This is a genomic window from Mesorhizobium helmanticense (assembly GCF_003034915.1).
Taxonomy (GTDB): Bacteria; Pseudomonadota; Alphaproteobacteria; order Rhizobiales; family Rhizobiaceae; genus Mesorhizobium; species Mesorhizobium helmanticense.
Genome location: NZ_PZJX01000024.1, coordinates 224629 through 281852 on the forward strand (window position 1 = coordinate 224629; position 57224 = coordinate 281852).

53 protein-coding genes and 1 tRNA gene (2 of these 54 only partly in view) are annotated in these 57224 nt (G+C 63.8%); 30 read left to right on the forward strand and 24 right to left on the reverse strand.

Features of this window, described 5'->3' with window-relative positions; translation table 11 throughout:
• The 9 genes from C9427_RS10810 to C9427_RS10850 all read left to right on the forward strand — a co-directional run.
• Positions 1–280, forward strand: partial view of an indolepyruvate ferredoxin oxidoreductase family protein gene (locus C9427_RS10810; protein WP_107649147.1) — the 3' portion only. The gene continues 3200 nt to the left of window position 1, outside the view; 280 of the gene's 3480 nt are visible here — the last part of the coding sequence; its start codon lies off the left edge, out of view; its stop codon occupies positions 278–280.
• 144 nt (positions 281–424) lie between these two features.
• Positions 425–2737, forward strand: a complete 2313-nt coding sequence (locus C9427_RS10815) for a putative bifunctional diguanylate cyclase/phosphodiesterase (RefSeq protein ID WP_107649148.1) — start codon at positions 425–427, stop codon at positions 2735–2737.
• Positions 2738–2881: 144 nt separating this feature from the next.
• A complete protein-coding gene (locus tag C9427_RS10820) occupies positions 2882–3661 on the forward strand; it encodes an N-acyl amino acid synthase FeeM domain-containing protein (protein ID WP_107649149.1) in 780 nt (259 codons plus the stop codon).
• Between the two features lie 128 nt (positions 3662–3789).
• On the forward strand, positions 3790–3939 hold the full coding sequence (locus C9427_RS10825) for a DUF3096 domain-containing protein (protein ID WP_097574483.1): 150 nt from the start codon (positions 3790–3792) through the stop codon (positions 3937–3939).
• Between the two features lie 146 nt (positions 3940–4085).
• Positions 4086–4310: an aa3-type cytochrome c oxidase subunit IV gene (locus C9427_RS10830; protein ID WP_107649150.1), complete on the forward strand. Its 225-nt coding sequence runs from the start codon at positions 4086–4088 to the stop codon at positions 4308–4310.
• Between the two features lie 83 nt (positions 4311–4393).
• A complete protein-coding gene (locus C9427_RS10835) occupies positions 4394–5689 on the forward strand; it encodes a Re/Si-specific NAD(P)(+) transhydrogenase subunit alpha (RefSeq protein ID WP_107649151.1) in 1296 nt (431 codons plus the stop codon).
• Positions 5689–6114: an NAD(P) transhydrogenase subunit alpha part 2 gene (locus C9427_RS10840; protein ID WP_107649152.1), complete on the forward strand. Its 426-nt coding sequence runs from the start codon at positions 5689–5691 to the stop codon at positions 6112–6114. The genes C9427_RS10835 and C9427_RS10840 overlap by 1 nt, the downstream gene beginning before the upstream one ends.
• A 7-nt stretch (positions 6115–6121) precedes the next feature.
• Complete coding sequence (locus C9427_RS10845; protein WP_107649153.1) at positions 6122–7519, forward strand: NAD(P)(+) transhydrogenase (Re/Si-specific) subunit beta; 1398 nt, start codon at positions 6122–6124, stop codon at positions 7517–7519.
• Between the two features lie 132 nt (positions 7520–7651).
• Complete coding sequence (locus C9427_RS10850) at positions 7652–9121, forward strand: hypothetical protein (RefSeq protein ID WP_245437045.1); 1470 nt, start codon at positions 7652–7654, stop codon at positions 9119–9121.
• A 102-nt stretch (positions 9122–9223) separates the two neighbouring features.
• Here the strand turns inward: C9427_RS10850 and C9427_RS10855 are convergent, their stop codons facing one another.
• Both C9427_RS10855 and gyrB read right to left on the reverse strand, forming a co-directional pair.
• Positions 9224–10135 carry a hypothetical protein gene (locus tag C9427_RS10855; protein WP_107649155.1) on the reverse strand — a complete coding sequence of 304 codons (912 nt, stop codon included), beginning with the start codon at positions 10133–10135 and terminating at the stop codon, positions 9224–9226.
• Between the two features lie 232 nt (positions 10136–10367).
• Positions 10368–12839, reverse strand: coding sequence for a DNA topoisomerase (ATP-hydrolyzing) subunit B (gene gyrB / locus C9427_RS10860; protein ID WP_107649156.1), 2472 nt, complete (start codon positions 12837–12839; stop codon positions 10368–10370).
• A gap of 386 nt (positions 12840–13225) precedes the next feature.
• On the opposite strand from gyrB, the gene C9427_RS10865 reads away from it, so the two are divergent.
• On the forward strand, positions 13226–14599 hold the full coding sequence (locus tag C9427_RS10865) for a cytochrome P450 (RefSeq protein ID WP_107649157.1): 1374 nt from the start codon (positions 13226–13228) through the stop codon (positions 14597–14599).
• 20 nt (positions 14600–14619) lie between these two features.
• On the opposite strand, the gene C9427_RS10870 is transcribed toward C9427_RS10865, so the two are convergent.
• The 7 genes from C9427_RS10870 to C9427_RS10900 form a co-directional block, all read right to left on the reverse strand.
• Entirely contained in the window at positions 14620–15594 is a 975-nt protein-coding gene (locus C9427_RS10870) for a complex I NDUFA9 subunit family protein (RefSeq protein ID WP_107649158.1), read from the reverse strand.
• Positions 15595–15706: 112 nt separating this feature from the next.
• Entirely contained in the window at positions 15707–16159 is a 453-nt protein-coding gene (locus C9427_RS10875; RefSeq protein WP_107649159.1) for a DoxX family protein, read from the reverse strand.
• A gap of 371 nt (positions 16160–16530) precedes the next feature.
• The gene (locus C9427_RS10880; protein WP_107649160.1) at positions 16531–17532 is read right to left on the reverse strand and encodes an Ldh family oxidoreductase; all 1002 of its coding nucleotides are present in this window, start codon (positions 17530–17532) and stop codon (positions 16531–16533) included.
• Positions 17533–17624: 92 nt separating this feature from the next.
• Entirely contained in the window at positions 17625–18434 is an 810-nt protein-coding gene (locus C9427_RS10885) for an ABC transporter permease (protein WP_107649161.1), read from the reverse strand.
• Entirely contained in the window at positions 18434–19099 is a 666-nt protein-coding gene (locus C9427_RS10890) for an ABC transporter permease (RefSeq protein WP_167434311.1), read from the reverse strand. Before C9427_RS10890 ends, C9427_RS10885 begins: the two co-directional genes overlap by 1 nt.
• Before the next feature lie 186 nt (positions 19100–19285).
• Positions 19286–20080, reverse strand: a complete 795-nt coding sequence (locus C9427_RS10895; RefSeq protein WP_107649163.1) for a transporter substrate-binding domain-containing protein — start codon at positions 20078–20080, stop codon at positions 19286–19288.
• Between the two features lie 50 nt (positions 20081–20130).
• Positions 20131–20943 carry an ABC transporter ATP-binding protein gene (locus C9427_RS10900; RefSeq protein ID WP_107649164.1) on the reverse strand — a complete coding sequence of 271 codons (813 nt, stop codon included), beginning with the start codon at positions 20941–20943 and terminating at the stop codon, positions 20131–20133.
• A gap of 231 nt (positions 20944–21174) precedes the next feature.
• Between C9427_RS10900 and C9427_RS10905 the strand changes: the two genes are divergently transcribed.
• The 3 genes from C9427_RS10905 to C9427_RS10915 all read left to right on the forward strand — a co-directional run bounded on the left by C9427_RS10905 (position 21175) and on the right by C9427_RS10915 (position 24515).
• A complete protein-coding gene (locus tag C9427_RS10905) occupies positions 21175–22752 on the forward strand; it encodes a 5-guanidino-2-oxopentanoate decarboxylase (RefSeq protein WP_107649165.1) in 1578 nt (525 codons plus the stop codon).
• A 152-nt stretch (positions 22753–22904) separates the two neighbouring features.
• Complete coding sequence (locus C9427_RS10910) at positions 22905–23696, forward strand: capsular polysaccharide synthesis protein (protein WP_167434312.1); 792 nt, start codon at positions 22905–22907, stop codon at positions 23694–23696.
• A 111-nt stretch (positions 23697–23807) separates the two neighbouring features.
• On the forward strand, positions 23808–24515 hold the full coding sequence (locus C9427_RS10915; protein WP_107649167.1) for an SDR family NAD(P)-dependent oxidoreductase: 708 nt from the start codon (positions 23808–23810) through the stop codon (positions 24513–24515).
• Between the two features lie 76 nt (positions 24516–24591).
• Here C9427_RS10915 and rpsA read toward each other — a convergent pair whose 3' ends face one another.
• From rpsA to aroA, 3 genes are all read right to left on the reverse strand, one after another.
• Positions 24592–26289, reverse strand: coding sequence for a 30S ribosomal protein S1 (rpsA, locus tag C9427_RS10920; RefSeq protein ID WP_107649168.1), 1698 nt, complete (start codon positions 26287–26289; stop codon positions 24592–24594).
• Between the two features lie 207 nt (positions 26290–26496).
• Positions 26497–27147 (reverse strand): (d)CMP kinase, encoded by a 651-nt coding sequence (cmk, locus tag C9427_RS10925; protein WP_107649169.1) that lies wholly within the window; start codon positions 27145–27147, stop codon positions 26497–26499.
• A gap of 279 nt (positions 27148–27426) precedes the next feature.
• Positions 27427–28785 (reverse strand): 3-phosphoshikimate 1-carboxyvinyltransferase, encoded by a 1359-nt coding sequence (gene aroA, locus C9427_RS10935; RefSeq protein ID WP_107649170.1) that lies wholly within the window; start codon positions 28783–28785, stop codon positions 27427–27429.
• Positions 28786–28978: 193 nt separating this feature from the next.
• Here aroA and C9427_RS10940 point away from each other — a divergent pair, with 193 nt between their 5' ends.
• Together C9427_RS10940 and C9427_RS10945 are read left to right on the forward strand one after the other, a co-directional pair.
• The gene (locus C9427_RS10940) at positions 28979–29371 is read left to right on the forward strand and encodes a TIGR02300 family protein (RefSeq protein WP_107649171.1); all 393 of its coding nucleotides are present in this window, start codon (positions 28979–28981) and stop codon (positions 29369–29371) included.
• 181 nt (positions 29372–29552) lie between these two features.
• A tRNA-Ala gene (locus tag C9427_RS10945) sits at positions 29553–29628 on the forward strand.
• Between the two features lie 80 nt (positions 29629–29708).
• Here C9427_RS10945 and C9427_RS10950 read toward each other — a convergent pair.
• On the reverse strand, positions 29709–29963 hold the full coding sequence (locus C9427_RS10950) for a hypothetical protein (protein ID WP_107649172.1): 255 nt from the start codon (positions 29961–29963) through the stop codon (positions 29709–29711).
• Between the two features lie 457 nt (positions 29964–30420).
• Between C9427_RS10950 and C9427_RS10955 the strand changes: the two genes are divergently transcribed.
• Positions 30421–31674, forward strand: coding sequence for a hypothetical protein (locus C9427_RS10955; RefSeq protein ID WP_107649259.1), 1254 nt, complete (start codon positions 30421–30423; stop codon positions 31672–31674).
• Here the strand turns inward: C9427_RS10955 and C9427_RS10960 are convergent.
• The 10 genes from C9427_RS10960 to C9427_RS11005 form a co-directional block, all read right to left on the reverse strand.
• On the reverse strand, positions 31649–32209 hold the full coding sequence (locus tag C9427_RS10960) for a hypothetical protein (RefSeq protein WP_146172530.1): 561 nt from the start codon (positions 32207–32209) through the stop codon (positions 31649–31651). The two genes, C9427_RS10955 and C9427_RS10960, sit on opposite strands and share 26 nt — an antisense overlap.
• A complete protein-coding gene (locus C9427_RS10965) occupies positions 32185–32778 on the reverse strand; it encodes a hypothetical protein (protein ID WP_107649174.1) in 594 nt (197 codons plus the stop codon). Before C9427_RS10965 ends, C9427_RS10960 begins: the two co-directional genes overlap by 25 nt.
• On the reverse strand, positions 32775–33308 hold the full coding sequence (locus tag C9427_RS10970; RefSeq protein ID WP_107649175.1) for a hypothetical protein: 534 nt from the start codon (positions 33306–33308) through the stop codon (positions 32775–32777). The genes C9427_RS10965 and C9427_RS10970 overlap by 4 nt, the downstream gene beginning before the upstream one ends.
• A gap of 219 nt (positions 33309–33527) precedes the next feature.
• On the reverse strand, positions 33528–34319 hold the full coding sequence (locus tag C9427_RS10975) for a sugar isomerase domain-containing protein (protein WP_107649176.1): 792 nt from the start codon (positions 34317–34319) through the stop codon (positions 33528–33530).
• Positions 34320–34339: 20 nt separating this feature from the next.
• The gene (locus C9427_RS10980) at positions 34340–35110 is read right to left on the reverse strand and encodes a GntR family transcriptional regulator (RefSeq protein ID WP_107649177.1); all 771 of its coding nucleotides are present in this window, start codon (positions 35108–35110) and stop codon (positions 34340–34342) included.
• On the reverse strand, positions 35107–35982 hold the full coding sequence (locus tag C9427_RS10985; protein WP_107649260.1) for an ROK family protein: 876 nt from the start codon (positions 35980–35982) through the stop codon (positions 35107–35109). Before C9427_RS10985 ends, C9427_RS10980 begins: the two co-directional genes overlap by 4 nt.
• A complete protein-coding gene (locus C9427_RS10990; protein ID WP_107649178.1) occupies positions 35979–36719 on the reverse strand; it encodes a PIG-L deacetylase family protein in 741 nt (246 codons plus the stop codon). The genes C9427_RS10985 and C9427_RS10990 overlap by 4 nt, the downstream gene beginning before the upstream one ends.
• Entirely contained in the window at positions 36716–37537 is an 822-nt protein-coding gene (locus C9427_RS10995) for a carbohydrate ABC transporter permease (RefSeq protein WP_245437046.1), read from the reverse strand. The genes C9427_RS10990 and C9427_RS10995 overlap by 4 nt, the downstream gene beginning before the upstream one ends.
• Before the next feature lie 29 nt (positions 37538–37566).
• Positions 37567–38499, reverse strand: a complete 933-nt coding sequence (locus C9427_RS11000) for a carbohydrate ABC transporter permease (RefSeq protein ID WP_107649180.1) — start codon at positions 38497–38499, stop codon at positions 37567–37569.
• A gap of 50 nt (positions 38500–38549) precedes the next feature.
• On the reverse strand, positions 38550–39821 hold the full coding sequence (locus tag C9427_RS11005) for an extracellular solute-binding protein (protein ID WP_107649181.1): 1272 nt from the start codon (positions 39819–39821) through the stop codon (positions 38550–38552).
• A gap of 315 nt (positions 39822–40136) precedes the next feature.
• Here C9427_RS11005 and C9427_RS11010 point away from each other — a divergent pair, with 315 nt between their 5' ends.
• Genes C9427_RS11010 through C9427_RS11020 form a run of 3 tightly spaced genes read left to right on the forward strand, consistent with a single transcriptional unit; the run spans position 40137 to position 43240 of the window.
• Positions 40137–41429, forward strand: a complete 1293-nt coding sequence (locus tag C9427_RS11010) for an ABC transporter substrate-binding protein (RefSeq protein WP_107649182.1) — start codon at positions 40137–40139, stop codon at positions 41427–41429.
• A gap of 57 nt (positions 41430–41486) precedes the next feature.
• Entirely contained in the window at positions 41487–42377 is an 891-nt protein-coding gene (locus C9427_RS11015; RefSeq protein WP_107649183.1) for a carbohydrate ABC transporter permease, read from the forward strand.
• A complete protein-coding gene (locus C9427_RS11020; RefSeq protein WP_107649184.1) occupies positions 42374–43240 on the forward strand; it encodes a carbohydrate ABC transporter permease in 867 nt (288 codons plus the stop codon). Before C9427_RS11015 ends, C9427_RS11020 begins: the two co-directional genes overlap by 4 nt.
• Positions 43241–43266: 26 nt before the next feature.
• Here C9427_RS11020 and C9427_RS11025 read toward each other — a convergent pair whose 3' ends face one another.
• Positions 43267–43791, reverse strand: a complete 525-nt coding sequence (locus C9427_RS11025) for an MgtC/SapB family protein (protein ID WP_107649185.1) — start codon at positions 43789–43791, stop codon at positions 43267–43269.
• A gap of 210 nt (positions 43792–44001) precedes the next feature.
• Between C9427_RS11025 and C9427_RS11030 the strand changes: the two genes are divergently transcribed.
• The 11 genes from C9427_RS11030 to C9427_RS11085 form a co-directional block, all read left to right on the forward strand.
• Positions 44002–45435 (forward strand): aldehyde dehydrogenase family protein, encoded by a 1434-nt coding sequence (locus C9427_RS11030; RefSeq protein WP_107649186.1) that lies wholly within the window; start codon positions 44002–44004, stop codon positions 45433–45435.
• Positions 45436–45533: 98 nt separating this feature from the next.
• Complete coding sequence (locus C9427_RS11035) at positions 45534–45842, forward strand: type II toxin-antitoxin system TacA family antitoxin (protein WP_097576642.1); 309 nt, start codon at positions 45534–45536, stop codon at positions 45840–45842.
• Positions 45839–46393, forward strand: coding sequence for a GNAT family N-acetyltransferase (locus C9427_RS11040; protein WP_107649187.1), 555 nt, complete (start codon positions 45839–45841; stop codon positions 46391–46393). The genes C9427_RS11035 and C9427_RS11040 overlap by 4 nt, the downstream gene beginning before the upstream one ends.
• 130 nt (positions 46394–46523) lie before the next feature.
• Positions 46524–47126 (forward strand): ANTAR domain-containing response regulator, encoded by a 603-nt coding sequence (locus C9427_RS11045; RefSeq protein ID WP_107649188.1) that lies wholly within the window; start codon positions 46524–46526, stop codon positions 47124–47126.
• Between the two features lie 2 nt (positions 47127–47128).
• Positions 47129–48367 (forward strand): CmpA/NrtA family ABC transporter substrate-binding protein, encoded by a 1239-nt coding sequence (locus C9427_RS11050; protein ID WP_167434317.1) that lies wholly within the window; start codon positions 47129–47131, stop codon positions 48365–48367.
• 356 nt (positions 48368–48723) lie between these two features.
• Positions 48724–50040: a CmpA/NrtA family ABC transporter substrate-binding protein gene (locus C9427_RS11055; RefSeq protein WP_107649190.1), complete on the forward strand. Its 1317-nt coding sequence runs from the start codon at positions 48724–48726 to the stop codon at positions 50038–50040.
• A gap of 60 nt (positions 50041–50100) precedes the next feature.
• Positions 50101–50997 carry a nitrate ABC transporter permease gene (gene ntrB / locus C9427_RS11060; RefSeq protein ID WP_107649191.1) on the forward strand — a complete coding sequence of 299 codons (897 nt, stop codon included), beginning with the start codon at positions 50101–50103 and terminating at the stop codon, positions 50995–50997.
• 10 nt (positions 50998–51007) lie between these two features.
• Positions 51008–51805, forward strand: coding sequence for an ABC transporter ATP-binding protein (locus C9427_RS11065; RefSeq protein WP_107649192.1), 798 nt, complete (start codon positions 51008–51010; stop codon positions 51803–51805).
• A 4-nt stretch (positions 51806–51809) separates the two neighbouring features.
• On the forward strand, positions 51810–54260 hold the full coding sequence (gene nirB / locus C9427_RS11070; protein ID WP_107649193.1) for a nitrite reductase large subunit NirB: 2451 nt from the start codon (positions 51810–51812) through the stop codon (positions 54258–54260).
• 211 nt (positions 54261–54471) lie between these two features.
• Positions 54472–54801: a nitrite reductase small subunit NirD gene (nirD, locus tag C9427_RS11080; protein WP_107649194.1), complete on the forward strand. Its 330-nt coding sequence runs from the start codon at positions 54472–54474 to the stop codon at positions 54799–54801.
• Positions 54802–54803: 2 nt separating this feature from the next.
• A protein-coding gene (locus C9427_RS11085) for a nitrate reductase (RefSeq protein WP_107649195.1) crosses the window boundary here: on the forward strand, positions 54804–57224 show its 5' portion. It continues 417 nt past the right edge of the window; the window shows 2421 of its 2838 coding nt (coding positions 1–2421); its start codon is at positions 54804–54806; its stop codon lies beyond the right edge, outside the window.

Sequence of the window (57224 nt, forward strand, 5' to 3'; positions counted from 1 at the left end):
CCTGCGCGGCACTGCGCTTGATCTCTTCGGCTACAGCGCCGAGAGGCGCATGGAGCGCCAGCTTCTGGCCCAGTATGAGGCCGATCTGGACGTGATCGCCGCAGCACTGGCACCCGGCAGGATCGAGGCCGCGACAGCGCTTGCCTCGGTGCCGGCGCTCATTCGCGGCTATGGCCATGTGAGGCAAGCCAGCGCTGAAAAGGCCGCGGGCGAGCGCCTGAGGCTTCTCGAACGCCTGGCAAAAGCCCCGCTGCGGCCCGAACTCCAGGCCGCCGAATGATCGATACGGCTTGTTTACCTGATCGACAGTTTCCGCGCTTTCCCTAGGGTCAACGGGCTTGGCGGCGGCCGCCAAAACGGCCATTCTAAACCTTTCTTAAGGCGGATGTGACACTGCTTGGCTCCCCAGGGTTGGGATTCAGGCGTGAATCTGAGAAGAAAAAACGAGATCCCGGTCGACGTCTACATCCCGTTCGTGGAAACTCTGTTTCGCGACGGGTTGACGCTTTCGATCGGCATTTTCGCGCAGACCTTCCTGATCGGCCTCGTCTGGTGGAAGAACGGCGATCCGCGCTACCTGATTGTTGCGATCGCGATGATCCTCGTCGGCATTTTCCGGATGAGGAACTTCCGCAAATACAACAGCCTGCCATCGCCGAAGACCTGGGAGGAAGCGCACAAGCGCGAAAACGACTACATCCTGTACGGCTCCTTGCATGGGCTGACGCTGGGCGCGTTTTGCTTGCTCGGCATCTATTTTGCGCGCGACAATTTCGCCGAGATCGCCTCCGTCTGCCTGACGTTGGCGACGGCGACCTCCATTGCCGGCCGCAATTACGGCTCGCCGCGCATGGTGACCATCCTGACCCTGGCCCTGACCTGGCCGATCTCGCTGGGGTTCCTGCTGCGCGGCGATATCTATCACGTTCTTCTCGGCCTTCTGTCCGCGCCATTCCTGTTTGCGATCCGCAAATTCGCCAACACGGTTCGCGACGTGCTTTTCGCGGCCGTATCGGAGGAGAAGAAGGCGAACCGCATCGCCCAGCGTTTCAACCGGGCGCTGAACACCATGTCGCACGGTCTTGTTATGCTCGGTCCCGACGGCCGGGTGGCGGTTGCCAATGCCGAAGCCGCGCATCTGATGTCGCTCAAATCGCCCGATGCGCTGCTTGGACGGTCGATCCATGGTCTCCTGATGCGCGGCGTTGCCGGCGGCATGCTGGCGCCGAAGGACTGCCGCTATATCGAAGCCCAGCTGACGCGCGCCCTGCGTGAGGGCCGCGACCGCAAGGTCCTTGTCTCGCTGGCCAACGGCCAGCACTATGAGTTTTCGGCTCGCGAAGGCAGCCAGGAACTGGGCGTCATCACCTTCGAGGATGTGACGGCCCGCGTCGAGGCGGAAGACAAGATCCGCTTCATGGCGCGTTACGACAACCTCACCGGCCTGCCCAATCGCGCCTATTTCCACGAGCTGGTCGGAGAGGCCATGGCGTCCGGCGACCATGATCGTCTGTGCGCGCTCGCCGTGCTCGATCTCGACGATTTCAAGAGCGTCAACGACACGCTTGGCCATCCGATCGGCGACGGGCTGATCTATGCCGTGGCGGAACGGCTGGGAGCGGTGGCGGGACCCGGCATTACCGTCAGCCGCTTTGGCGGCGACGAGTTCATGGTCTTCTTCGACCGCGTCGAGGACGAAAGTCATCTGAAAAGCAAGCTCGACGAGATCTTCCTCGACATGCAGGGCGAGGTCGATGTTGCCGGCCACGGGCTGCGCATCCAGGCCAGCGGTGGCGCCGTGCTGTCGCGGGTGAAGGATACCGATGTCGACGCCATGATCGTCAAGGCCGATCTCGCGCTCTACAAGGCCAAGGAGCTCGGCAAGAACAGCTGGCGGCTGTTCGAGGCGTCGATGGATGCCGCCTTCCGCAATCGCCAGCTGATGAAGGCGGACCTGCGCAGCGCGGTGGAAAGCAAGGGATTGCGGGTGGTCTACCAGCCGATCGTGGCGATGACCACCATGCGTATTGCCAGTTGCGAGGCGCTGTGCCGGTGGGACCACCCCGATCTCGGGCCGATCTCGCCCAGCATCTTCATCCCGCTGGCGGAAGAAATGGGCATTATTTCGGAGATCAGCACCTTCGTGCTCAATGCGGCGTGCATCGAATGCGCCAAATGGCCGGTCCAGACCAGTGTCTCGGTCAATCTCTCGGCCAAGGATTTCCGCAGCCGCGACGTCATCCAGAAGGTTCGCGATGCATTGGCGAGCTCCGGTTTGGCTGCTGAGCGCCTGGAGATCGAAGTCACCGAGACGGCGCTGCTCGACGACAAGTCGCTGACGCGTCAATATATCGAGGAACTGAAGCGGCTTGGCGTGCGCATCGCGCTTGACGATTTCGGCACCGGCTATTCGAGCCTGAGCTATCTCCACAAGCTGCCGCTCGACAAGATCAAGATCGACCGTTCCTTCCTGATGGACGTCACCCAAAACGCCCGTTCGCTCGAACTGCTCAAGGGCATCGTCAACCTGTCGCGGCCGCTGGGGCTTTCGGTGACCGTCGAGGGCGTCGAAACCTTCGAACAGCTCAAGGTCCTGGCATTGCAGGTCAAGCCGGACCTGGTGCAGGGCTTCCTGTTCGGCTCGGCGCTCAGCGCGTCCGGCATCGAGACCATGTCGAGCACGGTCTGGCCTTTCGCCAAGGACATCAAGACGGCCAGGAAGGCGACGCGTCGCTGATTTTCCCAAAAAACCTCATATTTTAGTCTAATTTTACCGATTGTTAACCTTAATGACCGGTAAACAGCTTCGTACTTATTTTCACCTTTACATCTTTTGACCCTGTCGTAGTGTCATATCGGCGGCAGTACGGGGATTGAGTTCATGAGTGCCCAGTTGACTTCGCTCGGCCATGCGGCGGGCGCGGACGGCAGTGATGCGTCCGACACCATGTCCAGCTTCGCCAGGAATGTTTCGGCAATGCTGGAGCGAACGGAATACCGTCGCTGCGACAAGGGCGAAGACCTCGAGGACATCTATCGCCTGCGCTACAAATCATATCGCTCCAACGATATGGTGCCCGACAACGAGAACCACACCATTCACGACGAGCTGGACGAAGTGCCGAATGTTTTTCGCTTCGGCGTCTACATCGACCAGGAGCTTGTCAGCACGCTGCGCATTCATCACGTCACGGTGGCAACGCCCAAGTCGCCTTCCACCAAGGCCTTCGGCGATATCGTCCTGCCGATGCTGGCCGAAGGGAAGAGCTCCATCTGCCCCAGCCGCTTCGCCTCCGACCCCGAATGGTCGCGCGTCTATCCGCAAATACCTTATCTGACGCTGCGGCTTGCCGGCATGGCATGTTTCCATTTCAACGCGCCTTATTGCCTGTCGACCATCCGCGAGGATCACGCCGGCTTCTACAAGCGGATCTACTATTCCGAGAAGATCAGCGAGGCCCGCGCCTATCCCGGCGTCTTCAACAAGGTCGTGCTCTACCGCGCCGACGTCAACGCCATCCGCGAGCGCTCGCTCTCCCGGTTCCCGTTCTTCCGCTCGACGCCGATGGAGCAGCGCATGCTGTTCGACACGCCTCATCTCGGAGAACTCGCGCCGCTGACCATCCTGCCCACGGCCAAATATTTTCGCGAAGCCGCCTGAGGTTCTTCACGGTTTTTTGCGGCGTCGGTGTGGAGCCTTCCGGCTGCCTCAGCGTTCTGGCTGGCGCCAATGGCGCGATGGATGACGTCAATGCCCCGTTTCGCGCCAATCGATCGAAAGGATCTCACATGACAATCTCCACGCTCGCGTTGACCCCGCTGATTTCCCTGATCGCCGGCGTGCTGATCCTGATCATGCCGCGGCTGTTGAACTATATCGTCGCCCTCTATCTGATCGTCGTCGGCCTGCTCGGCCTGTTTCCGCATCTCGCCGGTTGAGACATCGGGCCTTCGCGGACATCTTTTGCCTGACGGCTTCAACTTTCCTTTGAGGCTGTTGTCGCCGGCGATGCGGCAATAGCGCCATTGCCCTCGGCCCGGCTTTTCGCTATGTGCCTGAAAGATGTCTTCGAAGGGGTATTCCTATGGCTGATCACACGCCGACCGGTCCTGTCGAACTGGGCGCGAAGATGGACTATGCCGAGCACGATCGCACCTATGCCGGCTTTGTCATGCTCGCCAAATACGGGTCGCTGTTCTGCGCCGCCGTGCTTCTGGCGATGGCCTTCGGTTTCTTTGCGGGCGGCTTCTTCTCGGCGACCATCCTGTTCATTCTGATCCTTGCCGTCGGCGCCTTCATTCTCCGGTAGATTTTTCCAAAACCTTGCCGTGACGCCGCCGGCAACCGGCCGGCATCTTTGCGCAAACAGGTTCCAGCCGAAAGGATCATGCGGTGGGACAGACGGTTTTCATCCCTCGTGAGCTCGATGCGAACGAGCCGCGCGTTGCTGCCTCGCCCGATACGGTGAAGCGGCTGGCGGGGCTGGGCTTGGACGTCATCGTCGAAAGCGGCGCCGGCACCGCCTCGCGCATTCCCGACGAGGAATTCGCCAAGGCGGGTGCCGCGATCGGCAAGGCCGGCGATGCCGCCAGGGCCGATGTGGTGCTGAAAGTGCGTCGCCCGACGGATGCAGAGCTGAAGGGCTACAGATCCGGCGCCGCCGTCATCGCCATCATGGATCCCTACGGCCACGATGCCGCCGTCGCCGCGCTGGCCAAGGCCGGCGTCACCGCCTTCTCGATGGAATTCATGCCGCGCATCACCCGCGCGCAGTCGATGGACGTCTTGTCCTCGCAGGCCAACCTCGCCGGCTACCAGGCGGTGATCGATGCTGCCGCCGAATATGACCGGGCGTTGCCAATGATGATGACGGCGGCCGGCACGGTTCCAGCGGCGAAAGCCTTCATCATGGGCGTCGGCGTCGCCGGCCTGCAGGCGATCGCCACGGCAAGGCGGCTTGGCGCGGTCGTCACCGCCACCGATGTGCGTCCGGCGGTGAAGGAACAGGTGCAGTCGCTCGGCGCGAAGTTCCTGGCGGTCGAGGACGAGGAGTTCAAGGCGGCCGAGACCGCTGGCGGCTATGCCAAGGAAATGTCGAAAGAGTATCAGGCCAAGCAGGCGGCGCTGACATCAGAGCACATCGCCAAGCAGGACATCGTCATCACCACGGCGCTGATCCCGGGCCGGCCGGCGCCGAAGCTGGTCTCGGCGGCCATGGTCGCGTCGATGAAGCCGGGTTCGGTCATCGTCGACCTCGCGGTCGAGCGCGGCGGCAATGTCGAGGGCGCCGTGCCGGGTAAGGTGGTGACCACGGCCAATGGCGTCAAGATCGTCGGCCATCTCAACGTGCCTGGCCGTGTCGCGGCCTCCGCTTCGCTGCTTTATGCCAGGAACCTGTTTGCCTTCCTCGAGACGCTGGTCGACAAGACGACGAAGCAACTCGCCATCAACCGCGACGACGAATTGGTCAAGGCAACGATGCTGACCGACGGCGGCAAGGTCGTGCATCCGGCCTTCGCCAAGGCGACGGTGGATCCACATGTCGAACCGGCAGCGATCCCGGCGACGACGATGGTTGCCGATGCATCCGTGAAAAAAGCCGCGCCGAGAAAGACAGCCGACAAAAAAGCCGCTACGGGCAAGTCCGCTGCCCAGAAGTCCGCTGGTAAGCCGAAGGGGATCGCGTGATGGATCAGACCTTGCAGAAGGCCCTCGACCAACTCGACCAGGCAAGTGCTGCCGTCCGGCTCGCGGTGCAGAATCTGGCCAATGCGCCCGGCGGCGCCGAGGCGGCGGGCGACACCGCCCATGCGCTGTCCGGCGGCACCATCGATCCCTTCGTCTTCCGCTTCGCCATTTTCGTGCTGGCGATCTTCGTCGGCTACTATGTCGTCTGGTCGGTGACGCCGGCGCTGCACACGCCGCTGATGGCCGTCACCAACGCCATCTCCTCGGTCATCGTCGTCGGCGCGCTGCTTGCCGTCGGCATCGCGGCCTCCGGCATTGCCGCCGGCTTCGGTTTCGTCGCGCTGATGCTGGTCTCGGTCAACATCTTCGGCGGCTTCCTCGTCACCCAGCGCATGCTGGCCATGTACAAGAAGAAGGACAAGTAAGAGCGCCATGAACGCAAACTTCGCGTCCTTCCTCTATCTGGTCTCCGGCGTGCTGTTCATCATGGCGCTGCGCGGCCTGTCGCATCCGACCACCAGCCGCCAGGGCAATCTCTACGGCATGATCGGCATGGGTATTGCCATCACCACCACGCTGGCGCTGGCTACCCCATCTGCCGGCCGTTTCGGCCTGATCGTGCTTGGTCTCGCCATCGGTGGTGGTGTCGGCGCGGTCACCGCGCGCCGCATCGCCATGACCTCGATGCCGCAGCTGGTCGCCGCTTTCCACAGCCTCGTCGGCCTTGCCGCCGTCATGGTGGCCGCGGCCGCCATCTATGCGCCCGAAAGCTTCGGCATCGGCACTGCGGGCGACATCCATGCCCAGGCGCTGATCGAGATGAGTCTCGGCGTCGCCATCGGCGCTATCACCTTCACCGGCTCGGTCATCGCCTTTTTGAAGCTCGACGGTCGCATGTCGGGCAAGCCGATCACGATCGGCGGCCGCCACTTCATCAATGCCGCCCTTGGCATCGCGCTTATCGTGCTGATCGTGCTGCTGGTCACCAGCGAGTCGAAACTCATCTTCTGGCTGATCGTGGCGGCTTCGCTGGTGCTCGGCATCCTTTTGATCATCCCGATCGGCGGCGCCGACATGCCGGTCGTCGTGTCGATGCTCAACTCCTATTCCGGTTGGGCGGCGGCCGCACTTGGCTTCACGCTCGGCAATCTGGCGCTGATCATCACCGGCGCGCTGGTCGGCTCGTCGGGCGCCATCCTGTCCTACATCATGTGCAAGGGCATGAACCGCTCGTTCATCTCCGTCATCCTCGGCGGCTTCGGCGGCGAAACGACTGCCGCCGCTGATGACGGCATCGAACGTACGGTCAAGCAGGGCTCGGCCGACGACGCCGCCTACCTGATGATGAACGCGCAGAAGGTCATCATCGTGCCTGGCTACGGCATGGCGGTCGCCCAGGCGCAGCATGCGCTGCGCGAAATGGCCGACAAGCTCAAGGCCAACGGCGTCGACGTCAAATACGCGATCCACCCCGTGGCCGGCCGCATGCCCGGCCACATGAACGTGCTGCTCGCCGAAGCCAACGTACCTTACGACGAGGTGTTCGAGCTCGAGGACATCAACTCCGAATTTGCGCAGGCCGACGTCGCCTATGTCATCGGCGCCAACGACGTCACCAACCCGTCCGCCCGTGACGACAAGTCGTCGCCCATCTACGGCATGCCTATCCTCGATGTCGACAAGGCGCGCACCTGCCTGTTCGTCAAGCGCTCGCTCGGCTCCGGCTATGCCGGCATCGACAATACGCTGTTCTACAAGGACGGCACCATGATGCTGCTCGGCGACGCCAAGAAGATGACCGAGGAGATCGTCAAGGCCATGGATCACTGATCTGGTTTTACGGCCAATTGATCCAATAAAAGCCCGGCCCCGCGCCGGGCTTTTTCTTGGTTCTTGGCCTGCCGCCGGTTTTGAAGCTACGATGGCAAGTTCTCGTCGATAGCATCATCGATGGAGGTGCCGGTGCCCGACCCTCGCCCTGCCGCATCGCCGGTCACCAATCCGCCGGCTTCCGCAAAGGCGCCGCGCAAGCCCAGCCAGGCGGTGGTGGTCGTGCATGGCATGGGCGAACAGCGGCCCATGGACACGCTGCGAGCGTTTGCCCAGGCTGTCTGGAGCCATGACCCGGCGCGCGCGCCGTTTTATGCGCAGGTCGCCGATCCGGACGACCCTTCCGGGGCGAAGGTCAACCGGAGTTGGATCACGCCCGACAGCAGGACCAATTCGCACGAGCTTCGCCGCATCACCACGCCTTACGACGTCGAAGGTCGCCGTACCGATTTCTACGAGCTGTACTGGGCCGACATCACGCAAGGCACGACGCGGGGCCGGCTTGCGGCCTGGGTGACGGCCCTGCTCTGGCGCAAGCCCGGCGATATTCCACGCGATGCCCGCAAGCTTTACGTGGTCACGCTGTTGGTCGTCATCATTGTCCTCGCGGCCGCGCTGACGCTCGCGGTGTCGGCCTGGCAAGAGTATATTTCCTGGACTGCCGGCGTGCTGGTCACCATTGCGGCCTCATTGATCATTTGGGCGGTGGATCGCTTTGGCCTCCCCTATTTCGGCGATGTGGCCGCCTATGTGCGTGCCGAAGCGGCAACGGTCGAGAAGCGCGCGCTTGTCCGCGATCGTGGCCTGAAGCTGCTGAAGCGCCTCATGACGGACGATGCCTACGACCGCATCGTGCTGGTCTCGCACAGCCTCGGATCGATCATCGCCTATGATCTGCTGCAGATATTGTGGGCCGACTTCAGACCGCGAAAGCTGGAAGCCGTCCGCGACAAGGCGAGGCTGAAGGCGATCCACGCGATCGACAAGGCCACGCTCAAGTCGGACGGTTCCGCATGGCCCGACCGGCTGGATGACTTGCCGGCATTCCGGCGCGATCAGTGGGAACTCTATCGGCAGCTCCGCACCAAGAGTGCCGACCATCCGCTGCCGTGGAAGATCAGCGATTTCGTCACCCTTGGCAGTCCGCTGACGCACAGCGAATTTCTGGTGGCTCACAATCTCGCCGAATTCAGGCGCGGCATTGCCGAGCGGCTGTTCTCGGCCTGTCCTCCGGTCGGCGAAGGGGTGGCCGGCACCATGCTTTATGAGGAAGGGCACAGCCGTTCGGGCAAGCGGCAGCGGGCAGTGCATCATGGCGCTGTGTTTGCCGCGACGCGCTGGACCAACATCTTCGACCGGGGCAATGGCTGGCTGACGGGCGACCCGATCTCCGGACCGATGGCGGAAAATTTCGGCCCGGGCGTGGAGAATGTTCAGGTCGAGCTGCGCGGCTCTCTCGGCCGCGTCTTCACGCACACGCTCTACTGGTCGTTGGCGGCGACCGGCATCGAGATCGTCGCATCCGCCGGTACACCGCCGCGCTCGCATCTCGCCGTGCTGCGCGACGCAGTCGACCTTGGCCGCAAGCTGGAGCCCAGCTAAATGGTGCCGGCGACCCTCGCTGGAGGATAGGTCAAAAAAAGATCCGCTCCGGAACTGGTCCCGGAGCGGATTTGAAGAGGATTGAAGCCATTCGGGCGTCGATCAACGGGTGGTCAGCAGAGCCGCTTCTTCATCGTCGCGTTGCCTGCCGCCGAGAGCCGCGGCGGCACTGGCAATGAAAGCGCCAATGACCAGCGACAGGGCGCCGAGAAGCGCGAAGGTGGCGCTCGCCTTCCTGGCGGTGTCGGCGGCTTGCTGCGTCTTGACCTTGGCATCCTCCACCTTGGCGACCAGCGCGTCGACACGCGCCTGGGCATCGGCTTCCGACAGGCCTGTTCGCGCGGCGACCAACCGCGACAGGTAGGTCTTGTCGTCGGCCGAAATCTCGCCTGCCGCAGCACTTGCGATCAGAATGCGCGAAGCCTGTGCCGCAGCATCGCTGTCCGGACTGGCAGCCGCGAGCCTGCTCGCATCGGCCGGACGGAACAGCGAATCCACGAGATAAGATGTCGCGTTGTCGGCGGATGCCCCACTCGCATTGGCTGACGCACCCGCGGACGCACCCATCGCGACCCCAGAGGCCACGGTGGAGGCTGCCTGGACGCCGGTGCCGAGCGCTGCCGAAAGCGCCGAGCCAAGCACGCCGACCACGATCAGCGTGGCAAGCGCCCAGGCAAGGAAACCGTGGGCTGTATCGCGGAAATAGACTTCATCGGTGTGGATGCCTACCCATTTGGTACGCAAGCGGCCGGCAAGATAGCCGCCGACGCCCGATGACAACCACTGCACCACGATCAGCCAGACCGCGGTGGAAACCGCGAAGGTGGTGACTGAAGCGCCCGAGCCTGACCACGGCGAAACCATGCTCAGCCCAAGTCCGGAACCAAGCAGCATCAGGATGAACGTCAGCGTCGAGGCCGCGAAGGCGCCGGCGATGATTGGACCCCAACTGACGGCGGGAGAAGAGGATTCCGTCGGTGCGGAAACGTCGACAGTCGATAAGGTTGCCTGCATCGACGCCCCCTATCGCACGAAAAGCATGATGAGAATAATGATCGGAATCGGAATTCCAAGCAACCAGAGCAAAATGCCGCGTCCCATGAAGTCCTCCTGTGAGACATTGTGATCGATAGTGTCACAATGTCCCGAAGGGCCTTCTGTTCCGACCGGTTCTCAAAATGAATTCGTTATGGGACGAAAGAGTTGGCACGCCGAAACATGCCAATGTCCCAAAGCCTGACTGGTCTCAGATATCCAGATTGGCCACCGACAGCGCGTTGTCCTGGATGAATTCGCGCCTGGGTTCGACTTCGTCGCCCATCAGCCGGGAGAACAGACTGTCCGCGTCCGTTGCGTCATTGACCTTGACCTGCAGCAGCGAGCGCACATTCGGGTCGAGCGTGGTTTCCCAGAGCTGCTCGGCATTCATTTCGCCGAGGCCCTTGTAGCGCTGCATGGTCAGGCCCTTGCGGCCGGTGGCAAAGACGGCGTTGAGCAGCGCCAGCGGCCCCGAGATGGTTTCCGTGACATCCTTGCGGCGCAACACCGGCGGCGTCCCGTACACTTCGGTCAGCCGCGGCGCATAGCGGTCGAGCTGGCGGGCGTCGGCCGAGTTGATCAGCCCGAGATCGAGCTGCGCGAACTCCTTGACGCTGCGCACCGTGCGCTCGAACACATAGCCACCGACGCCTTCGTTCGAAGTCGACATGCGGCCGATCCAGCCGCGCTCGGTGTCCTCTGCGATGATGTCGAGGCGCTTGGCGACACGGTCGGCCATGGCGTTGGCGCGGCCGAGATCGGCAAGCACATCCGGGTTGAGCGCGCCGGCAATCGCCGCCTGCTCGACCACGCCCCTGTTATAGCGGGTGTGCAACCCGTTGATCAGCTGCCGCACCGCCAGCGCATCGTCGATGGCGGCGCGCAGATCCTGCCCGGTCCGCACCTCGCCGGAGCCAAGCGAAAGCGAGGCTTCTTCCAGTCCTGAACTGATCAGGAACTCCTCGAAGGCGCCTTCGTCCTTGATATATTGCGAGCTCTTGCCACGCGTCACTTTGTAGAGCGGCGGCTGGGCGATGTAGAGGTGGCCGCGCTCGATCAGTTCCGGCATCTGCCGGAAGAAGAAGGTGAGCAGCAAGGTGCGGATATGGGCGCCGTCGACGTCGGCGTCGGTCATCAGGATAATCTTGTGGTAGCGCAGCTTGTCGGCGTTGAATTCGTCCTTGCCGATTGAGGTGCCGAGCGCGGTGATCAGCGTGCCGATCATGTCGGAGCCGAGCATGCGGTCGAAACGCGCGCGCTCGACATTGAGGATCTTGCCGCGCAGGGGGAGGATGGCCTGGTTCTGCCGCGAACGGCCGCCCTTGGCCGAGCCACCGGCGCTATCGCCCTCGACGATGAAGATTTCGGACTTCGCCGGGTCGCGTTCCTGGCAGTCGGCCAGCTTGCCGGGCAGCGAAGTGACGCCGAGCGAGCTCTTGCGGGTGATGTCGCGCGCCTTGCGCGCGGCCTCGCGCGCTGCCGCCGCCTGGATCACCTTCTCGATCACCACCTTGCCCTCGGTCGGGTGCTCTTCGAGCCAGGTGCCGAGCGCCTCGTTGACCAGCCCTTCCACCACCGGGCGAACCTCGGATGAGACCAGCTTGTCCTTGGTCTGCGAGGAGAATTTCGGATCGGGAACCTTGACCGACAGCACCGCCGTCAGGCCCTCGCGGCAGTCGTCGCCGATCAGCGAGACCTTTTCCTTCTTGGTCAGGCCTGAGGAATCGCCATAGCCGGTGATCTGGCGGGTCAGCGCGCCGCGAAAGCCGGCCAGATGCGTGCCGCCATCGCGCTGCGGGATGTTGTTGGTGAACGCCAGCACATTCTCATGGTAGCTGTCGTTCCACCACATCGCCACCTCGACGGTGATGCCGTCGCGCTCGGCCTTGATGGCGACCGGCTTGTCGATCAGCGGCTTCTTGACCCGGTCGAGATATTTGACGAACTCCTCCAGCCCGCCGTCATAATGCAGTTCATGGCGCACGATGTCGGCATGGCGGGCATCGGTCAGCACGATGCGCACGCCCGAATTCAGGAAGGCGAGCTCGCGCAGCCGGTGCTCCAGCGTGGCGAGGTCGAACTCGACCATGGTGAAGGTTTCGGCCGACGGAAAGAAAGTGATCTCGCTGCCGCTGCGCCCGTCATAGGTGCCTGGACGCTTGTCCTGTTCGTAGCTGCCGGTGACTTTCAGCGGCGCGTCGGCATTGCCATGCGTAAAGCTCATCTCGAAAATCTGGCCGTTGCGGCGAATCTTCAGCCGCAGCCAGGCCGACAGCGCGTTGACCACCGAGACGCCGACGCCGTGCAGGCCGCCGGACACCTTGTATGAGTTCTGGTCGAATTTGCCGCCGGCATGCAGCTGCGTCATGATCACTTCGGCCGCCGAAATGCCTTCGCCGGTGTGGATATCGGTCGGAATGCCGCGGCCATTGTCGATAACCGTCACCGAACCGTCGGGGTTCAGCGTCACCGTGACGAGGTCGGCATGGCCGGCCAGCGCCTCGTCGATGGCGTTGTCGACCACCTCATAAACCATGTGATGCAGGCCTGAACCGTCGTCGGTATCGCCGATATACATGCCGGGCCGCTTGCGGACCGCGTCCAACCCCTTCAAAACCTTGATGGAATCGGCGCCGTATTCGGCCTCAGCGCCGTTGGCGTTGTCGATCTGATCGCTCATGAAAACCTGTCTGATTGATGCCGCTTGTCCAGCGCGAGAATATGGCTGCGAATCGCGCCGCTTTAATGTCCTAGATATAGGCGCAAAAGGCGGTTTTTCCAAGGTTTGCAGGCATTTCCGGCGGGAACGCCTGGCGGCCGGCGGCAAGCTTCGATCCGGCCCTATTTCGCCTTTGCCAGCAGCTTCCTGAGAAATTTGATCATGACCTTGTATCGCGGCGCCAGCCGCCCGTCGCGTCTCACAGCCAGATCTGTGAACGGATCGCTATACAGGCATCGAGCACGGTAAGCACGAGCGGCGCGTTCGGTGGAATTGGCGTCCACATTCCGTCACATGGACGCCCGCCTCGCCAGTCACTACATTGAGGGTCACCAGCGGAGTGCGCCATGGACAGTCAGCCCGCCCCTTTCGTCCCGCCGGCGCCGAAGCCGCGCACGACGCCGCCTTCGACGCTGGAGATGATGCGCATCGTCTACCGCAACCCGCTCGAATTGTGGGGCGAGCACACCTACAACGAACCCTGGATATCGGTGACCGGCGTTGGCGGGCCGTTGGTCATCGCCAACGATCCCGGCCTTATCCGCCACGTGCTGGTCGACAACGCGAAGAACTATAAGATGGCGACGGTGCGCCAATTGATCTTGCGCCCGATCCTGCGCGACGGCCTGCTGACCGCCGAGGGCGAGGTGTGGAAGCGTTCGCGCAAGGCGATGGCGCCGGTATTCACGCCGCGCCATATCTTCGGTTTCGCCGGGCCGATGCTGAAACGCACGCTGGAGTTTGTTACGCGCTACGAGGAAGGCGGCACGTCGGATATCGCCCATGACATGACGCTGCTCACTTACGATATTTTGGCCGAGACGCTGTTTTCCGGCGAGATAGCGGGCGAACCGGGCAGTTTTGCCAAGCAGATAGACCGCCTGTTCGAGACGATGGGGCGGGTCGATCCGCTCGACCTGTTGCGGGCGCCCGAATGGCTGCCGCGCCTGACCCGCATCCGTGGCCGCAAGACCATGGCTTATTTCCGCAAGATCGTCGCCGACACCGTCAAGCTGCGCGAAGAGCGGCTGAAACGCGATCCCGACACGGCGCCGCAGGATTTCCTCACGCTTCTGCTGCGGGCCGAAGGCCCGGACGGGCTGACGCGCGCCGAGGTCGAGGACAATATCATCACTTTCATCGGCGCCGGCCACGAGACCACGGCGCGCGCGCTCGGCTGGACGCTCTATTGCCTGGCCGAAGCGCCTTGGGAGCGGGAAAAAATCGAACGCGAGATCGATGCGGTGCTGGCGCGCGAGCCCGATCCGACGAAATGGCTCGACGCCATGCCGCTCACCCGCGCCGCCTTCGACGAGGCGCTGAGGCTCTATCCGCCGGCACCGTCGATCAACCGCGAGCCGATCGAGCCAGAAACCTGGAACGATCTCTATATCCCTCGGCGTGCCGCCGTGCTGGTGATGCCGTGGGTCGTCCACCGCCATCGCAAGCTGTGGGACCGGCCCGACGCCTTCATGCCGGAACGCTTCCATCCGGGAAATCGCGAAAAGATCGACCGCTTCCAGTACCTGCCGTTCGGCGCCGGGCCGCGCGTGTGCATCGGCGCCAGCTTTGCCATGCAGGAGGCGATCATCGCGTTGGCCATCATGCTGTCGCGTTTCCGTTTCGACACCACCGCCAAGACCAGGCCGTGGCCGGTGCAGAAGCTGACGACGCAGCCACAGGGCGGCCTGCCGATGCAGGTCACGCGACGCTTTTCATAGACCGGGTGACTGAGCCGGCGTTAAGCCGCGGACTTGCGCTGGAACTGGCCGGCGGCGCGGAAGCGCCAGAGATAGCTTGGCAGGATGGTTCCGATAGACTGCGGCTGGATGCCGAGGCCGGCAAGTGTTCGGCCTTCCTTGGCGGCCTCGTCGGAGACGATGTTGTGCTCGCGCAGTTGCAGCACCTGATCCTTGGTCAGCAGCGGGTTGGGCAAAAGGCCGAGGACCGATGCCTGCATGTTCGCCAGCCACCACGGCACCGGCACCAGAAGCCGCCTGCGCTCGATCACGGCAAGCATTTCCTCCATGCACTCCTTGAAGGTCAGCACTTGCGGCCCGCCGAGCTCGTAGATCTGGCCACCCTTGACCTTGCCCTCGACCGAGCGCGCCACCGCCTCGGCGACGTCGCCGACATAGACCGGCTGGAATTTGGTCTGGCCGCCGCCGATCAGCGGCAGCACCGGCGAAAGCTGCGCCATGTTGGCGAAGCGGTTGAAGAAGGCGTCTTCCGGCCCGAAATTGATCGACGGCCTGAAGATGACGGCATCCGCGATCGTCTCCAGCACTGCCTTTTCGCCGAGCGCCTTGGTGCGCGCATAGTCCGATTGCGAATTCAGATCTGCGCCCAGCGCCGAGATGTGGGTGAGGCCGGCGCCGACGGCGCGCGCGGCTTCGGCGACGGCTCGAGAGCCGAACTCGTGCACGGACGTGAATTTCTGGCGGCCGCTCTCATGCAGGATGGCGACCAGGTTGATGACGTGGTCGGCGCCTTGCACGGCGCGGTCGACCGACCAGCGTACCCGCACATTGGCTTGCACTGGCTGAATCTGGCCGACATTGCCGAGCGGCTGCAGATGACCGGCGAGATCGGGCCGGCGGACGGGAACCCTGATGCGGTAACCGCGCTTGGCCAGCGCCCGCACGACATGGCGGCCGACAAAGCCTGAGCCGCCGAACACGACGACGAGCTTTGGGGTCTGCAGGATTTCGGTCATGGCTGGCTCCGGCGCGCTTTTCCAGATTGGCTTGGCTGAGCCGTTTCATAGTCCGTTTCGCGCCAAAGGCAAAGGGCGACGTGTCGTCGCCCATGCCCCTGGTTTAGCCGTGTCAGAACGCCTTGCCGATGCGCGCGTCGACCGAGTGGCGGTTGCCGCCACGGATGACGAACAACAGCAGGATCGCCGCCCACAACAGCGATTTTTCCGCGCCCGAAAATCCCTGGCCCATAGTGACCCAGTGGAACCAGACGGTGACCAAAAGCACGAACATCCCGGCAAAGGCGGCAGGACGGGTCAGCAGGCCGATGGCTATGAAAATGCCGCCGAAGAATTCGGCGCAGGCCAGAAGCAGCGACCAGAAGGCGCCGGGATAAAAGCCGAGACCCTCGACCATCTCGGCCGCGCCGAACGGATCGGTGATCTTCTGCGAGCCGTGGATGGTGAGAAAGATGCCGGCCACGACGCGCAGCAGCGTTTCGCCGGCATCATGCAAGGCCGAATACAGGCTGCCAAGGGCTGGAATGACAAGGCTCTTGCCGGAATTGTCGGTGGTTGCGGACATTGGGACTCCTTTTTGTGGTCCTCGCAAACGCCCGACGGGTCCGGCGATGTCAAATGAACAAAAGTTGACCGCAGACAGCATGTTTTCTGCTCTGGTGCTGAAACGCAGAAAACCCCGCCGAAGCGGGGTTTTCCGGGCAACATTCACGCGGCGTCAGGGTCCAACGAGGCGGCCTGACCTGAGACGGTATCAGGGCGGCGTCAGACGCCCGCCCCAGCCCTGGCGACCGGATGTCACCGTCCGGGCAAACCCCACCCCGGACAGGCATTGGTCGCGGCAACAAGCGAAAAGGTTCAGCCACGCGGAAAAAATCTGCCACCGCGCCGTTGGACGGAGAGACATCCGCTACTTCTGGAAAGAAAAAGATCTCTTCACGAAGAATAGCGGGCGGCGAATTCCGAGATGCGCTGCACCACGGCCTTGGGCGCGGTAATGCCACGCGCCGCCGCCTTCTCCGCCGCGTCGGCCCGGGCGCGGCCGGGCACATGCACGCCGTAGCGCCGCCGCAAGCGATCAAGCTGGTTCTTCATGCGTTTTTCGAAATCCGGATCGAGCAGCTTCGGTTCGACGGCCAGCACGAAAAGGCCGGTTCCCGGACTGTCCGGCCCGCCGCTGAACCATGGCGCGTCGAGCGACCAGTTGGCCCCCGACAAGCCGGCCGCCAGCACTTCGACCATCAGCGCGATGTTGGCGCCGCGCTGACCGCCAAAGGCGAGCATGGCGCCTTTCATGGCCGCCGCCGGGTCGGTGGTGGGATTGCCGCTCGCATCCAGCGCCCAGCCCTCCGGGATCTTCTTGCCGTCCTCGGCCGCCTTGCGGATATTGACGAAAGCGGTGGCGCTCGACGACTGGTCGATGACCAGCGGCGCGCCGTCGGCGGCGGGCGCGGCAAAGGACATCGGGTTGGTGCAATAGACCGGCTTGACCGAGCCGGAGCCGGCAAGCACGGCCGGCCCATTGGTCGCGGCGAACGACACCAGTCCTTGTCCCGCCAGGCGCCCGGTGAAATAGCCGAGCGCGCCGCATGTATAGGCGTTCTTCTGCGAAAAGATGGCGACGCCGAACAGGCGCGCCGCCTTGGCGAGATCGTCGATCGTCCTGTCGAAGCCGGTATGGGCGAGACCGCCGCGCGCATCGGAGAGAAAAACCGCGAGCGCCGGCCTGGTGATAACAGGCTCGGCCTTGCCGTCGATGCGGCCGGCCTCGAGTGCTTCCAGATAATCGATGAAGTGCGTAAGCCCGACCGTGGCGAGGCCTTCCGCCTCGGCCGCAACGATGGAGGCGGCAAGCGAGTGCGCCGCTTCCTCATTGGCGCCGGCGCCGAGCGCAGCCATCCGGCACAGTCCTATTGCCTGGTCGAGACTGAGTTGCATCGGCGTTGCCTCTAGTGAGTAGTGAGTAGGGATTTAGCGAGTAGTGAGAGCGACTGCCTGCGCACTACTCACTACTGACTACTTACTAAATCCTACCCGATTTTGTTCGGGATTCGCGCTTCGATCCTGCCGAAGGCAAAGACCAGGATGCCGGTGATCGCCATATAGATCAACGCCAGCAGCAGCAAGGGTTCATAGGTCAGGTAGGTGTCCTGCCGCACCTTCGAGGAGACGGCAAATATGTCGATCACGCTGATGGTCGCCACCAGCGGCGTCGATTTCAACTGCAGCACCGTTTCGCCGGTCAGCGTCGGCAGCGCCCGGTAGAAGGCTTGCGGCAGCCAGATGCGCCGGAAGGCTTTCCAGCGGCTCATGCCGAAGGCGCGGGCGGCCTCGATCTGCCCTTTGGGCACGCCGGCAAAGGCGCCGCGCATCACCTCGCCCTCGTAGCCGGCGAAGGACAAGGTCAGCGCCAGCACGCCATAGGGCCACGCTTGCCGCAGATACGGCCACATCCAGGATTCGCGTATCCAGGGATACTGCGGAAACAGCGAGCCCAGCCCATAATAGAGCAGCCAGAGCTGCAAGAGCAGCGGCGTCCCCCTGATGATGGTGCAGAAGACCTTTGCGGGTGCCGCGAACCAGAAGGGACCGGCGGCCTGCGCCAGCCCGAGCGGCACGGCAAGCAGGAAGCCCAGCACGCAGGTGACGGCGAGGATCCACAGCGCGCGCCAGATGCCGAGCAGTCCCGCTGCGTAATATTGCGGCAGCCAGTCCCAGCGCATGAAGAAGGCAGCCGCCAGAACCAGCCCGAGCGCGATCAGGATGAGCACGATGCGATGCGGCTGCAGCCACAGCGACGTTCGCGCGGCGGCGTTGATGATGGCCGCTTCACCAGCCATCAGCGCGCTTCCTTGAGCGAAGGCATGCCGCGCCGGGCCCTGGCTTCGATGCGGCCAATGATCAGGTTGGAGACCAGCGTCACCAGAAGGTAGATCGCGCCCGCCGCCAGGTAGAAGGTAAGATAGGCCTTGGTCACGCCGGCCGCTTGCCGCGTGGCCAGGGTCAGCTCGTAGAAGCCGACGACCGCCAGCAGCGCGGTGTCCTTGGTGGCGATGAGCCAGAGATTGGCGAGGCCGGGGATCGCGAAGGGCAGCATCGCCGGCAGCGTGATGCGCCGCAAGAGAAGACCGGGCGACATGCCGTAGGCCCTCGCGGCCTCGATCTGGCCCTGCGGAATGGCAAGGATCGCGCCGCGGATCACCTCGGTCGAATAGGCGCCCTGGACGAAGCCGAGCACGGCGATGCCGGCCGCCAGCCCGCTGATGTCGATGCGCTGATAGCCGACCGCCGCCAGCACCTGGTTGATCAGGTCGGTGCCGGCATAATAGAGCAGCAGGATCAGCACCAGTTCCGGCACGGCGCGCACCACCGTCGTATAGACCGCCAGCAGATCGCGCACCACCGGACCGCCATAGAGCTTGCCATAGGCGCCGCCGATGCCGATCAGCAGCCCGAGGCAGGTGGCGCCGATCGCGATCTCGATCGTGTGCAGCAGACCGACCAAAAGCGTTCCGCCCCAGCCTGGCGGCGTGGGCGAGAGAAGCTCGAAGATACTGGCCGCGTCGATTGGCGTCGCCCCCGAATTGCTAGAGCATGCTCCCGAAAAGTTGCAGAGCGTGCGTGGATGAGTTCAGGCGAACCACGCGGCACGCCGTCCGCGCCGCGTGGTCGGTTGCTGGGGTACTGGCCGTCAATTCGATTGCGGGTCGTCACCATAGACGTCGAAGTTGAAGTATTTCTTGGTGATCTCGGCATATTTGCCGTTGGCGCGGATGGCCTTGATGCCGGCGTTGATCTTGTCCTTCAACTCGGTGTCTTCCTTGCGGAGGCCGGCGCCGACGCCAGGCCCAAGAACTTCGAGGTCCGGAGCCACGTTGCCCTTCATGTCGCAGCACGCCTTGCCCTGGTCGGATTTCAGAAACTCGCCAAGCGCGATGGCGTCGGCCTGCACTGCGTCGACGCGGCCGGCGGCGAGATCCTGGTTGGCTTCGTCCTGCGTCTGGTATTCCTTGATTTCCGCCGCCCCGGTGAAGTGCTTCTTGGCGTAGACGGCATGCACGGTCGACACCTGCACGCCGATCACCTTGCCCTTGAGGTCATCTGGCGTGGCGCCGAACTTCTGGTCCTTCGGTCCGATGATGCCGGTCGGGGTGTTGTAATATTTGTCCGAGAAGGCGATCGTCTTCTCGCGCTCGGCGGTGATCGACATCGAGGCGGCGATGAGATCGATCTTCTTGGTCGTCAGCGCCGGAATGATGCCGTCCCAGGCGACGGGGGTGATGACGCAGTCGAGCTTCTCCTCGGCGCAGACGGCATCGATGAATTCGATCTCCCAGCCGACCCACTTGCCCGACGCATCCGGCGAGGCGAACGGTGGATAGGGTTCGGCGGCGACGCCGACCTTGACCGGATCGGCCTTGGCCACGCCCATCGCGGCGACGCCGAGCAGCAGCGCTGCGGCAAATGTTTTGAGAACGGTTTTCATTTCAGATAACTCCCAGTTTGTTGTTGTTCCCGGTTTTCGTCCGCTTCGATCTAGCCGATGTTGCGGATGAACTGCTTGAGCCTTTCGGATTTGGGCGCGCCGAAAATCTGCTCCGGCGGGCCCTCTTCCTCGACCAGCCCGTTGTAGAGGTAGACGACATGCGTCGCGACCTCGCGGGCAAACTTCATTTCATGGGTGACCAGCACCATGGTGCGGCCCTCGCGCGCCAGATCGCCGATCACCTTCAGCACCTCGCCGACCAGTTCCGGATCGAGCGCCGAGGTCGGCTCGTCGAACAGCATGACGCGCGGGTTGATGGCCAGCGCCCGGGCGATCGCCGCGCGTTGCTGCTGGCCGCCGGACAGATAGGCTGGATAGACATCGCGCTTTTCGGCGAGCCCGACGCGGGCGAGCAACTTTTCGGCCTCGGCGATCGCCACCTCGCGCTTGACGCCGAGCACATGCACCGGAACCTCGATGACGTTCTCGATCAGCGTCATGTGGCTCCACAGATTGAAATTCTGGAAGACCATGCCGAGCTTGGAGCGGATGCGTTCGATTTGCTTGCGGTCGGCGGGTACGGTATGGCCATGGCTGTCGGCCTTCAGCTTGATCTCCTCGCCATTGACGCGGATGATGCCGCTGGTCGGGTTTTCCAGGCAGTTGATGCAGCGCAGCAGCGTCGATTTGCCCGAGCCTGAGCCGCCGATAATGGCGATGACCTCGCCGTCGCGCGCCGACAGCGAAACGCCCTTCAGCACGTGCAGTTCGCCGAATTTCTTGTGCAGGTTCTCGACATGGATGGCTTCGGCGGCGCCGTTTTGCGCCAAATGCTCCAGTGCGGGTGCTGCGCCCGGCGCCATCACCTTGCCGGCGCCCGGTAGGACGGCCGGATCCGTCGCAGCTGAAATCTTTTACCCATTAACCGTCACTGGACCGAATTCCCATTCTCAAGATGGACCGTTCCGCTTGCCTCCGTCAACCATGGTTTTTGGACCATTGATCGCAGCTTGCTGTAGTGGTTATTGGCGGCAGGGGACATCGCAGGAGCATTTGGTGGGTAAAACATACGGGTCGCGGACCATGGCCGCGCAATGACGACAGTCGGCGAAGCGCTCATCACCTTGCTCGAAGCTCACGGCGTCGACACCGTCTTCGGCATTCCCGGCGTGCATACGGTCGAGCTCTATCGCGGCCTGGCCCGGTCGAAGATCCGCCACGTCACGCCGCGCCACGAGCAGGGCGCCGGCTTCATGGCGGACGGCTATGCGCGCGCCAGCGGCAGGCCGGGCGTCGCCTTCGTCATCACCGGGCCGGGGCTGACCAACACCATTACCGCCATGGGCCAGGCGCGCGCCGATTCGGTGCCGATGCTGGTGATATCGGGCGTCAACGCCACGCCGACGCTGGGCAAGGGGCTTGGCCATCTGCACGAATTGCCCGACCAGCGCGGCATGATGGAAAAGGTCGCGCTGTTTTCGCACCGCATCACCGGGGCTGACGAACTGCCCGGCGTGCTGGCGCGGGCCTTCTCCGTGTTTTCGTCGTCACGTCCCGGCCCGGTTCATATAGAGATCCCGACCGACATCATGGTCAAGCCGGCCGACGGTCTCGTCGCCGTGCTGAGCAATGCAGCGCCGCCCGTACCCGATGGCGCAGCCATTGCCAAGGCGGCGGAACTCGTCGCCGCCGCGCGCCGCCCTGTCATCCTTGCCGGCGGCGGCGCCAAGAAGGCCGAGTCGCCGCTGAAGCGTCTTGCCGAAAGGCTGGGAGCGCCGGTTGTCCAGACTACCAATGCGCGCGGCTTGCTGTATCGCCATCCCCTTGGCGTGCCGGCGAGCCCCAGCCTGAAGGCGGTGCGCGCGCTGATCGCCGAGGCGGACCTTGTCATCGCCGCCGGCACCGAATTCGGTCCGACCGACTATGATGGCTATGGCGACGGCGGCTTTGTCCCGCCGGCCAATCTGATCCGCATCGACATCGACGCCGACCAGCTTGCGCGACGCCCGCCGACCGTCTCCATCCAGGCGGATTGCGCCGAGGCGATCGAGGCCCTGCTCGACCGGATCGGCGGATCGGCCGCGTCGGGCGACGGCCAGGCTCGCGCCGCCGCCACACGAAAGGCCGCCCTTGCCGAAGTCAGCCCGGCCTTCACCGCCCAGATACGCGCGGTGGAAATGATCCGCGATGCCTTGCCGGGCGCCATCATCGTCGGCGATTCGACGCAGCCGGTCTACGCCGCCAATCTCTATTACGATCATGACCGGCCCGGCGGCTGGTTCAACGCCGCCACCGGATTCGGCGCGCTCGGCTTCGGCCCGCCGGCGGCCATCGGCGCCGCGCTCGCCGTGCCCGACGCGCCGGTGGTTTGCCTCACTGGCGATGGCGGCTTCCAGTTCACCTTGCCGGAACTGGGCGCCGCACTCGATGCGGCCGCGCCGGTGATCTTCGTCGTTTGGAACAATCGCGGCTATCGCGAAATCGAAACCTCGATGCTCGATGTCGGCGTCGAGCCGGTCGGCGTCTCGCCCGCGCCGCCGGATTTCTGCAAGCTGGCCGAGGCCTATGGCATCGCCGCCGAACGGCTCGCCGATATCGGGCATCTGGCGGACGCGCTCAAGCGCGCGCGGGCTACGGGACTGCCATATGTCATCGAAATCACCGTCGATTGAGCGTGGCTGGAAATCATGACTGTCGGATGGTTTTCAGCAAATTGAAGCCGATCCGCGATCCGCTGACATCTGCGTATGTCGCCCCGGCGCGCTGGGCCGCATCCTCACCGGCCTTGCCCTGGCCTTTGCGCAGACGTGCCGCGAAGCTTTGCATGAGCTATGCGCGCAAGAGCCTTTGGCGGGCTCGCCACATTGCTGTCGATCATTCGCAATGGTGTTCCGCCAGCACGCCGGCCGGTGGCCTCGGCCCGATCTGGCAGTACTGGGGGCAAGGTGTCGAGCAAGCGCCGCCAGTGGTCAAGGCATGCCTGCGCTCCGTGCAACGTAACAAGGGCGATCGCCAACTCGTCGTGCTCGACGACAAGACCATCGAGAGCCATATCGACCTGCCCGGCCACATCTGGGACAAGCGCACCCTGATGAGCCGGCAGCATTTCTCCAATTTCATTCGCTTGAGCCTGCTTCATCGGCATGGCGGAACATGGCTGGACGCCACGATCCTGCTGCGACAGCCTGTTCCAGTCGAAATCGAGCGCGAGGATTTCTACATCCTGCGGGAAACGACCCGCCATCCGAGGCTGGTGGAAACCTGGTTCATACACGCCCGCAAAGGGCATCCGCTGATCGAAACGGTGCTTCATGGCCTGGCGGACTACTGGCAGAAATATGACGGGCTTCATGAGTATTTCATGTTCCCCTACCATTTTGAGGCCTCGCTGCTTTTGCACCGGCGGCTTCGACGTGATTTCCTGCGCATGCCGCAAATCGGTGCGGCCCAGCCGCATGAACTGCAATGGCAGCTCTTCAACCCCTTTGACGAAGCCGCCCATCGCGCGGTCTTCGATCGTTTCTGGCTGCACAAGCTGACCCACAGGAACCCGCGGCCGGCGACAGGGGACCGCCTGCTATGGGACGCGATCATCGAAGGATGGCCGGCCGCTTGATCTACGCCGAACGATCTAGCGTCAACGAAATTTCAGTTGAGTGACGACGCGAAAGGCGCGACGTTCGCCACCGGCGCGGCGCAAGTACAAGAATGACTGGAGCGGTCGACGATGACGGAAACACTAGAGGGCAGGCATATTGTGGTCACTGGCGGCACCGGGGCGCTTGGCGGCGCGGTTGTCGGCAAACTGTTGGGTGAGGGGGCGATTTGCCATGTGCCCAACGCCCATGCCGCCGCGCCCGGGCATTTTCCCTATCCGGCACATGAGCGCGTCAAGCTGGCGCACAATGTCGACCTCGCCGACCCCGCCAAGGTCGATGCGTTTTATGACGGCGTTCCGGATTTGTGGGCGTCCATCCATCTGGCCGGCGGCTTTACCGCAGCGCCGGTGGAAAAGATCGAATCCGCGTCCTTCGCCGAAATGATGGACACCAACGCCCGCACCACCTTCCTGTGCTGCCGCGCCGCGATACGCTCGATGCTGGCGGCCGAAACATCCGGCCGCATCGTCAACATCACGGCGCGCGCCGGGCTCGATCCCAGGCGTGGCTCCGGCATGGTCGCCTATGCCGCCAGCAAGGCGGCGGTCGCGGCGATGACACTGGCGATGGCGGAAGAGCTGAAGGGCAAGGGCATATTGGTCAATGCGGTTGCGCCCTCGACCCTCGACACGCCGGCCAACCGGGCTGATATGCCCGACGCCGATTTCGGCAGATGGGTCAGCCTCGAAGCGGCGGCCGAGGCCGTCGCCTATCTCGCTTCGCCGGCTAATCTGGCGATGAGCGGCACGCTGGTGCCGCTATACGGCAGGGCCTGAGCGCTCAAGCACGGCCAAAGAAAAACCCCGCCGGATCGCTCCGGCGGGGTTTGTTTTTTAGTTGGTGCGAAGGCTCTTAGCTGCCCTGCTTCTTCAGCGCTGCGCCCAGGATGTCGCCCAGCGAAGCGCCGGAGTCGGTCGAGCCGTACTGGGCGACCGCTTCCTTCTCCTCGGCGATTTCCAGCGCCTTGATCGAGACCTGCAGCTTGCGGGTCTTCTTGTCGAAGGCGATGACGCGGGCGTCGACCTTCTGGCCGATGGTGAAGCGCTCGGGGCGCTGCTCGTCGCGGTCGCGGCTCAGATCGGAGCGCTTGATGAAGGTCTCGATGCCGCTGTCGACCAGCCGCACTTCCAGGCCGCCATCCTTGACGCCGATGACTTCGCAGGTGACGACCGCGTTCTTGCGCAGTTCGCCTGAAGTCGCCGCTTCGCCGACCGTATCCTTGGCCAGCTGCTTGATGCCGAGCGAGATGCGCTCCTTCTCGATGTCGACGTCGAGCACCTGCGCCTTGACCATGTCGCCGCGATTGTACTCTTCGATGACCTGCTCGCCCGGACGGGTCCAGTCGAGGTCGGAGAGGTGCACCATGCCGTCCACGTCGCCTTCGAGACCGATGAACAGGCCGAACTCGGTCTTGTTCTTGACCTCGCCCTCGACCTGGCTGCCGACCGGATGGCTGCTGGCGAAAGCCTGCCACGGATTCTCAAGCGTCTGCTTGAGGCCGAGCGAGATGCGGCGCTTGGCCGGATCGACCTCGAGCACCACCACGTCGACTTCCTGCGTCGTCGACAGGATCTTGCCGGGATGCACGTTCTTCTTCGTCCACGACATTTCCGAAACGTGGATGAGGCCTTCGATGCCCGGCTCCAGCTCGACGAACGCGCCGTAGTCGGTGATGTTGGTGACGGTGCCCTTGATCTTCTTGCCGATCGGGAACTTGGTGCCGATCTCCGACCACGGATCGCTCTCGAGCTGCTTCATGCCGAGCGAGATGCGGTGGGTTTCCTGGTTGATCCGGATGATCTGTACCTTGACCGTCTGGCCGATGTTGAGGATTTCGGTCGGATGGTTGACGCGGCGCCATGCCATGTCGGTGACGTGCAGCAGGCCATCGATGCCGCCGAGGTCGACGAACGCACCGTAATCGGTGATGTTCTTGACGACGCCTTCGACCACCTGGCCCTCTTCGAGGTTCTGCACGATTTCCGAACGCTGTTCAGCGCGGCTCTCTTCGAGCACAGTGCGGCGCGACACCACGATGTTGCCGCGGCGGCGATCCATCTTGAGGATCTCGAAGGGCTGCGGGTTGTGCATCAGCGGCGAGACGTCGCGGATCGGGCGGATATCGACCTGGCTGCGCGGCAGGAAGGCCACGGCGCCGTCGAGGTCGACGGTGAAGCCGCCCTTGACCTGGTTGAAGATGACGCCTTCGACGCGCTCACCCTTGGTGAACTTCTCTTCGAGTCGGACCCAGCTCTCTTCGCGGCGGGCCTTTTCACGGGAAAGCATCGCTTCGCCAAGCGCGTTCTCGATGCGCTCGACATAGACTTCGACCGTATCGCCGACCTTGAGGGTGGAGTCCTTGCCCTTGACGCCGAATTCCTTCAGCGGCACGCGGCCTTCGACCTTGAGGCCGACATCGATGATAGCCATGTCCTTTTCGATCGCGGTGATCGTGCCCTTGACGACCTGGCCTTCGCCGGAATGGCCGGCGGTAAAAGATTCTTCGAGCAGGCTCGCGAAATCATCGCGAGTGGGATTTGCAGCTGACATATTTTCTCCTGGAATGCCTCGCATCTCAAGCGGGGCGGGCGCCGTGGGTTAGCGTTGCGTTGGCCTGCCGGCGTTCCGGGCTTTCCAAAAAACCCTTGGCCGCCTAAGCGGCAATTCCGGCGCATGAAGAATGCTGGCAGGCTGGTTCGTGCCCGATATGGGTATCTTTTGCGCTGCCGGCAATCGGCAACAGCGGGAAAACCCGGCTCAGGCGTTGTTTCTTTTGGCGAGAACGTCGTCGATGATCGCTCTTGCCGCCAGAAACGCGGCCTCTATAGCCATTTCGGACGTATCAAGCAAGTGCGCGTCGGCGGCCGGCTTCAAGGGCGAGTCCGCACGGCCCATGTCGCGCTCGTCGCGGCGCATGATGTCGGCAAGGATCTCGGCGAAATTGGCGGTGCCGCCGATGCTCTCGATCTCGGCCAGCCGCCGCTGTGCCCGCACCTCGGCGCTCGCCGTCACATAGAGTTTGATGTCGGCGTCGGGGCAGACCACCGTGCCGATGTCGCGGCCGTCGAGCACGGCGCCGGGTGGCGCCTTGGCGAAGTCACGCTGCTTTTCGACCAGGATGCGCCGCACCGTCGGGAACACGGCGACTTTCGAAGCAGCCTCGCCGACCGCATGTGCCGACAGTATGGCGCGGTCGAGCTTGTTGAGGTCGACCTGGCGCGCCGCGGTCTCGGCTGCGGAGACATTGTCGAGCGGCAGGCCAAGCTGCAGCAGCGCATGCGCCACCGCGCGATAGGTGAGGCCGGTGTCGAGCAGGTTCAGCCGGTAGTGGTCGGCGAGCCGCCGTGCCAGCGTACCTTTGCCTGCTCCTGCGGGGCCGTCGATGGCGATGGTAAAGGTCGGGCTCATTGGCCGGCCGCCGCCTTTGTCCGCTTGGCGCTGGGCCACCGGGCCTTCGTCATCCCAGGGCGCAGCGAACGCGTAGCGGAGCGGAGACCCTGGGATCCATGCCGTGAGATCAGCCGATGAATGCTGCGGGTCAGAATTCCGCACCGTCGCGGAGCTTTGACGTCACGGCATGGATCCTGGGGTCTGCGCCGCGTCGCTTCGCTCCTTGCTTCGCCCCAGGATGACGAAGGGAAGAATGTTGGCGCCCAATCTCTGAGGTCTGCGATTGCCATCAACAAGTCACCCGATCTCCGCGCCCAGCCCCTTCATCAGCCCCATGAACTCCGGGAAACTCGTCGCGATCATCGCCTGATCGTCGATTGTCACCGGCTTCTCCGTTGCCAGTCCCATCACCAGAAAACTCATGGCGATGCGGTGGTCGAGATGGGTCTGCACGGTCGTGTCCTGGCCATTCGGGTGTCCGCCGAGGCCCTTACCCTCAGGCTTGCCGCGCACCGCAAGCGAGGCCTCGCCCTCGCTGCAGTCGACGCCGTTGAGCTTCAGCCCGTTGGTGACAGCCGACAGCCGGTCGGATTCTTTCACTCGCAATTCTTCCAGCCCCTGCATCAGGGTCTCGCCCTCGGCGAAGCTCGCCGCCACAGCCAGCACCGGATACTCATCGATCATCGACGGCGCCCGCTCCGGTGGCACGATGACGCCCTTGAGCTCGGAATAGCGCACGCGCAGATCGGCGACATCCTCGCCGCCGGCATTGCGTGGGTTCAAGATGTCGATCTTGCCGCCCATCTCCTGCAAGGTCAGCAAAAGCCCGGTGCGGGTCGGGTTCATCAACACGTTCTCGATCGTGATGTCCGAGCCCGGCACGATCAGCGCGGCCACCAATGGGAAGCCAGCCGAGGACGGGTCGCCAGGCACCGCGATGGTCTGCCCGGTAAGCTTGCCCTGGCCCTCGATGAAGATATGCCGCACGCCGCGCTCGTCGGTCTCGACCGACAGATTGGCGCCGAACCCCTTCAGCATCTTTTCGGTATGGTCGCGCGTCATCACCGGTTCGATGACGGTGGTGACCCCAGGCGTGTTCAGCCCGGCGAGCAGCACCGCCGACTTCACCTGTGCGGAGGCCATCGGCACGCGGTAGGTGATGGGCGCGGCGTGCTTGGGCCCGTGCAGCGTGATCGGCATGCGATCGCCGGGCGTTGCCTTCAGCACCTGCACGCCCATCTGGCGCAAGGGTTCGAGCACGCGGCCCATCGGCCGGCCGGACAAGGACGCGTCGCCAATGAAGGTCGTTTCCATGTCATAGGTGCCGACCAGGCCCATGGTGAGGCGCGAGCCGGTGCCGGCATTGCCGAAATCGAGCGGACCTTCCGGCTGCAACAGCGCGCCATTGCCAGTGCCGCGGATCAGCCATTCAGCGCCGCGCTTCTCGATATGCGCGCCCATCGCCTTCATCGCCGCGCCCGTGCGCATCACGTCCTCGCCCTCCAGCAGGCCGGTGATGCGGGTCTCGCCGGAGGCCAGTCCGCCGAACATGAAGGAGCGGTGCGAGATTGACTTGTCGCCCGGCACGCGGGCAGTGCCGGAAAGGGCTGGAGATTTGCGGGCGGTGGCCGGCTTGGGAGCGGCGGAATGCGACATTGTATTCCCTGGGTGAAATGCCGGCGGACCGGCTTTTTTCATTCGTTGCGGCGGTCTCGTATCACGGCGCGTCGAAATGGTCATCCCCTTGCGCGAGGCCGTCCGACGCAGGGTTTTGCGACGCCGGCTTTAGGCTTTGACAGCGCCGTAAACTGCCGCTAAGGGGACCAACCTTTTATCTACGAGGCTTGCTGTGGCAAAACCTGAACTTGGCACCAAACGCATAGATCCGGAAACGGGTCGGAAATTCTATGACCTGAACAAGGACCCGATCGTCTCGCCCTATACCGGCAAGACCTACCCCCGCTCCTATTTCGAGGAAGGCAAGGCCGCCGCCATCGAGGAGGAAGAGGAAGTCGCCGAGAAGGAAGTCGACGCCGAGGAGGAAGAGGGCGTCGAAGTAGTTTCGCTCGAAGAGGCGGACGACGAGGCGAAAAGTGGCGACGATCTTCCCGATCTTGGCGATGACGAGGACGATGTCGATCTCGGCGACGACGAGGAAGACACTTTCCTCGCCGACGAAGAGGAAGAGGACGACGATGTCGCTGACATGATCGGCGTCGGCGACGACGACGACGAAGTTTGATGCGGACCAGGCGGGTGCGAGTTGCATTCGCCGGCTTTCGTTGCGCCGTCGCGAAAAAGCGGTTCTCGACGGCTTGATATTCGGGGAAGGCGGGGTTAGAAGCCGCCAGCACTAACGGCGCGGATTTAGAACCCGCGCTGGATCTCTTCGCCGGCAACGGCGCCGGTTGACTGCCGGGAGTGGGGCCATAGCTCAGTTGGGAGAGCGCTTGAATGGCATTCAAGAGGTCGTCGGTTCGATTCCGATTGGCTCCACCAAACAGTCTTTCACCTTCGCGGTCTGAGCGTGCGCCGCGCTATAGAATCCTGGCGAATGCCCCGCTGGGCGCTGATCTTATTCAGTAGAACGCCATGCCAAGCACCACGAGCGCAAGGAGGATGATCACACCGACAAATGCGCTTACTTTGACGGATGAAGCCAGGGACCGTCCAGATTTTACAGCTTCTACCCGAAGCTCCGGGCGATCTGTTTCCACCATATCGGATTTTGCAATTCCATTGCTCTCGATCGCCGTTGAAACCCTTTTTGCTATATCGCCGCGGATTATGGGATCATCGGACAAATGATCCGTCGTGCTGCGTTTGGATGCCATGTAAAACCCCGCCCCATATTTGCCCCTGGTAAGTAACGCTTCAGCCGGCCAAATGTTTCCCGCTCGTCAGTCGGTCATGCCTCGCCGCAGATGCCCCATGCTGCGGCAGGCCTACAAAAGACCTGATGGCCGTCCAATCATCCTTTACGAAATTCTTCAGTGAAGAGTTTCACAGAGCCTTCCCACAATATGGGCTCCGGAATTGGTATGGTACGGAACTGGCCCTGTCCGGTCATTTGAATGGACACACGCCGCCTTTGCTGCCCGAGGCCTCTCGCTCCCCCGAAAAGGGCCGGCAAATCCGCAAGGCCGGGTGCGGTAAACTTGCGTTACCGACAATCAAATCAGGCACAGGGGGTTTGAACTTGCTTCCAGCATTTGCAGGGATGACGGCGAACAATCCGCTGAAAGACAGCGCCCGGAATCCCGGATGGAAGCAGGAAGGCCGCTCGACGCAATGACCACGACGATTGACGACATCCTCCGGCCGCTGGCGCTGACCGTGCGGTTGCTCGCCCAGTGCTGGCCGCAGCTTTTGCTGATCGGCTGCATCGGCATGATCGCTCACGACCTGCTGCTTCAGGGCGCCGTGGCCATCGGCCTCCAGTTCCCGCTCGGCGGAATGGTGGTCTTGTCCCTGGTGGTTCTCGCCAGGCTCTCGGTGCTGGTCATGATGTTCGTCATCCTGCGGCCGCATATGCCGGCGCTGGCGGCCCTGCGACAAAAAGCGGCCAAGGGTGCCAGCGAGACGAAGCGCGAACCGGCCCTAGCCATAACCGCGGCCGCGATCCTGCCGTTCTTCGCCTACTATGCCGCCTGGGGCTTTCTCGGGGATACGGTCCGCGAATACTCGCGCATGGCGCTGGCCCAGGCCGATCTAGGCAAGAGCGTCGACATCTTCGCCATCCTTCAATCCAGCGGGGTGATACTGTCGATCGTCATATGCTGGCTGGTGCGTTTTGCCGCCAAGCGATTGAATGCGCGCGCCTCTCATCCCTATTGGCGGTTGCTGATCGTGGCGACCGACGCAACCTGGATCTTCATCGGTCTCTACGCGCTCGGCGTCTGGAAAGACGAACTCATCCGCTGGCTTGGCGCGGGCGCTGCGCTGCAGCAGATCGGCCTCGATTTGCTCGCGCCGGTAACTTCGGCCGCGGCCGCGGAGTTCGTTCCCGTGGAATTTCGGCCGCTTCCCCTAGGCGAGCAGCTTCAGAACCTGTTCTTCTTCGCATTGCTGCCGATTGTCTGGCTGGTGATGGCCGCGATCATCAACGGCTATGAGCTTTCCGCGCCGGCAGCTGCTACTCCCGCGGCATTGCACGCAACCTCCTGGCGCAAGTGGCTGAAGGATTTTGCGGCCCACTTCGTCGGTGGCTATCGCAGCCGCTACGCGCCGGTCTGGACTTGCCTCAAGCTGACGCTCAGTGCCGGCCTTGCCACGCTTGTCACCTTCGTCATCGCCTATCAGGCCGTCTCATGGGCCGGAGCCTGGATATGGTATGGCCTGACAAGGTTGATCGGAGCGCATGATCTGGGGACCTGGCAGGTCTTTGCCGACACAATCAGCCTTTTCATCGGCAGCCCAAGCGAGCTCGACGGAGGCATCTTGCTCGACGCGGTCCGGGTCGCCCTGCTTGCAGCCGTGCTCGAGACTGCGGTCGGTGGGGCGCGAGGGGCGAGTGACGTCAGGTCCGCGGTTCGCCAACGCTGAGATAATTCGGCAGCGCCGAACGGAGCGCGATCGACAGCGTAAGGCTGCTCGCCGCGGGTGGGATCGAAAAGCTGGCAACCATCCGTGCTGGTTGGCCGGGTTCTATCGCTGCGAATGCGACGCCGCCGCACAGCGACCGCTGCTCGGCCTCCGGATATTGCTGCCTGAGCACCGGATCGGCAAACAGGGTCGGCTGCCATGCGCGGCCGCTTTCGTCGGCAAGCCGCACCTCGCACGGAATGGCGCCGAGCGCCTTCGGGTCAGCAGCAACGGCCTCGAATTCGGCCAGGACGACGGCGTTTCCCCCGCTGCCCGCCAATCTGGTGAAGCGCGTCACGGTCCAGCTTGCGCCGGCATAGTCGACCGGTTGCCCCAAGGTCGCGGCTACCGGCTGGCGCAGATGCTGGGCGCGCCAGTCCTTGATGCTTCCCCAGGTCTGCGCGGCCAGCGCGGCAGGCACGGCAACCACCAGCGCCGCCATGCTCAGCCAATAGCCTCGCCGCGTTGACGTCACCTTTGCGGGAGAACTGTCCATGGCGGTCCTTCGTCATTGCGGCGGATGGTGATCGCCGGCTCTATGTCCTTGCCGGAAACATTCGTGGCGATGCGGATCTCATCGTCGAGCGGCAGCAATTTTGTACGTGCGACCACTACCGTGCCGCCGGCGACGGCATCCTCCGGCATTTCGAACATCAGCAGTACGCGGCGTGGCAGGCCGGGCTGGTAGACATCGCCCGACATCATCTCGATCGTCGCCGGCACCCGGTCGGTCAGCACGTAGCGCACGCCGCTGCCGCTCAGCCACTCGCCGGATGTCAGGCCCAAGGTTTCGAATTTCGCCTCTGCCTCGCCCTCGACCACAACCCACACGCCGGAACTCGTATAGGTTTTTGACTTGCCGAAAGTTTCGGTGTTGAGAACGCGCGCCACCCTGACGCTGTCCAGTGAAAGCGCGAACGCACTCGCCTCGACACGCTTGTTCATGCCGCCCGAGTAGGCTATCGGCGACGTGATCCTGCTGTAGAGCGGACGCGTATGCTGCATGCCATAGAGCACGAAAGCGGCAAACATCAGCGCCAGCACTGAGCGCACCACGCGCATCATGGCGCCTTCTCCACCGGCAGATCGACCCTCGCTACGGGTTCGCGGTCGTACCAGCCGCTTGCGCCATAGAGGTTGTCGCGCCGCTTGTAGATCTGGCCGGTGACGGTCACCGTAATCTTGTCTGGCACTGGCACATCGGCCGGCCACTCCCAGACCATCGTCAGGCGTTCCGGCATGTTGGGATTGAAATATCCAGCCAGATATTTGTCGCGATCGAGATAGGCCGTCGGCATATCGAGCTTTTGCGCCGGCGCGCTGATCGTGACGACGCGGTAGAGCACGTTGTTGGGAGTGGCGGAACGGTTCACCACATCCATGTCCACCATCACAAGCTTAACGGGTTGCGACTGAGGAACGCCGGTCGGCGGCACGGTTCCGGTGCGTGCCGTCCGCAATGTCACAAACCAGCGACCGGTATCGATCTGCTGGCCTGCCTGCATGACAGGCACTTGCGGCGGATGGGCAGCCTCGTACAGCGTCATCGAAAACGAGATTGCCGATGCGGCCAGCCCACCCAGGCCAGCGATCATGAAAGCAAAAAGTCTTTGCCGTACTGTCGTTCGTGTCGGTTCCGTCATGCGCGGTACGGTATGCGATGCACTCAGGTCAGCGTTATACGATGCAACCGCCGCGCGAGCGGACAACAATTGTTACATTGTTTAAACGGCGGGGCCATCCGGTCGCTTCCGACAGACTGGGTTTCAGCGGGCGCGCGTGCTCCGTGCCGCGCCCGCTTCTTGCACTGCTTTCTACTCGCCGCGCATGGTCGCCTGGAAAGCCGGAAGGTGCTTCTTCTGCGCTTCCAGCATCCGCTCGCGGTAGACGCCGTAGATCACGTCGGTGTCGTGCAGCGTCACCCCGGCGATTGTCGGCGAGGCGAAGACCGGCAGTTCGATGCCGCGCTTCGACAGCGCCTCGGCGGTGCGGGCGATCAGCTCATGCGCCAGGATCATGGCAAGCACCGTCGATGATCCCGAAACCGGCCGGCTCCAGCCTTCGACCGGCACGATCGCATCCTCGATCGGCGAGCAGGTGTCGATGACGAGATCGGCCGCATCGGCAAGCCGCTTGCCGGAGGAGTGCGTGGCCGGCTTGTCGAGATTGTTCTTGCTGGTCACCGCGACGACGAAGATGCCGCGCTTCTTGGCATAGAGCGCGGTGTCGATGCCGGACGAGTTGCGGCCGCTATGGCCGAAGATGATGATCGAATCGCCCTTGTTGAGCGGCTGGTGGTCGAGGAATTTCTCGGCGTATTTCTCCGTCCGCTCCAGCCATAGAAGCTCACGCACGCCGCCGGCGCCGAGCACATTGTGCCACATCACGCGCGGGTCGGTCAGCGGGTTGAAGCCGACATAGCTGCCATAGCGCGGAAACACTTCCTGCACCGGCAGCACCGAGTGGCCCGAGCCATAGAGATGGACCAGTCCGCCGCCTTGCAGCGTGTCGGCAAAGCGGGTTGCGGCCTCATCGAAGGCTTCGGCATTGGCTTTCGATGCCTGTTCGATGAGGGCGGCAAGGCGGGGGATGTAGAGATCGGACACTTGGGTACTCCTGTTATGTGTCAGCTTCGGGTGTTTGGGGAGAGCCGGCCGGCGCGCAGCGTCGAGCGGATCTCGTAGCGGTCGCCACGCATGATGGAGACGGTGAATTCGAAGGGGCCGCGCTCGTCGGTGGTGATGCGCTCGACCACGAAGGCGGGGCTGCCGGCAGGGAGGTCGAGCAGTTCGGCGTCCGCCGCCCCGACGGCGCCGACGCGGTAGTTCTCGCGCGCCGCGACCGGCACGATGCCGTAGTGGCGCTCCAGCGCTTCGTAGAGCGAGCCCTGCAGCAGGCCGGCATCGAGGAAGCCCGGCACGCGCACCGCCGAAAGCTGCGCCGTCTGGATGCCGATCGGTTCGTCGTTGCCGAGTCTCAGCCGCCGGATGCGCACCACCGGGTCGCCCTCTTCGATCTCCAGCGCCCCGGCCGCGGCGGCGTTGGCTGATGTCAGGCTGCAATCGAGCAGGCGCGAGCCGGCGATCACGCCCATATTGCCCATTTCCTGGGTGAAGCTGGTCAGTTCGCGGGTGCCGGCGACAAGCGTGGTCGAGCGCACGAAGGTGCCGCGGCCATGCTCGCGCCGCAGCAGTCCGTGCTCCTCGAGATTGCGCAAGGCATGTCGCAGCGTGATGCGGCTGACGCCGAACAGGGCGCAGAGCCGGTCTTCCGCCGGTATCTGGTCGCCCGTCGCCCATTCGCCGCTCTTGACGATGGCGCGTATCGCCTCTTCCACCTGGTACCAGAGCGGCTCGGGCCGGCTGCGGTCGGGCTGCTGAAAGCTTGGCTCGCTCATCGTATCTGCCTCCACCGCGGCCCCGCGAGCCCGGCCAGTGCCGCTCCGACGAGGCCGGCACGGGAGCCGAACGCGCCGGGCCGCAGGACGATATCGCGCATATGCGACGGCAACTGGCGCCGCAGCGCCGCCAGCAGCGGCGGCCCGATCACGTCCACGGCATCCGCGAGACCGCCGGAAATCAGGATCATTTGCGGATCGAGCAGGGCGACGGCGCCGGCAAGGGCACTGCCGAGCCGGCGCGACGGCAGCTCGAGCACCGTGAGCGCCGCCAGCTCGCCGGCGCGGGCGGCCTCGATCAGCTGGCTGCCGTCGGAGAGTTCGATCTGATGAGCCAAGGTATCGAGCGCCCGGCCCGACGCACCGCGCTCCAGCCAACCGCTGCGCTCGTCGCCTTGATCCTTGATGTCGGCGCAAGCCCAGCCGAACGAGCAGGCGCCGCCATGCGCGCCGGCGACGATGCGGCCATTGGCCAGCACCGCCGAGCCGATACCGGTGCCGATCGCCAGCAGGATTGCGTCCGACATGCCCTTGGCCGCGCCTTCGGCGGCTTCCGCCAGCATGGCGATCTGGGCATCGTTGCCGATGGCGACGCGAAGCTCGGGAAACAAGGCCGCGATGTCGACGCCGTCGAGCCAGGGCAGGTTCGGGATCCAGCGGCAGACCGAGCCTTCGACAAGTCCGGGCACGGCGAGCCCGAGCGCCTCGACCGGGCCGGCCTCGGCCGAGAGGGCGCGGATACGCGCGACAAAGGCGTCGAGACTGTCTGGCGCGGCTTCGCGGCCCAGCATTTCCAGCGCCCGCACATCGTCGGAATGCGCCGCGGCCCGCAGATTGGTGCCGCCGAGATCGATGGCCAGAACGCGCGTCATCGGCCGCGCTTTCGTTCGGCCGGCGGCGCGAACAGGCCGCTGCCGGCATTCCATGAATGCGACGCCGCCGCGAAGCCCTGCGCATGGCGCGTGCCGCGCAGGCAGCCGCGCAGCCGGTAGAGCGCGCTGTAGTAGTCGACATAGGGAAAGCTGCTCAGCCCGCGCGCCAGCTCATATTCCTTGACCGCCTCGCTCCAGATGTCGAACCCGTCGCTGACGTCGATAAGGTGTTCGGGTCGAAAGCCATCGTCATCTTCCCAGTTCTCGCCGAACAGCAGCAGTTGCGGTGTGTGGGCCGGATGTTTGCGAGCAATCGTCGGCAGTGCGGCGAAGAAGATGCCGGTCTGCGTCAGTTGGGCGGCGGCGCGATGGTCCTTGTGCCAGCTGCCATGCCAATGGGTGATGACGATCTCGGGCTTCAATTCGCGGATGACGTCGCAGACCCGCAATGCCGTTTCGTCATCGGCGGGCAGGAAGGCATCGTTCAGTTTGAAGGTTCGCATGCCGACGCCGAGCTGGGCGGCGGCCTTCGCTGCCTCCGCCTCCTTCTGCACACAATAATGCTCCGGGATGAGGCAGGGGTGACCCTGCTCGCCCATGGTGAGATGCAGGAAGGTGACAGCAGCGCCGCCGCGCACGGCCGCCGCCGCCAGTGGCCCGGCGATCACCTCGGCGTCGAAGGCATGTGCCCCCACCACCAGTATCGAACGTGCGGTGTAGACCTTGTCTTCGATCATTTCATGCCTCCCCCGGCGCCGACGCCTTCGCGAATCTGGCGGGCGAGCAGACAATACATGATCAGGATGGGCGCCATGGAGATCGCCAGCGAAGCGAACACCAGGCCCCAATCGGTGCGGAACTGGCCGACGAACACGCTGATCGCCAGCGGCACGGTCTTGTAGCGGTCGTCGAAGATGAAGATCAGCGGGAAGAAGAAATCGTTCCACACGGCGATCGCGGTGAAGATGGCGACGATCGACACCGCCGGCTTCACCATCGGCAGGATGATCTGGAACAGGATGCGCGCCTCGCCGGCGCCGTCCATGCGCGCCGCCTCGTCGAGCTCGGACGGCAGCACGCGCATGAAATTGGCGAAGATGAAAACGGCGAAGGGGATGCGGATCGCCGAATAGACGAGGATCAGGCCGGTCAGCGAATCGAGCAGGCCGAGATTGCGCATCAGCGTGAACAGTTCGACCGAGGCAAGCCGGATCGGCAGCATGATGCCGGACAGGAACAGGCCGAGCATGATGCCGTTCCAGCCGAGCCGGTAGCGGCTGAGCGGATAGGCGGCCATGGCCGAGACGACGATGGTCAGGATCACCGCGCCGCCGGTGACGATAAGGCTGTTGATGAAATTCTGGCCGAGATCGGCGCGCGTCCATGCCTTGACGAAATTGTCGAAGGCGAAGCTTTGCGGCAGGCCAAGCCTGTTGTCATAGATCTCGGCGGTGGTCTTGAAGCAGGATACGATGAGAATATAGAGCGGCAAAAGCACGGCCGCGGTCCACAAAACCAGCACCGTCCAGCCGGGCAGCCGCGCCAGCTTTGGCATCAAGGCTCTTGGCGTGACGGCCAGCGCAGTCATAGCTGCACCGTGCGCCGGTCGAAGAAGCGCAGCATCAAAAGCGTTCCGATGCTGAGGATCAGGAACAGCATCGTGCCGAGCGCCAGCGCGAGACCGATGTCGGTGATGCCGACCGCGCCCTCGGCGCCGAAGGCGAGCCGGTAGAAATAGGTCACCAGCGTGTCGGTCGAATAGCTCGGATTGCCCTGCACGCCCTGCATCACATAGACGATGTCGAACTGGTTGAAGGTGTTGATGAACGACAGTGTCGTCAGCGTGCCGATGGCCGGCATCAGCAGTGGCAGCGCGACCGAGACCAGCATGCGCGTATTGCTGGCACCGTCGAGCCTTGCCGCCTCGAAGATCTGGCCGGAGATCTGCCTGAGGCCGGCGGTGTAGATCAGCACCGGCAGGCCCATCCAGTTCCAGGCATCGACGGCGATAAGCATCGCCAGCGCCGTGTGGCTGTTGCCGAGCACCGTGAGGCTGCCTTGGTGCAGGCCAAGCCCGTTCAGCACCCATTCGGCGATGCCGCCGGGCGCCAGCAGCAGGCGCCACAGCGCGCCGACGATGACGGGGCTGAGCACCGCCGGGAAGAAGAAGACCGACTGGAAGAAGGCCGCACCCCTGTCGCGCAGGAACAGCAGCCAGGCGAACAAAAGGCCGAGACCGTTCTGGAACAGCATGATCCCGAAGAACCAGGCGACGTTGTGCCAGAGCGCCCCATAAAGGCGCTCGCCGCTCGGGAAGACGAAGAGGCGGGCAAAGTTCGACAGGCCGGCGAACTCCTGCATGCGCAGCCCCTTCCAGGTGAAGAAGCTGCCCCACAGCGACATCAGCAGGGGATAGAGGACGAACAGCGCATAGACTGCCAGCGCCGGCAGGATGAACAGCACGGCCATGCGCTGCTGGGTGCGCTGGAGGCTGGTCATGCGGCGAGGGTCGGTCATGCGCTGCTCTGTGCTGGCGTGAGGTCGGCCGCGACGCGGCCGGCACACCTTTATTGCTTGGGCTTGAACCAGGTGGCGACGGCGGCTTGCATGTCGCCCGCCAGCTTCTCCGGCGTGATATTGCCCTCGACCATGTCGATGATTTCGGACTGCAGCACCGAGGAGGCCGTCGGCGTCTGCCAGCGGAAGCCGACCAGCGTCAGATAGGGCGTCGAATTCTTCGCCATCGCCATCATCTCGGCCAGCACCGGGTCCTTCACAGTGACGTCGGTCCGCGCCGGCGGCCAGCCGAGTTCATCGGCGAACAATTGCGCGAATTCGGCCGAAGCCATGAAGTTCAGCACCTTGATCGCGGCTTCCTTGTTGGCGCTTTCGGAGACGAGGCCGTAGGAGCCATCCGAAAAGGCCGAGGTGTAGAGCTTGGTCGCCGCATCATCGGCGGGGAACGGGAAGATCGAAAATTTCAGCTTGGGGTTCTGCGCCTTGAAGCTGCCGTTCTCGAACGAGCCGCCGAAGAACATCGCCGCCTTGCCGGAGATGAACTGCTGCGTCGCCGTGGTGTAGTCGACGCCGGCGAAGCCGTCGGAGTAGTACGGCTTCAACTCGGCAAAGCGCTTCAGCGCCGCCACGTAGCGCGGATCCTCGAAGGTCGCCTTGCCGCTCATCATCTCGTCGTAGAAGCCGGGACCATAGATGGTCGGACCAACGACGCCGACGCCGATCTCCAGCTCCCAGGCGGAGCCGTTGGCGCCGCCGGCGGCGATCGGCGTGATGCCAGCCGCCTTCAGCTTCTCGCAGGCGGCGACAAAATCCTTGTAGGTCTTGGGAACCTCGATGCCTTGCGCGGCAAAGATCTCCTGATTGTAGAAGACACCCATCATAGGCACCGAATAGGGCACGCCATAGATCTTGCCGTCGGCGCGGCCGCGCGCGCCGCCAAGGGCAGCGTCCGGCATGGCCTTCAGTTCGCTCACGCTGTCATCGAGCGCGTCGAGATAGCCGCCTTCGATGAAGGGCTGCAATTCACCATAGGCCTTGAGCTGCGCGATATCGGGTCCACGGCCGCCGCGCAGCGCCGTGCTCAGCCGGTTCTGGTAGTCGGCGTCCGGCGTGAACTGGATGTCGACCTTGACGCCTGGATTCTTGGCCTCGAACGCATCGAAGATGCGGCGCATCGCGGCTTCGTCCTCGGTGCGCCAGCTCCACAGCGTCACGGTGTCGTCGGCTCTGGCCGGAACGGCGGTGAAGGCGCCGGCGCAAGCGGCGGCAAGGCCGCCGATCAGGCCCAACATCATGCGCCGGTGGATTGAAAGCATGCTCATTGCCAGTCTCCCATTTTTGTCTGTCTTGGCGTGTCACGGCGCTTCAGGCCGCAAAGAGAGTCATTCGCTTATCGCAAGGTCATTATAACGACATGACTTGGTCCGCAAGAGCCCTTGAAAAGGAGATCAGGAAGAGGATGACGCGATTGGGCATATGTAAATAACTGGTATTAAACGAAGATTCATCGCGGCGCTTTGCCGGATAAAACTCACTGCCAGATGTCCAAAAATTTTTCGTGAAAGATAGGGCTTGCGCCCCCGCTTCAGGTTGTCATAACGTCATCGGCATCGTTATGCCCTTTGCGGAGGATCCGGATGTCTTTGACTTGGATTTCGAAACTGGCATTGGCCGCGGGGCTGGCCGTCATGCCCGTCACCGGCTGGGCGCAATCGGTCACCATCTCCTATCTGACCCATTGGTCGCCGGAGACGGTCGCCTTGCTGGAGGCGGCTGCCAAGGATTTTTCGAAGACCAATCCGGACGTGGCCGTCACCGTCCGCGCCGTTCCCTTCGGCGATCTGCTGACGACGCTGCGCTCCCAGGGCGGCGGCTCGGACGGCCCGACCATCGGCGGCATTTATGATCTGTGGCTGCCCGAACTGGCGCGCGACAAACTGGTCGCGCCGGCGCCTGAAGCTGTCGCCGGCGAGGTCAAGGGCGCATGGCCGGCGGGCGTGGTCAGTGGCGCCTCGGTCGGCGGCACGCTCTATGGCATTCCCAACGAAATCGACGTCTACGCGCTGAACTACAACAAGGCGCTGTTCAAGCAAGCTGGCATCGCTGCACCCCCCAAGACCTGGGACGAGTTCAAGGATGCCGCCAAAAAGTTGACCAACAAGGACGCCGGGCAGCAGGGTTTCGGCATGATCAATTCCTGGGCGGCGGGCGTCGTCCACCCCTTCGCCTCGCTGCTGGTCTCCAATGGCGGCGAACTGGTCAAGGACGGCAAGCCTGTACTGGACAGTCCGCAGGCCGGCGAGACCTTCCAGCTCTATGAGGATCTGATCAAGTCCGGCGCCAGCGATCCGGCAATGGCGACCGCGGACGCCAACACCACCGGGCCATTCCTCGACAATTTCGTTTCCGGCAAGACCGGCATGATCATCATGGCCAATTGGTGGGAAAGCGCGCTCAAGACCGGCATGGGCGACAGGTTCGCGGACATTGCCACTGCACCCATCCCGGTCGGCCCGAGCGGCGACAAGCCGCATTCGATCTCCTATTCCTGGATGACCGTCGTCAACGCCAAGGCAGGCGAGGCCGAGCAGAAGGCGGCGTGGGAATTCCTGGCCTGGCTGAACAGCCCGAAGTCGGGCAAGAACGGCGCTTCGGCGATGTCGGACATTCTGATGTCAATGGGCATCCTGCCCTCGCGCGGCTCCGACATCGAGGCGCACAAGGACAAGCTCGGCTCGCAATTTCTGTCCGGCTATGTCAGCGTGCTCGCCGACGCCAAGCCCTTTCCCGTCGTTCCGGGCGGGCAGGAATTCAGCGAATCGCTGCAGCAGACTCTCGAAGCGTTGCAGTACAGGCAGGTCTCGGCCAAGGATGCGCAGGCGAATGCTCAGGCTGACGCCGTCTCGATCCTGGAGCGCGCCGCCAAATAGCCGTGGGTTCGCCAGCCCGCGCTTTTTGCAAAACACCGCGCTTTTGGAACGGAGCAGATGACCAAAGCCTATCGTGCCTCGGCGGGCATCATGCTGGCGCCCGCCGTGACATTGATCGGCGTCTTCATCCTGCTGCCGATGCTGCTCACCGTCTGGCTGTCGTTCCAGGACTGGTCGACGCAGACGCCCTTTGCCGAGGCGAGCTTCATCGGTCTCGACAATTTTCGCGAGATTTTCGGGTCGGCCTCGGTCGGACGCGACTTCAAGGGCGCTCTCCTCAACACCGCGCTCTACACCGCGCTCTCGGTCGTCCTGATCCTGCCGCTGTCGGTCGCTTTCGGCCTGATGGTCTATCAGCGCGACGTGGCCGGCGGCACGGCGCTGCGCACGGTGCTGTTCTCCACCTATATGGTGCCGATGATCGCCGTTGCGCTGGTCTGGTCGAAGCTCTATTCGCCGAGCGAAGGGCCGCTCAACCAGATGCTTGGTCTCATCGGCATCGGCCCGCAGCCCTGGCTGTCCTCGCCGCGCTCGGCGCTGGTCTCGATCGTCTTCCTCAATGTCTGGCAGCAGGTCGGCTATTTCACTGTGCTGGCGGTGGCGGGGCTGACGCAGATCCCGGGTAGCCTCTACGAGGCGGCAAAGCTGGACGGCGCCAGCCGGCGCGAGCAGTTCCGCTTCATCACCCTGCCGCTGTTGCGGCGCACGCTTTTGTTCAGCGCCGTCATCGCCATCATCAACGCGGTGCAGGTGTTCGAGCCGGTTGCGCTGATCACGCAAGGCGGGCCGGTCGGCTCGACCAATGTGCTGACCTTCCACATCCGCCGCGTCGGCATCGAGCGCGCGCAGGGCGGGCTGGGCTCTGCCATGGCGGTGATGCTGATGCTGTCGCTGGTGGTCGTCGTCTGCGCGCTGTTCGCCCTCGCCAACCGGAAGGATGACGAATGAGCGCGGCAGGATCGCCGAACTGGCTGCCACGCAAGCGCCCGTCTGGACGCCGGGCGCTGCTCGCCATCTTGATGCTGCTGGTCGCCGTGGCGTCCGCCTTCCCCCTGGTATGGATGGTGCTCTCCAGCCTGAAGACGCCGGCCGAGACCATGCAGGTGCCGCCGGTGTGGATACCGCGTGCGCCGAACCTGGAGGCCTACGAGAAGGTGTCCGGCGTCATCAATGTCGGCCGCTCGATGTGGAACTCCTTGCTCATCGCCTCGATCACCACAGCCGGCATCCTCGTCACCAGCATGATGGCCGGCTACGCCTTCGCCAAATACAGCTTTCCCGGCCGCTCGCTGCTGTTTTCCGTGCTGATCGCCACCATGTTCCTGCCGCCGATCGTGACGCTGATCCCGCTCTATCGCCTGGTCGGCTCGATCGGGCTCAATGCCAGCCTTGCCGGCATCATCGTGCCCAACCTCGCCAACGCCTTCGGCATCTTCCTGATGCGCCAGTTCATATCGGGCGTGCCTGACGATCTCATCGACGCCGCGCGCATGGACGGCGCGTCCGAACTGCTGATCCTGTTCAAGATCGTCGCGCCAAGCGTCGCTCCGGCGATCGCCGCACTGGCGCTGTTCGCCTTCGTCTATCATTGGAACAGCTATCTGTGGCCGCTCACCGTGCTGCAGGGCAATGCCGACGACTACCCGATCGTCATCAGCCTCAGCCGGCTGCTGAGCTACAACAGAGGCGCCGTCAACACCGGCCTGGTGATGGCCGGCGCAACGCTCGCCGTACTGCCGCCGCTCATTCTCTTCGTTTTCCTGCAACGCTTCTTCGTCGACTCCATAGTCGGCTCGGCCATCAAGGGCTGATTGGTGGGAGGCATGGCCGAGGCTCGTCAGCCCTTGCGCGGCTTGGTCCCGTCGGACTTAGGCTTTCCCTGTTCCTCGCCGATCCCGGTCTTTGCCGCGAAGCTGTAGAGAAGACCCGCCGCGACAAGCACCAATAGCGTGCCGAGCGCCGCCACCTGCCACAGGCCAAGCCCGCAAGCCACGCCGATCGCGCCGGCCAGCCACATGCCCGCGCCAGTCGTGAGCCCGTGGACTTCGCCTCTCGAAAACATGATGGAGCCGGCAGCCAGGAAGGCGACACCGGCGGTGACCGCTTCGACCACGCGGATGGGATCGACCTTGACGGAGTCCTGCGCGAACATCGGCGCGTGAACGATCTCGATCGTCAGTATGCCAAAGGTGGCCGCCGCCACGCAGACCAGGATGTGGGTGCGCAGCCCGGCGGGCCGATTGCGCCATTCGCGTTCGAACCCGATTGCGGCACCGAAGACCGCCGCCAGCAGCAGCCTCGCAGCGATCACCGGAAACGGGACATAGGTCGGATGGCCGAATTCTTCGAAGAGTTGTTCCATGGATACCCAGGGCGCGTGACCGTCCACAACGTGCTCGGGCGGATCAGGTTCCTGGGAGGTCGCCCGGCCACCGACGATTTATCGGTCCGGGGGCTGGCTCAATCGCCGGCACTTGCGTTTGATATCGTTCCTGGCGCATCGTTATCTCTCGCACGATACGACGACCGATCTCACCATCTGAGAACTTCGGCGGCCCGAAGGAGAGAACCCATGTCACATAATCTGCAGTTCTATATTGACGGCGCCTGGGTCGATCCGGTCGTGCCGAACAGCTTCGACGTCATTGATCCCTCCAACGAAGATGCCTTCGCCCAGATATCGCTTGGCAGCAAGGCCGATGTCGACAAGGCGGTGGCGGCCGCCAAGCGCGCCTTCAACACGTTCGGGTTCACCGAAGTCGCCGAGCGGCTTGATCTCCTCAACCGCATCATTGCTGTCTACAAGAAGCGCAGCGCCGATCTGGCGCTGGCCGTGTCGCGCGAAATGGGCGCGCCGCGCAAGATGGCGCTGGACAGCCAGGTCGGCATCGGCCTCGCGCATCTGCAGAAGATGGCGCAAGTGCTGAAGCGTTTCGAGTTCCGCCACGTGAAGGGCAACAACCTCGTCGTCAAGGAGCCGATCGGCGTCGTCGGCCTGATCACGCCGTGGAACTGGCCTCTCAACCAGATCACCTGCAAGGTCGGTCCGGCACTTGCCGCCGGCTGCACCATGGTGCTGAAGCCGAGCGAGATCGCGCCGCTCGACGCCGTCATCTTCGCCGAGATCCTCGACGAGGCCGGCGTGCCGAAGGGCGTCTTCAATCTCGTCAATGGCGACGGCCCGACTGTCGGCCAGGCGCTGGCGAGCCATCCCGATGTCGATATGATGTCGTTCACCGGCTCGACCCGCGCCGGTATACTGGTAGCCAAGGCTGCGGCCGACACGGTCAAGCGCGTGCATCAGGAACTCGGCGGCAAGTCGGCCAACATATTGTTCCCCGATGTCGATCTGTCGACCGCCGTCAGCAAGGGCGTCGCCGGCTGCTTCAGCAACAGCGGCCAGTCCTGCAACGCGCCGACGCGCATGTTCGTGCCGCGCGACCGCCACGACGAGGCGGCCGGCTATGCCAAGGCGGCGGCGGAGAGATTCACCGTCGGTCCGGCCGACGCGCCGGGTTCGAAGCTCGGCCCGGTGGTCAGCCAGATCCAGTTCGACAAGATCCAGGACCTGATCCAGAGCGGCATCGACGAAGGCGCCACTCTGGTGACCGGCGGCCCCGGCCGCCCCGCCGAACTCAACCGCGGCTACTACATCAGGCCAACCGTCTTCGCCGACGTCACCCCCGACATGCGCGTCGCCAGGGAAGAGATCTTCGGGCCGGTGCTGGCGATCATGCCCTACGACAGTGTCGAGCAGGCGATCGAGCAGGCCAACGACACCGTCTACGGCCTGGCCTCCTACATCCAGGCCAAAGATATAAAGAAGGCGCGCGAAGTGGCGGCCCGCATGCGCTCCGGCAACGTCTACATCAACTATCCCCAATGGGACGCCAGCCTGCCCTTCGGCGGCTACAAGCAATCCGGCAACGGCCGCGAATACGCCGAATACGGGCTGGAGGATTTTCTGGAGATCAAGGGCATCGCGGGGTACGAGGCGGCGGAGTAGATACCAGTCGGTTAAGGCATGCGGTGACGGGCGGCGAGTCTTCTTGATTTGTACGCCGCAGTGACGTACTTATATATCCCGAGAAACAGGAGGCTGTCATGTCGGCTTTCCATGATGAAGTTCGAGAAATCGAAGAACGCAGCAGCGAGCGGATGAACTTCCGTACGAAGCCTCGTATCAAGAAAGCTATCCAGCAAGCGGCGGCTCTTGCAGGCGTGGACGATTCCGTTTTCACCATGAATGCTGCGTACAGAGCTGCCATGGAAACGATCCAGGCCCATGAACGCACCACTCTGCAGGCGGTGGATCATGCCGCTTTCTTTGCCGCGATCGACAATCCTCCGCAGCCGACAGATCGTATGCGGGCGTCATTTGCCCGATATAGAGAGACCGTCGTTTCCAAGTGACGCAGACGCGCCCGGAAGCACGTGACATCATAGAGCCGTTCGATCCTGAAAAGCATGATCGAGCGGCTTTTTCCTGCGGCAATGAGCAGGTTGATAACTTCTTCAAGAAGACGGCCAACAAACTGTCCAAGGCCGATAATATTCGCGTCTTCGTGATGCTCGGTCCTGATGCGGATTTGATCGGCTTTTACGCCATCAATTCGCATGCGGTCGACTATGCCGAACTGCCTGCGAAATACGCGAGAACCAGGCCGGGGCACGGAAATATCCCCGCGGCTTATTTGTCCATGATGGGTGTCGATATCCGATTTTCCGGCAACGGATATGGCGGCGATCTTCTCCTCGACGCGCTGATACGCATCGCCGGGGCTGCGGAGCAAATCGGAATTGCCGTGGTCATGTTGGACGTCCTGGACTGCGGCGACCCGGTCAAGGTGAGGCGGAGAAAGAAGCTCTATACCGACCACGGCTTCATTGCGCTGCCCTCGAACGAGCTTCGGCTATTCCTGCCGATCAAAACTATTCAAGACATGTTGAAAGCCACAGTGTAGGACGAAGGAGATCGAACCGGAGGTCGTGCTTTTTCGCCCCCCGCCTTCACAGACCTCCCATAGGCAGGCATTGCGGGCTCATCTCGCCATCCCGCATTGCACAATTCCCCCGCATCGGCAAAATACCGGCATGGTCCGCTCCACACTCGCCGTTCTGGTGATCGACGAAAACCGCATCCGCGCCTCGATCATCGAGGCCGGCTTGCGCGAGGCCGGGCATGAGCGGGTCACCGTCATCCATGATGTGTCAGGCATTGCGCGGCGCATCGCCGAGATCGAGCCGGATGTCATCGTCATCGATCTCGAAAACCCCAACCGCGACATGCTGGAGAACATGTTCCAACTGTCGCGCGCGGTGAAGCGGCCGATCGCCATGTTCGTCGACCGCTCCGACCAGGCCTCGATCGAGGCGGCGGTCGATGCCGGGGTGTCGGCCTATGTCGTCGACGGTCTGCGGCAGGAGCGGGTCAAGCCGATCCTCGACATGGCGGTCAGCCGCTTCAACGCCTTCTCGCGCATGGCGCGCGAGCTGGAAGAGGCGCGCAGCGAGCTGGAGAGCCGCAAGGTCATCGACCGCGCCAAGGGCATATTGATGAAATCGCGGGGCTTGAGCGAAGAGGCCGCCTACACACTGCTGCGCAAGACGGCGATGAACCAGAACCGCAAGATCAGCGATATCGCCCAGAGTCTGGTCACGGCGGCCGGGCTGCTCGGACCGGCGGAGGACGAATGAAGATGGGCGCGACGCACCAGATCACCGCCGGCTTCATGCCGCTGTTCGACAGCGCCGTGCTGGTGGCGGCCGGCGAGATGGGCTTTGCCGCGCGCGAAGGCATCGAACTCACGCTGCACCGCGAGACTTCCTGGGCCAATATCCGCGACCGCATCGCCATCGGCCATTTCGACCTCGCGCATATGCTGGGGCCGATGCCGCTCGCCTGCAATCTGGGGCTCACCCCGCTCGCCTCCGAGACCATCGTGCCGTTCTCGCTCGGGCTTGGCGGCAATTGCGTTACGGTTTCGAATGCGGTCTGGGCCGGCATGGCCGCGCATGGCGCCATGCCCGACCTTGATCCGGCGCGGACCGGCAAGGCGCTCGGAGCATTGATCCGTGAGCGGGCAAAAGCCGGCCGCGATCCGCTCCGCTTCGCGGTCGTGCATCCGCATTCCGGGCACAATTACGAACTGCGCTACTGGCTCGCCGCCTGCGGCATCGACCCCACCCAGGAGATCGAGATCGTCATCGTGCCGCCGCCCTTCATGGCCGATGCGCTGGCCGCCGGCCGCATCGACGGCTATTGCGTCGGCGAACCCTGGAACAGCGCCTCGGTCGCCGCCGGCACCGGCCACATCGTCACCGTCAAGGCGCTGTTGTGGCGCAACAGCCCGGAAAAGGTGATCGGCGTGCGCAAGGCGTGGGCTGAGCAGAATCCCGACGCGCTGGCGGCACTGCTGCGCGCGCTGCATCATTCGGCCCGCTGGTGCCAGAATCCGGCCAACCATGGTGAACTGGCCGCCGTGATGGCGCAGCCCGGCTTTCTCGGCCTGCCGCCGGCGGTGCAGATGCCGATCCTGACCGGACGCCTTGATCTCGACGGCGAGGCGGAAAAGACCATCGACGACTTCTTCCTGCCTTTCGACAAGGCGGCGAACTTTCCCTGGAAGAGTCATGCGCTCTGGTTCTACACGCAGATGGTGCGCTGGGGCCATATCGCGCACACGCCGGAAAATCTCGCCATCGCCAGGGATTGCTACCGGCCCGACCTCTACCGCTCGGCGCTGAAGCCGCTCGGTGTGGCGCTTCCGGGCGCCAATGCCAAGGTCGAGGGCGCGCTGAAAGTGGCGACGCCGGTTGGTTCGGCAGGGGCAAGCCTGGTGCTCGGTCCCGACGGTTTTTTCGACGGCCAGATCTTCGATCCCGACGAGATCGACGCCTACATTGCCGGCCAAAAATCGGCCCGCACCGAAACCTGATCATTTCCACGCCATTCTTGTGCATTGCACAAAAATTGTGCGTGCAATAGCGCCAATGAACAAACTTTGGCCTGTCCGGCGTTCGGTCCCGGAGCGTCCCGATCGGCACGCATCCCTGATTCCATTGATATTTTTCCTCCCGTTCGAAACTGGCACGGTTCCTGCTTCGTAAACGGTAGGCTCTTTATGGGTCACGGAACAGGCGTCCAATGGCGGGCGCCACAGGCAAAGCTGCTGCTCAGGTCAACACGCGATCCCGTTTCTCGGGCGCGACGGCCTGGTCGGCGGCTTTTTTGTTTTGACCGAACACACAATCGACGACGCGGATCCGAAGCCGCGTCCAACCGGAGACGACGATGACGAAACGGATCGGAACTGGAACAACGCTCAAGGACATGACGCGCCGCGATTTTCTTGCCAGTAGCGCGCTGACGGCGGGGCTGTTCGTGGCTGCGCGCAAGCTCTTCCCGTCGGGCGCCTATGCCGCCACGGCTGCTCCCGAGGTGACCGGCGCCAAGCTCGGCTTCATCGCGCTGACCGATGCGGCCCCGCTGATGATCGCCAAGGAGAAGGGTCTGTTCGCCAAATTCGGCATGCCCGATGTCGAGGTGCTCAAGCAGGCCTCCTGGGGCGCGACGCGCGACAATCTGATGCTCGGCGGCGAGGCCAACGGCATTGACGGCGCCCACATTCTGACGCCGATGCCGTACCTCATGCACACCGGCAAGGTGACGCAGAACAACCAGCCGCTGCCGATGGCGATCGTGGCGCGGCTCAACTACGACTGCCAGGCCATTTCGGTCGCCCAGGAATATGCCGCCACCGGCGTCGGCCTCGACGCCTCCAAGCTGAAGGACGCCTTCGCCGCCAAGAAGGCAGAGGGCAAGGAGATCAAGGCCGCCATGACCTTCCCGGGCGGCACCCATGATCTCTGGCTGCGCTATTGGCTCGCCGCCGGCGGCATCGATCCCGACAAGGACGTCTCGACCATCGTCGTGCCGCCGCCGCAGATGGTGGCCAACATGAAGGTCGGCAATATGGACGTGTTCTGCGTCGGCGAGCCGTGGAACGAGCAGCTCGTCCACCAGGGCGTCGGCTTCACCGCCGCCACCACAGGCGAATTGTGGAAGGGGCATCCGGAAAAGGCGCTCGGCCTGCGCGCCGAATTCATCGAGAAATACCCCAACGCCACCAAGGCGATCCTGATGGCCGTCATGGAAGCCCAGCAATGGTGCGAGGCCATGGAAAACAAGGACGAGATGGCCGCCATCATCGGCAAGCGGCAGTGGATGAATGTGCCTGTTGCCGATATCATTGGCCGCCTCAAGGGCGACATCAATTATGGCAATGGCCGCGTCGCCAACGGCACCGACCTCTACATGAAGTTCTGGAAGGGCGGCGTGTCCTATCCCTATAAGAGCCACGACAGCTGGTTCCTGGCCGAGAACATCCGCTGGGGTAAGTTCGCACCGACCACCGACATCAAGGCGCTGGTCGACCAGGTCAACCGCGAGGATCTGTGGCGCGAGGCGGCCAAGGATCTCGGCGTCGCGGCAAGCGACATCCCGGCGTCCTCGTCGCGCGGCGTCGAGACCTTCTTCGACGGCAAGACCTTCGATCCGGCCAACCCATCCGCCTATCTCGACAGCCTGAAGATCAAGGCATCGGCTTAAGCACAAACGGCGCGTTGCGCCGTTTGTCGCTCAGAACCGACCCACGGAGTTTTCGAAAAAATGTCCATCCAAGCCATCGAGGACACCAAGGTGAAAGCGTTCCCCGCGCCGGCCAAACCGGCTGAGGTGATTGCCTTCGCCGCCAAGACGCGACGCCGCTTCGACCCGGTCGTGATTGCCGGCAAGCTGGCGAGCGCGCTGGTGCCGCCGGCGATCGTCATCGCCCTCATGCTCGTCGTCTGGCAGGTCGCCTGCTCGTCGCCCACCGCCAGCCTGCCACCACCGAGTCAGGTGTGGAACGAGGCCTACGACCTGATCGCCCATCCGTTCTTCGACAATGGCCCCCAGGATATCGGTCTGGCCTGGCGGGTGCTGATTTCGCTGCAGCGCGTCGCCATCGGTTTCGGCCTGGCGGCTGTCGTCGGCGTCGCGCTAGGCGCGTTGGTCGGCCAGTCGGTCTGGGCGATGCGCGGCCTCGATCCGGTGTTCCAGATCCTGCGCACGGTGCCGCCGCTGGCCTGGCTGCCATTGTCGCTGGCGGCGTTCCGCGACTCCAGCCCGTCGGCGATCTTCGTCATCTTCATCACCTCGATCTGGCCGGTCATCATCAACACCGCCGTCGGCGTCCGCAACATCCCCGAGGATTATCGCAACGTCTCCCGCATCCTCAGGCTCAACCAGTTCGAGTTTTTCGTGAAGATCATGGTGCCGGCCGCCGCCCCCTACATCTTCACCGGCCTCAGAATCGGCATCGGCCTGTCCTGGCTTGCCATCGTCGCCGCCGAGATGCTGACCGGCGGCGTCGGCATCGGCTTCTTCATCTGGGACGCGTGGAACTCGTCCAGGCTGCCCGACATCATCGTCGCGCTCGCCTATATCGGCGTCACCGGCTTCTGCCTCGACCGCCTGGTCGCGGCGGCCGGCGCCATCGTCACCCGCGGCACCACGGCAAAGTAAGGAGAGGACGATGACGGCCTATCTGAAACTCGACCATATCGACAAATCCTTCGCTCGCGGGGGCCAGGTCAGCGAGGTGCTCAGGGATATCAGGCTCACCATCGACAAGGGTGAATTCGTCTCGATCATCGGCCATTCCGGCTGCGGCAAGTCGACCTTGCTCAACCTGATCGCTGGGCTGACCAAGGTCTCCGCCGGCGCGGTGCTGCTCGAGGACAGGGAGGTCGACAGCCCCGGTCCCGAACGCGCCGTGGTGTTCCAGAACCATAGCCTGCTGCCGTGGCTCACCGTCTACGAGAACATCAATCTGGCGGTGTCGAAGGTGTTCGGTTCGACCAAGACCAAAGCCGAGCGGCACGACTGGATCATGCGCAACCTCGACCTCGTGCAGATGGCCCATGCCAGGGACAAGCGCCCGGCTGAGATTTCGGGCGGCATGAAACAGCGCGTCGGCATTGCGCGCGCGCTGGCCATGGAGCCGAAGATCCTGCTGCTCGACGAGCCGTTCGGCGCGCTCGACGCGCTGACCCGCGCCCATCTGCAGGACGCGGTGATGGACATCCATTCCAGGCTCGGCTCGACGACGATCATGATCACCCATGATGTCGACGAGGCGGTGCTGCTGTCCGATCGCATCGTCATGATGACCAACGGCCCGGCGGCGACCATTGGCGAGGTGCTTGCCGTGCCGTTGGCGCGGCCGCGCCGGCGCGTCGAACTCTCTTCCGACCGCACCTTCCTGCGCTGCCGCGAGGCGGTGCTGAAGTTCCTCTACGAACGCCACCGCTTCGTCGAAGCCGCGGAGTAACGCCATGACCGAGAAACTCGTCATCATCGGCAACGGCATGGCCCCGGGCCGCATGCTGGAGCATCTGCTGGAGCAGGCGCCCGGCCGCTACCAGGTGACCATCTTCAACGCCGAGCCTAGGGTGAACTACGACCGCATCATGCTGTCGCCGGTGCTGTCAGGCGAAAAGGCCTTTGAGGAGATCATCATCCACGGCGATGGCTGGTACATCGCCAACGGCATTACCCTCTACAAGGGCCACAAGATCGTCGCCATCGACCGGACAGCAAAAACCGTCACCTCCGATCACGGCGTCACCGAGCCTTACGACAAGCTTGTCATCGCCACCGGTTCGGTGCCGTTCATCATTCCCGTGCCCGGCCACGATCTGCCCGGCGTGCTGACCTACCGCGACCTCGACGATGTGCAGGCGATGCTGCTGGCCGCCCAGTCGCGGGCCAAGGCCGTTGTCATCGGCGGCGGCCTGCTCGGGCTTGAGGCCGCGGCCGGCCTCAACGCGCAAGGCATGGACGTCACCGTGCTGCATGTCATGCCGACGCTGATGGAGCGCCAGCTCGATCCGGCCGCCGGCTATCTCCTGCAGCGCGCGGTGGAAGAGCGCGGCATCAAGGTCATCACCAAGGCCAACACCCAGGCAATCACCGGCAACGGCAAGGTCGAGCAGGTGGAGCTTGCCGACGGCACCGTCATTCCGGCGACGCTGGTGATCATGGCGGTCGGCATCAGGCCGAACGCGGCTCTGGCCAAGGAGACCGGCATAGCCGTCAATCGCGGCATCGTCGTCGACGCCGGCATGCGCAGCAACGACCCCGACATCTACGCGATCGGCGAATGCGCCGAGGTCAACGGCATGGTCTACGGGCTGGTGGCGCCCCTCTACGAGATGGCGCGCGTTGCCGCCAGCCAGCTTGCCGGCGACGAAAAAGCGGCCTTCGTCCACATGGACACGCCGACCAAGCTCAAGGTCACCGGCATCGAGCTGTTCTCGCTCGGTGACTTCGCCGAGGGCGAGGACCGCCAGGAGATCGTGCTGCGCGATGCGGCCGCCGGCGTCTACAAGCGCCTGGTGCTGAAGGACGACCGCATCATCGGCACCGTGCTCTATGGCGAGACGGGCGACGGCGCCTGGTTCAACGACCTCAAGAAGAAGCAGACCGACATATCGCAAATGCGCGATACGCTCATCTTCGGCCAGTCCTACCAGGGGGGTGCCCCGCTGGACCCTATGGCGGCCGTTGCAGCCTTGCCGGATGATGCGGAAATCTGCGGCTGCAACGGCGTTTGCAAGGGAAAGATCACCGGCGCGATCACGGCCAGGGGCCTGACCTCGCTGGACGATGTGCGCGCCCACACCAAGGCCTCCGCCTCTTGCGGCTCCTGCACCGGGCTGGTCGAGAAGCTGATGGTGCTGACCATCGGCGACAAATACAATCCGGCCGCCGTCCAGCCCATGTGCGGCTGCACCGCGCTCGGCCATGACGAGGTCCGCCGGCTGATCATGGCCAAGAGCCTGAAGACCATTCCGGCCGTCATGCAGGAGCTGGAATGGACAACCTCCTGCGGCTGCGCCAAATGCCGGCCGGCGCTCAACTACTATCTCGTCTGCGACTGGCCGGACGACTACGCCGACGACTATCAGTCGCGCTTCGTCAACGAGCGCGTCCACGCCAACATCCAGAAGGACGGCACCTATTCGGTGGTGCCGCGCATGTGGGGCGGCGTCACCAACGCCGCGGAACTGCGCGCCATCGCCGATGTCGTCGACAAGTTCGAGATCCCGATGGTCAAGGTCACCGGCGGCCAGCGCATCGACATGCTTGGCATCCGCAAGGAGGACTTGCCGGCGGTATGGGCCGATCTCGGCCAGGCCGGCTTTGTCTCCGGCCATGCCTATGCCAAGGGTCTGCGCACGGTGAAGACCTGCGTCGGCTCCGACTGGTGCCGCTTCGGCACGCAGGATTCGACGGGGCTCGGCATCCGCATCGAGAAATTCATGTGGGGCTCGTGGACCCCGGCTAAGGTCAAGATGGCGGTGTCGGGCTGTCCCCGCAATTGCGCCGAGGCGACCTGCAAGGATGTCGGCGTCATCTGCGTCGATAGTGGCTACGAGATCCACTTCGCCGGCGCCGCCGGCCTCGACATCAAGGGCACCGAAGTGCTCGGCCTGGTGAAGACCGAGGACGAGGCGCTGGAGCACATCGTGGCGCTGACGCAGATGTACCGCGAGCAGGGCCGCTATCTCGAGCGCATCTACAAATGGGCCAAGCGCGTCGGCATGGAAGAGATCAGGCGCCAGATCATGGACGACGGCGAAAAGCGCAAGGCCTATTACGAGCGCTTCGTCTTCAGCCAGAAATTCGCCCAGGTCGACCCGTGGTCGGAACGCGTCTCCGGCAAGGACAAGCACGAATTCCGGCCGATGGCTTCGGTGGGTTTTGCGGAGGCGGCGGAGTGATGGAGATGATTGCGCCGTTTACCCCCCTCTGCCCTGCCGGCGATCTCCACCGCAAGGGAGGAGATCGGCAGTTTCAGCGTCTTGGCCCTTCGGCCAACGTTGGCGATTGGCGAAAGCCGTCACGACATCCGATCTCCGCCCTTGCGGGGGAGATGTCCGGCAGGACAGAGGGGGGTGCCTGGGCGCATTCAGATCAAGCAAAGGCAGCCCAATGACCTGGATCGCTATCGGCTCTCTCTCCGACATTCCCCGCCGCGGCGCGCGCTGTGTCGACACCCCTGAGGGGAAAATCGCCGTCTTCCGCACGGCGGACGACCAGGTCTATGCCATCGACGACCATTGCCCGCACAAGGGTGGGCCGCTCAGCCAGGGTATCGTGCATGGTGCGGCGGTGACGTGCCCCTTGCATAATTGGGTGATCTCGCTGGAAACCGGCAAGGCGCTCGGCGCCGACGAAGGTCGCGTGCGCACCATCCCGGTGAAGGTCGAGGGCGAGCGGCTGTTCCTGGCGCTCGAAGCGCTGGCCAGCCGCGCGGCCTGACAATGCAGATTGACGAAGCGCGCGAGGTGAGGACCACCTGCCCCTATTGCGGGGTGGGTTGCGGCGTGCTGGCGAAGGTCGCCGCGGACGGTGAGGTAACTGTCCGCGGCGACCCTGATCATCCCGCGAATTTCGGCCGGCTTTGCTCCAAGGGTTCGGCTCTCGCCGAGACCATCGACCTCGACGGCCGGCTGCTCCATCCCGAGATCCACGGCCGCCGTACCAGTTGGGACGAGGCGCTCGACCGTGTCGCCTCGACCTTTTCGCAAACCATCGCCGAGCACGGCCCCGACGCGGTCGCCTTCTACGTCTCCGGCCAGCTGCTGACCGAGGACTATTACGTCGCCAACAAGCTGATGAAGGGCTTCATCGGCTCGGCCAATATCGATACCAATTCGCGCCTGTGCATGGCCTCCTCGGTTGCCGGCCACCGCCGCGCCTTCGGCTCAGACACCGTGCCGGGCAACTACGAGGACCTTGAACTTGCCGACCTGATCGTGCTGGTCGGCTCCAATCTCGCTTGGTGCCATCCCGTGCTCTACCAGCGCATCGCCGCCGCCCGTGAAAAACGGCCGGAGATGAAGGTGGTGCTGGTCGATCCGCGCCGCACCATGACATCGGATATCGCCGACCTGCATCTGGCGATCGCGCCGGATGGCGACGTTGCTTTGTTCACTGGGCTGCTCGCCTATCTCGGCCAGCACAATGCGCTGGACCGCGCCTATATCACGGCGCACACGGCCGGTTTCGGCCAAGCCCTTTTCGCCGCCTCGGCGCTCGACCTTGCCGGCATCGCCGCCGCCACCGGCCTGAGCGAGGACGAGCTTGGCCGTTTCTACAGCCTGTTTGCGGCAACCGCGAAGACGGTGACCGTCTACAGCCAGGGCGTCAACCAGTCGTCCTCGGGCACCGACAAGGTCAACGCCATCATCAACTGCCATCTTGCCACCGGCCGCATCGGCAAACCGGGGACAGGGCCGTTTTCGGTGACCGGCCAGCCCAACGCCATGGGCGGCCGCGAGGTCGGCGGCATGGCCAATATGCTGGCCGCCCATATGGAGATCGAAAACCCCGAGCATCGTGAGAGGGTACAGCGCTTCTGGAATGCACCGGCCGTTGCGCAAAAGCCTGGCCTGAAGGCGGTCGAGATGTTTCAAGGCGTGGCCGATGGGCGCATCAGGGCGCTGTGGATCATGGCCACCAACCCTGTGGATTCAATGCCCGATGCCGACGCCGTCCAAGCGGCGATCAAGGCCTGCCCTTTCGTCGTGGTGTCGGACGTGTTGGCGAGCACCGATACGGTCCGCCACGCCCATGTCCGGCTGCCCGCCGCCGCCTGGGGCGAGAAGGACGGCACCGTCACCAATTCGGAGCGCCGCATCTCGCGCCAGCGGGCGTTCCTGGACCTTCCAGGCGAAGCACGGCCCGACTGGTGGATTGTCGCCGAAGTGGCGAGGCGGATGGGCTTTGACGAGGCGTTTTCGCATGCCTCGGCAGCGGAGATTTTTGCCGAGCACGCAGCGCTGTCGGGGTTTGAAAATGACAGTGCGCGCGATTTCGATATCGGCGCTTATGCCCGGATCGATGGAGAAGACTACGACGCGCTGGCTCCATTCCAGTGGCCAGCGCCGAGCCCAGGCACCCCCCTCTGGCCTGCCGGCCATCTCCCCCTCAAGGGGGGAGATCAGCTATCGCCACCGCTTTCGCCAACCTCGGACATTGCTGAAATGAGCGACGCGCAGACGCTGCCAATCTCCCCCCTTGAGGGGGAGATGGCCGGCAGGCCAGAGGGGGGTGCCTGGGCTCGGCGACCAGAGGGCCCCACCCGCTTCTTCGCCAACGGCAACTTCTACACACCCGACCGCAAGGCGCGCTTCATCGCCATCCGCCCAACGATCGAAACCCGCACCAGCCCGGACTATCCGCTGATCCTCAACACCGGCCGTGTCCGCGATCACTGGCACACCATGACACGCACGGGAAAAAGCCCGCGCCTGTCCCAGCACATCGCCGAGCCTTTCGCCGAAATCCACCCGGCCGATGCTCGGCACTTCGGCATCGGCGACGCCGACATCGTGCGGGTCTCGACTGTTCACGGCGAAGCGCTGCTGCGCGCGCTGGTGACAGCGCGGCAGCGGCCGGGTTCGGTGTTCGTGCCGATGCACTGGACGGATCAGTTCGCCGTCCGCGCCCGGGTCGACGCGCTGGTGGCGCCGATCACCGACGCGATTTCAGGCCAGCCGGCCTCGAAGAACGTCGCCGCGCGCCTGGAACGCTTCGCTGCCGCTGCCTTCGGCTTCGCGGTGCTCGCCGAACGGCCGGCTTCGATCGACGCCGATTACTGGAGCCTCGCCCGCTGCGCCGCCGGCTGGCGCCTTGAGCTTGCGCTGCAAGGCGGCCGGGACTGGACGATGTTCGCCGCC

Coding starts and splice junctions, on each gene's coding strand:
- C9427_RS10820 (WP_107649149.1), top strand. CDS start 2,882: ATGAGTGCCCAGTTGACTTCGCTCGGCCATGCGGCGGGCGCGGACGGC.
- C9427_RS10825 (WP_097574483.1), top strand. CDS start 3,790: ATGACAATCTCCACGCTCGCGTTGACCCCGCTGATTTCCCTGATCGCC.
- C9427_RS10830 (WP_107649150.1), top strand. CDS start 4,086: ATGGCTGATCACACGCCGACCGGTCCTGTCGAACTGGGCGCGAAGATG.
- C9427_RS10840 (WP_107649152.1), top strand. CDS start 5,689: ATGGATCAGACCTTGCAGAAGGCCCTCGACCAACTCGACCAGGCAAGT.
- C9427_RS10845 (WP_107649153.1), top strand. CDS start 6,122: ATGAACGCAAACTTCGCGTCCTTCCTCTATCTGGTCTCCGGCGTGCTG.
- C9427_RS10855 (WP_107649155.1), bottom strand. CDS start 10,135: ATGCAGGCAACCTTATCGACTGTCGACGTTTCCGCACCGACGGAATCC.
- gyrB (WP_107649156.1), bottom strand. CDS start 12,839: ATGAGCGATCAGATCGACAACGCCAACGGCGCTGAGGCCGAATACGGC.
- C9427_RS10865 (WP_107649157.1), top strand. CDS start 13,226: ATGGACAGTCAGCCCGCCCCTTTCGTCCCGCCGGCGCCGAAGCCGCGC.
- C9427_RS10870 (WP_107649158.1), bottom strand. CDS start 15,594: ATGACCGAAATCCTGCAGACCCCAAAGCTCGTCGTCGTGTTCGGCGGC.
- C9427_RS10875 (WP_107649159.1), bottom strand. CDS start 16,159: ATGTCCGCAACCACCGACAATTCCGGCAAGAGCCTTGTCATTCCAGCC.
- C9427_RS10880 (WP_107649160.1), bottom strand. CDS start 17,532: ATGCAACTCAGTCTCGACCAGGCAATAGGACTGTGCCGGATGGCTGCG.
- C9427_RS10885 (WP_107649161.1), bottom strand. CDS start 18,434: ATGGCTGGTGAAGCGGCCATCATCAACGCCGCCGCGCGAACGTCGCTG.
- C9427_RS10895 (WP_107649163.1), bottom strand. CDS start 20,080: ATGAAAACCGTTCTCAAAACATTTGCCGCAGCGCTGCTGCTCGGCGTC.
- C9427_RS10900 (WP_107649164.1), bottom strand. CDS start 20,943: ATGGCGCCGGGCGCAGCACCCGCACTGGAGCATTTGGCGCAAAACGGC.
- C9427_RS10905 (WP_107649165.1), top strand. CDS start 21,175: ATGACGACAGTCGGCGAAGCGCTCATCACCTTGCTCGAAGCTCACGGC.
- C9427_RS10910 (WP_167434312.1), top strand. CDS start 22,905: ATGAGCTATGCGCGCAAGAGCCTTTGGCGGGCTCGCCACATTGCTGTC.
- C9427_RS10915 (WP_107649167.1), top strand. CDS start 23,808: ATGACGGAAACACTAGAGGGCAGGCATATTGTGGTCACTGGCGGCACC.
- rpsA (WP_107649168.1), bottom strand. CDS start 26,289: ATGTCAGCTGCAAATCCCACTCGCGATGATTTCGCGAGCCTGCTCGAA.
- cmk (WP_107649169.1), bottom strand. CDS start 27,147: ATGAGCCCGACCTTTACCATCGCCATCGACGGCCCCGCAGGAGCAGGC.
- aroA (WP_107649170.1), bottom strand. CDS start 28,785: ATGTCGCATTCCGCCGCTCCCAAGCCGGCCACCGCCCGCAAATCTCCA.
- C9427_RS10950 (WP_107649172.1), bottom strand. CDS start 29,963: ATGGCATCCAAACGCAGCACGACGGATCATTTGTCCGATGATCCCATA.
- C9427_RS10955 (WP_107649259.1), top strand. CDS start 30,421: ATGACCACGACGATTGACGACATCCTCCGGCCGCTGGCGCTGACCGTG.
- C9427_RS10960 (WP_146172530.1), bottom strand. CDS start 32,209: ATGGACAGTTCTCCCGCAAAGGTGACGTCAACGCGGCGAGGCTATTGG.
- C9427_RS10965 (WP_107649174.1), bottom strand. CDS start 32,778: ATGATGCGCGTGGTGCGCTCAGTGCTGGCGCTGATGTTTGCCGCTTTC.
- C9427_RS10970 (WP_107649175.1), bottom strand. CDS start 33,308: ATGATCGCTGGCCTGGGTGGGCTGGCCGCATCGGCAATCTCGTTTTCG.
- C9427_RS10980 (WP_107649177.1), bottom strand. CDS start 35,110: ATGAGCGAGCCAAGCTTTCAGCAGCCCGACCGCAGCCGGCCCGAGCCG.
- C9427_RS10985 (WP_107649260.1), bottom strand. CDS start 35,982: ATGACGCGCGTTCTGGCCATCGATCTCGGCGGCACCAATCTGCGGGCC.
- C9427_RS10990 (WP_107649178.1), bottom strand. CDS start 36,719: ATGATCGAAGACAAGGTCTACACCGCACGTTCGATACTGGTGGTGGGG.
- C9427_RS10995 (WP_245437046.1), bottom strand. CDS start 37,537: ATGCCAAAGCTGGCGCGGCTGCCCGGCTGGACGGTGCTGGTTTTGTGG.
- C9427_RS11000 (WP_107649180.1), bottom strand. CDS start 38,499: ATGACCGACCCTCGCCGCATGACCAGCCTCCAGCGCACCCAGCAGCGC.
- C9427_RS11005 (WP_107649181.1), bottom strand. CDS start 39,821: ATGAGCATGCTTTCAATCCACCGGCGCATGATGTTGGGCCTGATCGGC.
- C9427_RS11010 (WP_107649182.1), top strand. CDS start 40,137: ATGTCTTTGACTTGGATTTCGAAACTGGCATTGGCCGCGGGGCTGGCC.
- C9427_RS11015 (WP_107649183.1), top strand. CDS start 41,487: ATGACCAAAGCCTATCGTGCCTCGGCGGGCATCATGCTGGCGCCCGCC.
- C9427_RS11020 (WP_107649184.1), top strand. CDS start 42,374: ATGAGCGCGGCAGGATCGCCGAACTGGCTGCCACGCAAGCGCCCGTCT.
- C9427_RS11025 (WP_107649185.1), bottom strand. CDS start 43,791: ATGGAACAACTCTTCGAAGAATTCGGCCATCCGACCTATGTCCCGTTT.
- C9427_RS11030 (WP_107649186.1), top strand. CDS start 44,002: ATGTCACATAATCTGCAGTTCTATATTGACGGCGCCTGGGTCGATCCG.
- C9427_RS11035 (WP_097576642.1), top strand. CDS start 45,534: ATGTCGGCTTTCCATGATGAAGTTCGAGAAATCGAAGAACGCAGCAGC.
- C9427_RS11045 (WP_107649188.1), top strand. CDS start 46,524: ATGGTCCGCTCCACACTCGCCGTTCTGGTGATCGACGAAAACCGCATC.
- C9427_RS11050 (WP_167434317.1), top strand. CDS start 47,129: ATGGGCGCGACGCACCAGATCACCGCCGGCTTCATGCCGCTGTTCGAC.
- C9427_RS11055 (WP_107649190.1), top strand. CDS start 48,724: ATGACGAAACGGATCGGAACTGGAACAACGCTCAAGGACATGACGCGC.
- ntrB (WP_107649191.1), top strand. CDS start 50,101: ATGTCCATCCAAGCCATCGAGGACACCAAGGTGAAAGCGTTCCCCGCG.
- C9427_RS11065 (WP_107649192.1), top strand. CDS start 51,008: ATGACGGCCTATCTGAAACTCGACCATATCGACAAATCCTTCGCTCGC.
- nirB (WP_107649193.1), top strand. CDS start 51,810: ATGACCGAGAAACTCGTCATCATCGGCAACGGCATGGCCCCGGGCCGC.
- nirD (WP_107649194.1), top strand. CDS start 54,472: ATGACCTGGATCGCTATCGGCTCTCTCTCCGACATTCCCCGCCGCGGC.